This is a genomic window from Nocardia sp. NPDC050713 (genome assembly GCF_040654315.1).
In the GTDB taxonomy this organism is placed as follows: domain Bacteria; phylum Actinomycetota; class Actinomycetes; order Mycobacteriales; family Mycobacteriaceae; genus Nocardia.
In genome coordinates this window covers 225,063-281,695 of the sequence record NZ_JBFAHS010000006.1, presented here as the reverse complement: position 1 = coordinate 281,695, position 56,633 = coordinate 225,063, and the positions used below count along the sequence as shown (strand labels likewise).

Sequence of the window (56,633 nt, the reverse complement as noted above, 5' to 3'; positions counted from 1 at the left end):
GCTACTGATCACCAGCGGGTTCGCGGCTCGGACGATTCGCCGAGCCGCCGGTCGGAGGACGATTCCGGATGCGGTGCGCCGGTTCGCATACCAGTGAGTACAGGCGGCTCGACGCGAGGGTGTGACGTACGCCCCGTAAAGTCGTCTCACAACAGCACCGCAAGAAGACGCGGCACAACGTGCAGCGCGAGGAGCACCAGTGTCACTCGATCAGCCACTCGCCCCGCTGAGCCAGGAGGGCATGGGCTATGCCTCGGCGTGGCCGGTACGGGCTGGCGATGTGGATCCGTACGACCGATTGAGGTTCGACGCCGTCGCCAGATACCTGCAGGATATCGCTTGGGAACAGTTGCATCAGACGTTCCTGCACCGGTCTGATCCGAGCTGGATCGTTCGCCGCACGGTCATCGACGTCATCCGCCCCATCGTCTGGCCGGACCAGGTGCATCTGCTGCGCTGGTGTTCGAGCATGTCGACCAGGTGGACGAATATGCGGGTACGGATCACCAGCGACAACGGCGGGCTGATCGAGACCGAGGGCTTCTGGATCAATATCAACGAGTCGACCAACCGGCCGACCCGGATCAGCGACGAGGGCCTGTCCTACCTGGCCAGGACCGCGGGCGAGCACCGGCTGCGGTGGCGGCCGTACCTGACCGATTCGACTCCCCCGGAATCGGACACCGACCTGCCATTTCCGGTGCGGGCCACCGACATCGACTCGTACAACCACGTGAACAACGCCTGCTACTGGCAGGCCGTCGAGCAGTTCCTGGTGGACTATCCGAAGCTGGTCGCGGGTCCGCACCGCGCGGTGATCGAGTACGTCGCCCCGGTGCTCGCGCGCCAGCACATCAGCGTGCGCAGCCGCTACGAACCGGGCGATCGCAACGGGCGGCCGGTGCTGCGGCTGTGGTTCGTGGTCGGCGGGACGACCACGACCGTCGTGCGCATCATGCCGCTGCCCGGCTGACACGCGACGACGGCCGATCCCCGCTCACCAGGAGACCGCCGGGCGGATCACGCGGACCCGTCCGACGGCCTCATGTCCCGGATTCAGCCCCGAGCGGCCTTGAGCAGATCCTCGCGAGTGGTGAACTTGACCCGCGGACGGCCCCCGGCCTTGCCCGCCGCTTTCTCCGCCTGATCGATCGACTTCCACCCCGCGCGGTCGACGAGGTCGGCCTGGCGCTGCGCGATCAGTGCCTTCAGCGCGGCGCGATCGCCTTGCGGCACAGCGAGTTTGCCCGAGATGAAGTCGGCGACGAGCTGCTCGACGGTCTCCTCGGAGTCGACGCGGTTCGAGCCGATGACCCCGCGCGGGCCGCGCTTGATCCAGCCGCTGACGTACACGCCAGGCAGCGGGACGCCGTCCTCGCCGAGCACCCGGCCGTGCTCGTTGGGCACCACGGCGCGGCGCTCGTCGAACGGCAGGCCCGCGACCGGCTCGCCGCGGTAGCCGATGGAGCGCAGCACCAGCGAGGCGTCCAGCCGATCGGTCTGGTCGGTCGCGCGGGCGACCAGCTGGCCGCCCTCCTCGACCAGTTCGTTGCGCACGAACTCGATGCCATCGACGCGCTCGGCGCCGGTGACCGCGGTCGGCGAAGCCAAGTAGCGGAAGACGATCCGCTTGTTGGCGGGATCGCGGCGGCCCGCGGCGTACTCCTTGGCCAGGGTGTACTTCAGCTGCAACGAGGGCTCGACGTCCGGGTCGTCCAGCAGCGCGCTGCTGCTCGGGTCGAGTTCGAGTTCGGCCTCGTCGACGATCACGTCGACGCCCTTCAGGTGGGTGAGCGCGAGGAACTCCGGCGAGGTGTAGGCCGCCTGCAGCGGACCGCGCCTGCCGAGCACGACGACTTCGCGGATATTGCTGCCGCGCAGGGCATCCAGCGCGTGGTCGGCGATGTCGGTCTTGGCGAGTTCGTCGGGGTCGACGGTGAGCACCCGCGCCACGTCCAGCGCGACGTTGCCGTTGCCGACGATCACGGCGCGCTCGCCGGACAGGTCGAACTGCCGTTCGGCGTAGTCGGGGTGGCCGTTGTACCAGGCGACGAACTCGGTGGCCGAGTGGCTGCCCGGCAGGTCCTCGCCGGGAATGTTCATGTGGCGATCGCTGGCCGCGCCGACCGCGTAGATCACCGCGTGGTGGTGCCCGAGCAGTTCCTCGTGCGAGATGTGCGTGCCCACCTCGACATTGAGGTAGTACTGCAGGGTCTCGCGGCGGAACGCGGACTCGAACATGCCCGAGACCGTCTTGGTTCCCGGGTGGTCGGGGGCGACGCCCGCGCGCACCAGACCCCACGGCGTCGGTAGCCGGTCGAACATCTCGACCTCGGCGTCGCAGCGGCGCAACAGTTCGTCGGCCGCGTAGCAGGCCGCGGGCCCCGCGCCGACGATGGCGACGCGTAGCGTGCCGAGTTCCTTCGGCGGCCGCTGCGGAGCCACGATCGGGTCGAAGTTGGATTCGAGCGGATGCCGTTCGAAGTAGGCCGCGTTGATGTCGCGGAACCGCGCGAGAGTGGCAGGCAGATCGTCCTCGGAGTAGATGGCCTCGACCGGGCACGCGTCCACACAGGCGCCGCAGTCGATGCAGGTGTCCGGGTCGATGTAGAGCATTTCGGTCGTCGCGAACTCCGGCTGGTCCGGCGTGGGACGAATGCAGTCGACCGGGCACTCGGAGACGCAGCTGGCGTCGTTGCAACAACGCTGCGTGATTACGTAGGCCATATTGTGCAGATCCTCGAAAATGTGCGTGGGCTGGTGCCACCCTGGGTTGCGGTGGTGGGCCGCGGTGTCACAGCGAGCGGATAGCGATATGTGACGCCGCTTTCAGTGTGCCTCGAGAGTGGCGTACGCCTCTCTTCGGACTGCCTACGTGCCTATCACACCCCGGTCACAGGCGGAGGCTTACGGTATTGCCATGGTTCGGACCCTGATCCTGATGCGGCACGGCAAGTCCAGCTATCCGGACGGCGTCGGCGATCACGAGCGCCCGCTCGCGCCGCGCGGCCAGCGGGAGGCCGGGTTGGCGGGCGACTGGCTGCGCGAGACCCAGCCGCCGATCGACGCGGTGCGCTGTTCGACCGCCGTTCGGACCCGCGAAACGCTGGCCGCCACCGGGATCACCGCGCCGGTCGTCTACGAACGCGGCATCTACGAGGCGTCGCCGCGGACCCTCATCGAACTGATCCAGCTCAGCGACGACGACGTCGAGACCTTGCTGCTGATCGGCCACGCACCCGGAATGCCGTGGACCGCATGGGAACTCGCGGCCAACCGCAAATCGAACCAGGCCGTCGAGCTGAGCAGGAAGTTCCCCACCTCGGCGCTCGCGGTCCTCGAATTCGACCGCCCGTGGTCCGACATCGACCCGGGCACCGGCGAACTCGTGCGCTTTCACGTCCCCCGCTGAAGCTATCTACCGTGCTGGGCTCCCGCGGTCACTTCAGCAGCCTGCCACCGACCACGACGACGACGCCGAGCAGGATCAGTAGCAGGAACGCGACGAATCCGTTTGTCAGCCACCAGACGACGCCGAGCGCGACGACGAACGGCGCCACCGCGATCGCGGTGATGACGGGACTCTCCTTGACCGTGGCCCAGGCCGAGCGGGCCCGGATCCGGTCGATTTCCTTTCCAGGCATGCCACCAGGGTAGGCCCGTTTCGACCCGCCGACCCGGAACCGCCGATATCGGCCATCAGTGTCGGTGGGCGGTGGGATGCTGACCCGATGGATTGGAAAATCGAACTCGTCGCGATTCCCGTCACCGACGTCGACCGGGCCAAGGATTTCTACACCCGCATCGGCTTCAACGCCGACCACGACCACTCGCCGAGCGAGGACATCCGCTTCGTGCAGCTGACGCCACCCGGTTCGGGCTGTTCGATCTGCGTCGGGCGCGGCATCACCGAGGCGGCTCCCGGCAGCGTCGAGGGCATGCAGATGGTGGTCGCCAGCGCCGAGAAGGCCTATCAGCAGCTGGTCGAGGCCGGTGTGGAGGCCACACCCGTCCAGGACATGGGCTGGGGCCTGTTCACCTTCTTCAGCGATCCCGATGGCAACAAGTGGGCCGTACAGGAGCTGCCGAAGTACAACTGACAGCCCTTCGCACACGTCGCGGGCGTTCGGCAGAATCGGTCTTGCTTGGAGTGCACTCCAGGTGACTAGCGTCGTCCGTGTTCGACGAGAGGGGCGAATTCCAGTGAGCGAGCGTCAGCGAGTGAGCCGTCTGCACAGTGCGCTCTCGGGCACAACCAAGCCGCGCGCCAGCGGGGCGAAGTCGTGACCGCGACGGCACCACGCGTCGGGGACAGCGACCGGGAACGGCCGAGGTACTCGATCGGCGAGGCCGCCGAGCGGTCGGGTCTGAGTCGCGACACACTGCGCTGGTACGAGCGGATCGGGTTGATGGACTACGTCGGCCGCGACCACACGGGCAAGCGCCGGTTCAGCGATCGGGACCTGGAGTGGCTCGCCCTGATCGGCAAACTCCGCACGACCGGCATGTCGGTCGCCGACATGCTCCGCTACGCGGAGCTGGTCCGCGCCGGTGACTCCACCTTCCCCGAGCGGCTCGCGATGTTCCGGGATACGCGCGCCGAAGTACTCGCCAAGATCGCCGAACTGCAACAGACCGTGGCCGTCCTGGACTACAAGATCGCCATTTACGAGGGCAAATCCGCCTGGACCAGACCGGCCGCGCTCGCCACGGACGACAGCGAAGGGATCAAGGCATGACCACCACCGACACGCTCCCCACCACCGCGCTCGGCGCGGGCGGCATCGAGGTGGGGACGCAGGGCCTGGGTTGCATGGGCATGAGCGAGTTCTACGGCGAGTCCGACCTCACCGAGTCGCGCGCCACTCTGGACCGGGCGCTGGAACTCGGTGTCACCCTGTTCGATACGGCCGACGTCTACGGCTCCGGACACAACGAGGAATTCCTCGGCGATTTCGTGCGGGCCAATCGCGATCGGGTGGTGCTGGCCACCAAGTTCGGCATCGTCCGCAAGGCCGAAGACCCCACCTTCCGCGGCATCGACAACTCCCCCGAGTACATCCGCGCCGCCGTCGACGCCAGTTTGCGCAGGCTCGGCATCGACACCATCGACCTCTACTACATGCACCGCCGCGATGTGCGGGTGCCGATCGAGGACACGGTCGGCGTCCTCGCCGAGCTCGTGGCGGCGGGCAAGGTGCGCGCGCTCGGCCTCTCCGAGGTGACCGGCGCGGAGCTGCGCGCGGCGCATGCCGTGCACCCGATCGCCGCGGTGCAGTCGGAGTGGTCGCTGTTCTCCAGGGACGTGGAGAACACCGCGGTGCCCGCGGCCGCCGAGCTCGGCGTCGCCTTCGTCCCGTATTCGCCGCTCGGCCGCGGCTTCCTGACCGGATCGTTCAAGGCGGCGAGCGAATTGGCCGACGCGAACGACTTCCGCAGGGCGATGCCGCGCTTCACCGGCGACAACGCGGCTCGCAACGCCGAACTGCTCACCCCGGTGCGCGCCATCGCCGAGGAGCGCGGCGTCACGCCCGCGCAGGTCGCGCTGGCCTGGGTGCACAGCAGGGCGGCCGCGCACGATCTGCCGGTGATCCCGATTCCCGGCACCCGCAGCCGCCAGCGCCTGGCCGACAACGTCGCCGCCGCCGCGCTCGTCTTGTCCGTCGACGAGCTCGCGACGCTCGAGCCGATCGCGGCGCAGGTGGCAGGAAACCGGTACGCGGACATGTCTTTCACCTCCGCCGGACGGGAGTAGGACACTTCGCGCGATCGTCGCCCGGCCCGGAAACGGCCGGGCGGCGGTCGACTGCTCGGCATCAGGGTGACATGTCAACCAATTGCGACTACGATTCGACACCATGAACCTCGACAACCGGGTGTGGGTCGACAAACAAACACCAGTCGCTTACCGCGCCCTGCTCGCCACGGCGAAAGAGGTCAGGGCCGCGGCCGCGGCGGCCGGGCTCGACCGCAGGCTCGTCGAACTGGTCAACGTGCGGGTTTCCCAGCTCAACGGCTGCACGCACTGCCTGGACGTCCATCACCGGGCGGCACTGCGGGCGGGCGCTACCGAGCAGGAGATCGCGGTCCTGCCCGGCTGGCGGCGCGGCGGACCCTACTCGGCGGTGGACCGCGCCGCGCTCGCCCTCGCCGAGGTCACGGCCGTTCTGCCGGATGAAGCGACACTCGAGCGTGAGTACGCTTTGGCACGAGAGCATTTGTCGGATGACCAGATGTCGGTAATCGTCTGGGTAGCCACCACGATCGGCGCGTTCAACCGCGTGTCGATCATGAGCAAGCACCCGGTCCGGGCGCACAACGAGGAGGCAACCATGACCGATCTCGCGGAGATCAAGGTCGCGCGCAATGCCGAGCAGAACCGCTACGAGATCTACTACGGCGGCGAGCTCGCGGGCTTCACCGAATACGTCGAACGCGGCATCGACAGCGACTTCGTGCACACGGAGATCGACAAGACCTTCGAGGGCAAGGGCCTCGGCAGCAAACTCGCCAAGGAGGCGCTCGACGACGTGGTCGCGCGCGACCGCACCATCACCGCGCATTGCCCGTTCATCAAGGCGTTCATCGAGAAGCACCCGGAGTACGGCCAGCACCTGACCGGCAAGAGCGGCGACCAGTGAGCGATCTCGATCCACATCCGGCGGAGTCGGTGTGCGAACCGGCGCCGGGCCCCGGCCCGATCGCCGAGCTCTACCCCGCGCGCGAGGTACCACTTGGCGGCGTGCGCGGCGTTTTCGTGGAACGGGTGCTCCCGCAACGGGATCTGCCGACGGTCGGCGCCTGGTGTTTTCTCGATCATTTCGGCTCGCCGACGGTCACCAAGACCGACGCGCCGCCGGACATCGATCCGCACCCGCACATCGGCCTGCAGACCGTGACCTGGCCGTTCGAGGGACGCATCCGGCATCGGGACTCGGTCGGATCCGATGTCGAGATCAATCCAGGTCAGCTGAACCTGATGACCTCCGGCCGCGGCATCGCGCATTCCGAATACGGCGTTCCCGACGCCCCGGCCGGCCACGGTCTCCAGCTCTGGATCGCACTGCCCGGCGACCGCACCGGCATCGACCCGCACTTCGAGCAGCATCGGGACCTGCCGGTCTACGAAGCCGAAGGCGTGCGTGCCATCGTGCTGATCGGCTCGTTCGCCGGGCTGACCTCGCCCGCCAAGGCCTACACCCCGATCGTCGGCGCCGACGTCCGGATCGATCCCGGCACGGGGATCACCATTCCGCTCGACCCGTCCTTCGAGCACGCGCTGCTGGTGATCGAGGGCGAGGTGACCGCCGCCGACACCGAGGTCAAGCCGGGTCCGTTGCTCTACCTCGGTTCCGACCGCACCGAGCTGCGGCTGGCCAGCGGCACCGGCGCGCACTTCGCGCTGATCGGCGGCGAGCCGTTCGGCGAGGAACTGGTGATGTGGTGGAACTTCGTGGGGCGCAGTCACGAAGAGATCGTGGCGGCCCGCGAGGACTGGGAGAACCGCCGCGTCGAGCGATTCGCCGACATCGCCGGTCACTCGCCCGAGCAACGCATCCCCGCGCCGCCGATGCCCGCGTTGCACCTGAAGCCGCGCAAGCGGCGCATCGGCACGGATCGTTCCTGAATCAGGTTCCGCCCCGAGGCTCCGCGGAGGCCGTATCGGTCGGACTCGGCGACCCGCGCGCCGACCGTGCGTGACCCCAGACGAGATCGTCCGGCAGCCGAACCCCGCACGATCGCTGGACCCGCCGGGCGGAGTCGGCAGGCAGCTCGACCCCGCCCGCGGGCGATCCGGCTCAGGCCGACTTGGCGAGCAGTTCGTCCAGCGCGCGGTAGCTGGCGTTGAGGCCCTCGGACATGCCCGACTGCAGCATGCCGTCGCGCTCTTCCGGCGTGTGGAACTGACTGTCGGTGACGACCTTGGTGCGACCGTCGCCGAGATCGATGAACGTGGTCGCGTCGATGGCGACGTGCGCGGGCATGCCGTCCCACTCGAAGGACTGCACGATCCGCTCCTTCGGGGTGATCTCGCGGAACCGCCCCTCGAAGCCGTGCGAACCGTCCTCGGAGTTCTCCACGAAGCGGTAGTGGCCGCCCTTGCGGAATTCCCAGCGCTCCACGTCCATTCGATTGCCACGCGCCCACCACTGGACCAGCTGCTCGATCCGGCTGTAGGCGTCCCACACCCGGTCCAGCGGGGCGTCGAAGATCCGCTCGACGTGGATCTCCCGATCGACGGGAGTGGTGATGTCGGCATCGCGGGTTGTCGTGCTCATTGGTCTGGCTCCGTTCGTTCGAGGAATTCACCGAGACGGTCCATCCGGGCTTCCACCATTCGCCGATAACCCTGCAGCCACGCCACTTCGCGGTCGAAGACGTTCTCGCCGAGTCGGCAATACCTGACCCGGCCCCGCTTCTCCGTGACGATCATGCCCGCGTCCTCCAGCAGGCTGATGTGCTTCTTGATGCCGGTCAGGGTCATCTCGAAACGCTCGGCCAGTTCGCTGACGGTCGCGGGCCCGCGGCCGAGGCACTCGAGGATCCCACGTCGGGTGGGGTCCGCCAGCGCCCCGAACGAGGCGTCGAGGAAGTCATACTGAACCATCAGGTTCAGTATTGTGCGCCCGCTTCCCCGAGTCAATACCCGTGCGCGAATTCGATTGGCAGCCATCCGGCCGGCGGCTGTCACCCTTCCGATCGCGCTCGCCGCCGACGGCCACGCACACCCGCCGTCGGCGCCTTCACGGCGCGCGCCGGCCGCGCCGCCGTGAATGCGCACTCGGAGTGGACAAGTCCCGCCAGGCTGGGTAAAACTGAAACACGTTTCAGTACGGCGGCTCGGTGGGAGTACGGATGGACAGCGCGACCATGGGCGACCTGGTGATGGCCGGGTTCCAGAAGCTGGGGTTCATCCAGTACGCGGGCATCGAGGGCGTGGAGTTCGCCGCGGGGCGCAATGTCGTATCCATCGCCCCGCGCGCCGAACACCTCAACCACAACGGCGATCTACACGCGGCCGTGCTGTTCGGCCTGGCCGAGACGGCCGCGATGGGCGCAGCCGTCTCGGGCATCGTGGACCTGATGGGCGAGACGTTCATCGTCGCCCGCGACGGCCGCATCGAGTATCTGGCGCGGGCCAAGGGTTCGGCCGGCCCCTTCCACGCCACCTCGGAATTCGACGCGGACACCCTCGAGCGCCTGCGCTCGGATATCGCGGGACGCGTGGCGGTAGAGCTCGAGGTGCCGGTCGCGATCGCCGATGGCTCCGGAAAGCCGGTTGCCGCAGCGGCTTTCACCGCTGTCATCAGGCCGAGAAGGAAGTAGGCCGCACCGTGCCGGGGACCGACGCCGCAGAGAAGAGGGAACTGCCGCGGGTCGTCGGGACGCAGGAGCTCGCCCCTGCGCCCTCGAACGAGACGTGAGTCAGGGCTGGCCGGTGAGGTACGCCTGGGCCGCATCGATGGCAGGCTGACCACCCGCCTGGTAGAGCCCGGCGAACGCGCCGATCACGCCGCCGACGACGGTGGTGATCGGGACCGTGATGAAGTCGAGAACGAACAATCCCAGCGGGAATCCGACCAGGAAGCCGATGCCCGCGCCGATGGCGGCGCCCGCGAGGATCTGCGGCATGGCCTTCTCGGCCTCGGCGAAGAAGCGCTCCTGCGAACTGATCTCGCGCACCGGGGTTTCCGACATCGCGGTCGGCGCGAGGGTCAGCCGGGTGCCCGCCTCGTCAACGGTCGGGGTGAGATCGACGCGGTGGCCCTCGATGTGCAGCGTCATCGGCAGGGCGGCGACGATCTGGCCCGCCCGGTCGGCGATGGTGACGATGCGATCGTCGTTGACCAAACCGAAGGTGCCCTCCTCCAGCGTGGTCACGGTGGAGCGGCGGTCCTCGGCGACGGCCACGCGGTAGGCGATCTCGTGGAACGCGCCGCTGAGGTTCAGCGCCGCCGCGGCCGGTGCGGTCTGCGCGGGCGGGTCCGCGGGCTCGGCGCGCACGACGCCCGAGGAGAGACCGGTGGCCGCCAGTGCCAGCAACGCCGTCGCGGTGATTCTGCTGATCCTCATCCTGTGCTTCCTGTCGCGCCGTCCGGTTCACGATGTCCGGTTTGTCCGCCGACAACTTACCGGCCGACGGGCGGCTTCAGAAGAGCGTCAAGGCAATTGGGTGTGATCTAACAAACCGGACTCAGTCGCGTAGTTCGGCGCCGAGGCGCTGGAGGTAGCCGGCGAAGCGGCGGCGGTCGTCGGCGGACCAGTCGGCGGTGAGCTCGGCGAAGACAGTCCGCTGCCAGTCGCGGGCGTCGGCGAGCAGGCGTTCGCCGCTGGCGGTGAGGCGCAGGGCGGTGCGGCGGCGGTCGACCTCCGACTCCGATCGGGCGATGAACCCCGCCGCCGTCGCGTCGCGCACCATGCGACTGGCGCCGGACTGATCGAGCCCGAGTTGGTGCGCGACGGCCGTGACGGTGGGCTCACCGTCGCGCTCGGTCTCCGTCGCCACCGCCTCCACGACTTGGATGTGCTGCACGTGCCGCAGTTCCTCGGGCAGGCGTGCCGAGCTGCGGTTGATCCACCGCCGGGACCAGAACCGGACCACCTGGAACAATGCGGGTCCGCCGTCGACGGCGGTGTCCGGGGTGGGGGTCCTGTTCATGAGGTTCAGGGTAGTCGCACGTCGGCAGTTACATGCGAATCGCATGTAATATGTATGCGTATCGCATTCAACCATAGAGGTCGTGATGTCCATCGTTTTGAATCACACGATCGTTCGCGCCACCGATCGAACCGCTGCGGCGGCGTTCTTCGCCGAGCTCATGGGTTTGCCGGTTGGTGAGTCCGCCGGGCCGTTCGTGCCAGTTCGCGTCAATGCCGATCTCACGTTCGATTTCGACGACCGAGGGCCGGTGACGCCGGGGCATTACGGGTTTCTGGTCGACGATGATCGGTTCGACGCCGTGCTCGCGCGGCTCGCGAGTTGGGCCGACGTGCCGTACGGGTCGGGGCCGGAGAACGGGTGGGATCGCGAGATCAATCGTTTGCGGGGTGGGCGCGGGTTGTATGTGCTTGCGCCGGATGGGCACAGCTACGAGTTGTTCACCGTGGTGCCGTAGGAGCGGTGTGCACTGATTCCACGCCGGGCGAAGTCGGACCACTGCGCACGCAAGAGCGAGCAGATCACGGCAGCGCGCCTGCTCGAGCGCTCACCCGGCGGCGCGGAGACGGATCTCGTTCACCAGGCTGAGCAGGGTGTCCAGTGTCGCGGGTGGGCCGGTCAGCCTGGCGAAGGCGAGGGTGTCGACGGGGCCGCCGGTGTCGGCGGCGAAGGCGTAGGTCATCGCGACTCGCACCCGAGGCTCGCCGTCGATGTCGGCCCGGGATTCGGTGAAGGCAGTCGCGGGATCGGTTGCGCGCCACCGTGGTTCCGGGCCGATGAGTTCGGTTCGGAAACCGGCCTGCTCCGCGTCGCGACAGGGCGAGAGGCAGGAGTGCACGCCGATCCAGCCGCCCGCCCGACTCTCACCGCGCTCGTCGGCGCAGGTCCACACCACATCGGCCCGCAATCGCTTGCTGCCGCCGATGCAGCCCCAGGTCTCCGGAATGTCGAAATCGAAAGGCATCCCGCGCAGTCCGCGCATCGGCGCCAACCGCGCACGCGGGCCGTACGTCGGCCCGACCACCGGACCGGGCGCACCGTCGCGCACCAACAGCACCGCTGGCCGCCGCGCCACCTCCCTCGGCAACGCGGCGGGCATCCCCTGCGCCGGCGGCCCGATCACCGACGTCGCGGGCCCGGAACTCGGCTGCTCCCCCTGCCGCTCCGCCTCCCACAAGGCCGCCGCCCCGACGCACAACGCCACGGACACAACCAAACTCACCAGCGCCCCCGCCGCCCGAGCCCGCGCCGCCCGCCCACGCACGGTCCCCCGCCGCAACGAACGCCACCCCACCGCACTGCCGCCCACGAACGCGCCCCCTTACGCACACTCAGCCGTCCGGGCCGCCCCGACACCGAACCAGCGCCAAGCCGTGCCACATCTTAACTGCGCCACCACCTTTCAGTAGCGACAACGAAAATCGCCGCCCAACCCAAAGCCGACCTGCGCCCGCCCGCGCCCCGAATCAGCGCGCCCGCCAGCGGGGTCATGCCGGACACGCCGATGGGTGGCGAGCCTAAGCCGACGGCCACATGTATAAGCGTAGTTATAAGAAGTATAGTTATATAGTGACCACCAAGCGGAAACCTGAGCGGGTGTTCGATCGCGACCGAGAGTGGGACGGGTTGCTGCGCTTCGCCACCTCGCCCAGCTCGGACGTTCGACTGGGCATCGTCAGCGGCCGTCGCCGACAGGGCAAGACCTTCTTGCTCGACGCGCTGTCCGAGGTCGTGGGTGGTTTCTTCTTCACGGCGACCGAGGCGACCGAGGTCGAGGCCCTCGAGCGCTTCGGTCGTGCCGTCGCGCGCTACGCGGGGGGCGGGCGCTACGCCTTTCGCAATTGGGAAGAGGCGCTCGAGCGGTTGTTCGCGGTCGTCGGCAACGACCTCGTCGTCCTGGACGAATTCCCGTACCTGACCAAAGCCACGCCCGCGCTCCCTTCGCTGCTCCAGTGGGCGTTGGATCCACGCGGCCCGGCCCGGGTCGCGGGCTCGCGCATCCTGTTGTGCGGGTCGGCCATGTCGGTGATGGGCGGGCTGCTGTCCGGCAGTGCACCGCTGCGTGGGCGAGCGAGCTTGGAATTGGTCGTGAGGCCCCTCGGATATCGGGAGGCGGCCGCCTTCTGGGGGATCGACGACCCACGGCTGGCCGTGCTCGTCCATTCGATCGTCGGCGGCACTCCTGCCTATCGGCGCGATTTCGTGGCCGGAGATGCCCCCGAATCGCTCGCGGATTTCGATTCGTGGGTCTTGCGGACGGTGCTGAACCCGCAGGTTCCACTCTTCCGTGAGGCTCGCTACCTCCTCGCCGAGGAAACCGAAATCCGCGACGTGGCCCTGTATCACGCGGTGCTGGCCGCCATCGCCAACGGAAACACGACACGCGGCGGTATCGCGAGCGCCATCGGCCGTAGCTCAACCGATATGGCACATCCGCTTTCGGTATTGGAAGACTCCCAACTGATCGTTCGCGAGGCGGACCCTTTCCAGAAGGGCAAGCCCGTCTTCCGGATCGCCGAGCCGCTGATCGTCTTCTATGAAGCGATCATGCGACGTCACTGGACCCCGCTCGAACGAGGCAACCAGGCGGCGGCGTGGCACAGTTCGCAGGCCACATTCCTTTCCCAGGTCGTCGGACCGCATTTCGAGAACATCTGCCGTGACTGGGCGATGTCGGCGGGACCCGACGTCTTCGGTGAACTGCCGGGGCAAGTGGCCGGCGCGGTAGTCAAGGATCCGGATCGGCGAAGCCAGATACAGATCGACGTGGCGGTCCTCGCGCCCGAGGAGCCCGGACGCCGTCGGCGAATCCTCTCGCTCGGGGAAGTGAAGTGGGACCGCACGATGACGACCGGGCATCTGGACCGCCTCATTCGCGCGCGAGAGCTGCTGTCCGGCAAGGGTTACGACGTCTCCGACACCGTTCTCGCGTGCTACAGCGGTGCGGGATTCGATGACGGCCTGCGCTCTTCCACCGAGAAGCCGCTACTGATCGACCTCGAAACACTTTATGCGCGTTCGTGATTCGCGGTTCCCATTGCGGCGGAAGACCGCAGAATAGAGGGATGGGGCGGATCGACTACTTCGATGACGAGAACGCACCGGTCGCGCAGGGACGGGTGCCGGGTGTTGTGGCGGCGGTGCGAGATGACGTGGGACGCCTATTGCTGGTGCGGCGTTGTGACAACGGGTGGTGGGCGATGCCGGGCGGCAAGCTCGAACTGGGCGAGACGATCGCCGAAGCGGCGGTGCGAGAAACGTTGGAGGAGACGGGAATCGACATCGAAGTGACCGGCTTCGCGGGTATCTACACCGACCCCGGTCACATCGTGGTGGTCGACATCGACCCAGGTGACCGGGTCGTGCTCCAGGAATTCACCGTCTGTCTGCACGGCCGCCACCTCGCTGGCACACCCCGCCCCGACAACCGCGAAACCTCCGACGTCCGCTGGTTCACCCCCTCCGAAATCGACGACCTCCCCCTTCACCCCGCCGCCCGAAAGCGCATCACCGACGCCCTCACCAAACCCTCCCCCACCATCGCCTGATCGTCGCCGACATGCGTTGCCCAGCGCTGGTTGTACCACCGGACGATCAGCGCCCCACTGTTCGTTTTCGACCCGGACCGTTCGGCGATCATTCTTGTCGCAGGAGACAAGGCGGGACGTTGGTCGCGGTGGTACGACGACGCGATACCGGTAGCAGAGCAACGGTATGCCGACTATCGGGCAGAGCAAGATCAGGAGTTGAAATCATGAGCCCCGCACGCAACTGGCGCGAAGTAAAAGCCGAAGCCCATCGGCGGCACCCCGAGCTGGCCGAACCAGAGGCCCAAGCAGCCGCCTCCGCACAACTGGACGCCTACATCGCAGGCCACCACCTGAAAGAGCTCCGCAAGGCGCTTGGAAAGACCCAGGCCGAAGTTGCCACGGCCCTTGGCGTCTCGCAATCACGGGTATCGCAGATCGAAAACGGAGATCTTGCCGCGATGGAACTCGATACCCTCCGCGCCTACGCGCACGCCCTCGGCGGCCACGTCGACATCACTGTCCAAGTCGGGCCACACAGCATCAAAGTGGCTTGAGCACAGCACTTTCGACTCCCACCATCGCCTGATCGTCGCTGACATGCGTTGCCCAATGCCGGTTGTGCCACCGGACGATCAGCGCCCCCGCCGTTGACGAGCCGCAGCAGGGTGGCGCGGCTTCTGGCACCATCCGAAACGCGAACGGCCCCCGCTCCGGAAGGGAGCGGGGGCCGAATGCCTATCGGTGCCTACCGATTACCGGTAGTCGCTGAATCCGTAGTCGTCCAGCGGAACCGCGGCACCGGTGGTGGTGCCGAAGCTGTCCGGGCTGTAGTAGGTGTCGTCGTAGGACGGCACCGCGTACGCCGCGGCACGAGCCTCTTCGGTCGGCTGCACCTGGATGTTGCGGTAGCGGTTGATACCGGTACCGGCCGGGATCAGCTTGCCGATGATCACGTTCTCCTTGAGGCCGATGAGCTTGTCGGAGCGGCAGTTGATCGCCGCGTCCGTCAGGACTCGGGTGGTCTCCTGGAAGGACGCCGCCGACAGCCACGAGTCGGTGGCCAGCGACGCCTTGGTGATACCCATCAGCACCGGGCGACCGGAGGCGGGCTCGCCGCCTTCGGAGACCACGCGACGGTTGGAGGACTCGAACTCGGAACGCTCGGTGAGCGAGCCGGGCAGGAACTCCGTGGCGCCGGAATCGATGATCGTCACGCGACGCAGCATCTGGCGCACGATGACCTCGATGTGCTTGTCGTGGATCGACACACCCTGCGAGCGGTAGACCTCCTGGACCTCGTGGACCAGGTGGATCTGCACCTGACGGGGGCCCATCACGCGCAGCACCTCGTGCGGATCCGCCGCGCCTTCCAGCAGCTGCTGGCCGACCTCGACGTGGTCACCGTCGGAGAGCAGACGCTCGGTGCCGTCGTCGTGCTTGAACACGCGCAGACGCTGACGCTTCGAGAGCTTGTCGTAGACAACCTCTTCACCACCGTCGTCCGGGATGATGGTGATCTTGTAGAAGCGGTCGTCGTCCTCGAGCCGCACGCGACCCGAGACCTCGGCGATCGGCGCCTTGCCCTTCGGCACACGAGCCTCGAAGAGCTCCTGAACACGCGGCAGACCACCGGTGATGTCGTCACCCGCGACACCACCCTGGTGGAAGGTACGCATGGTCAGCTGGGTACCGGGCTCACCGATGGACTGCGCGGCGACGATGCCGACGGCCTCACCGATGTCGACCAGCTTGCCGGTCGCCATGGAGCGGCCGTAGCAGGTCGCGCACACGCCGGTGCCGGTGGTGCAGGTCAGCACGGAGCGGACCTTCACCTCGGTGATGCCCGCGTCGAGCAGCGCCTCGATGGCCGGGTCGCCGAGGTCGGCGCCCTTGTTCACCACGACGTTGCCGGACGCGTCCAGCGCGTCGGCGGCGAGCGTGCGAGCGTACGCGGAGGTCTCCACGTGCGCGTCGCGGATGATGGTGCCGTCGAGCTGCTTCTCGGCGATCGGCACGACGATGCCGCGCTCGGTGCCACAGTCGTGCTCGCGCACGATGACGTCCTGCGAGACGTCCACCAGACGACGGGTCAGGTAACCCGAGTCGGCGGTACGAAGCGCGGTGTCGGCCAGACCCTTACGAGCACCGTGGGTGTTGATGAAGTACTCCAGAACCGTCAGGCCCTCACGGAAGGAGGACTTGATCGGCCGCGGGATGAACTCACCCTTCGGGTTCGTCACCAGGCCCTTCATACCGGCGAGGGTACGGGTCTGGGTGAAGTTACCCGTGGCGCCCGAGTCGACGATCGTGATGATCGGGTTGTCGGCCGGGTAGTGCGCGCGCAGCGCCTTACCGACCTCCTCGGTCGCCTCCTGCCAGATCTTGACCAGGGCGTTGTTGCGCTCCTGGTGATCGAGCGCACCACGCTGGTACTTCTTCTCGATCTGATCCGACTGCGCCTCGTAGCGCTCCATGATCTCGGCCTTCTCCGGCGGAACGAGAACGTCCGACATGGAGACGGTGACACCCGAACGCGTTGCCCAGTAGAAGCCTGCGTCCTTGAGCTTGTCGACGGTCTGCGCGACCACGATCATCGGGTAGCGCTCGGCGAGATCGTTGATGATCGTCGCCTGCCGCTTCTTCGGCATCTGCTCGTTGATGAACGGGTAGTCCGCGGGCAGCAGCTCGTTGAACAGCACCCGGCCCAGCGTGGTCTCGGTGGTCCACGCGTCGCCGCGCTGCCAGCCCTCCGGGAACAGCTCCGCCTCGACGTCCTTCGGCGGACGCTGAGTGGTGAGCCGCACCTTGATCATGGAGCGCACGGTCAGCTCGCCGCGGTCGACCGCCATCTGCGCCTCGGCGGGCGAGGAGTACACGCCGAACTCCGGCTGGCCGTCCGACGCGGGCTTGTACTCGCCCTTGGCGCCGTCGACCTGACGGGTCAGGTAGTACAGGCCGGTCACCATGTCGAGACGCGGCATGGCGAGCGGACGACCCGACGCGGGCGACAAGATGTTGTTCGAGGACAGCATCAGGATGCGGGCCTCGGCCTGCGCCTCCGCCGACAGCGGGAGGTGCACGGCCATCTGGTCACCGTCGAAGTCGGCGTTGAACGCCTCACAGACCAGCGGGTGCAGCTGGATGGCCTTGCCTTCCACCAGCTGCGGCTCGAAGGCCTGGATGCCGAGGCGGTGCAGGGTGGGCGCACGGTTCAGCAGCACGGGGTGTTCGGCGATGACCTCTTCGAGGACGTCCCACACCTGCGGCCGCTGCCGCTCCACCATCCGCTTGGCGGACTTGATGTTCTGCGCGTGGTTCAGGTCGACCAGACGCTTCATCACGAACGGCTTGAACAGCTCCAGCGCCATCAGCTTCGGCAGACCGCACTGGTGCAGCTTCAGCTGCGGACCGACGACGATGACCGAACGGCCCGAGTAGTCGACGCGCTTACCGAGCAGGTTCTGACGGAAGCGGCCCTGCTTGCCCTTGAGCAGATCGGACAGCGACTTGAGCGGACGGTTGCCCGGTCCGGTGACCGGACGGCCGCGGCGGCCGTTGTCGAACAGGGCGTCGACGGACTCCTGCAGCATCCGCTTCTCGTTGTTGACGATGATCTCGGGCGCGCCGAGGTCGATCAGTCGCTTGAGGCGGTTGTTGCGGTTGATCACGCGACGGTACAGGTCGTTCAGGTCGGAGGTGGCGAAGCGGCCACCGTCGAGCTGAACCATCGGGCGCAGCTCCGGCGGGATCACCGGAACGGCGTCGAGCACCATGCCCATCGGCGAGTTGCCGTTGGCCTGGAAGGCCGCGACGACCTTGAGCCGCTTGAGCGCGCGCAGCTTCTTCTGGCCCTTACCGGTGCGAATGGTCTCGCGCAGGTTCTCGGCCTCGGCCTCGATGTCGAAGTTCTCCATCAGCTTCTGGATGGACTCCGCACCCATGGCGCCGGTGAAGTACTCGCCGTAGCGGTCGGTCAGCTCGCGGTAGAGCACCTCGTCCACGATGAGCTGCTTGGTGGACAGCTTGGTGAAGGTGTTCCAGATCTCCTCGAGCCGGTCCAGCTCGCGCTGGGCACGGTCGCGGAGCTGGCGCATCTCGCGCTCGCCGCCGTCCTTGACCTTGCGGCGCACGTCGGACTTGGCGCCCTCCGCCTCCAGCTCGGCCAGGTCGGCTTCCAGCTTCTGCGCGCGGGCCTCGAGGTCGGCGTCGCGCTGATCGGCGACGGCCTTCTTCTCGACCTCCATCTCGGCTTCGAGCGTGGAGAGCTCGTTGTGACGCAGCTCCTCGTCGACGCCGACGATGACGTACGCGGCGAAGTAGATGATCTTTTCCAGATCCTTCGGCGCCAGGTCCAGCAGGTAGCCGAGGCGCGACGGCACGCCCTTGAAGTACCAGATGTGGGTGACCGGCGCGGCCAGCTCGATGTGGCCCATCCGCTCACGGCGCACCTTGGCGCGGGTGACCTCGACGCCACAGCGCTCACAGATGATGCCCTTGAAGCGGACACGCTTGTACTTACCGCAGTAGCACTCCCAGTCCCGGGTGGGACCGAAGATCTTCTCGCAGAAGAGGCCGTCCTTCTCCGGCTTCAGCGTGCGGTAGTTGATGGTCTCCGGCTTCTTCACCTCGCCGTAGGACCACTGGCGGATGTCTTCGGCGGTGGCAAGGCCGATCCGGAGTTCATCGAAGAAGTTGACGTCTAGCACGTAACTTCCTTTCCCCTGTGCGGGTCGAATTCGAGCAAAAGTTCACTAGTTGGTTGTTCGCGATGGGCGCGGATGTCGTCGGTGACCGAGTTCGTCCGCGCCCGACCGCCTAGTTCGCCAAATCGTCGACGGTGGCCGCTTCGTTCCTGGACAGGTTGATGCCCAGGTTCGCCGCGGCGCGCTCCAGGTCCTCGTCCTCGCCTTCGCGCAGCTCGATCGCGGCGCCGTCCGAAGACAGCACCTCGACGTTGAGGCACAGCGACTGGAGTTCCTTGAGGAGCACCTTGAACGACTCCGGAATGCCCGGCTCCGGAATGTTCTCGCCCTTCACGATCGCCTCGTAGACCTTCACGCGGCCCACGACGTCGTCGGACTTGATGGTGAGCAGTTCCTGCAGCGTGTAAGCCGCGCCGTAGGCCTGCATGGCCCAGCACTCCATCTCACCGAAGCGCTGACCACCGAACTGCGCCTTACCACCGAGCGGCTGCTGGGTGATCATCGAGTACGGACCGGTCGAACGCGCGTGGATCTTGTCGTCGACCAGGTGGTGCAGCTTCAGGATGTACATGTAGCCGACCGCCACCGGGTACGGGAACGGCTCGCCGGAGCGGCCGTCGAACAGGGTGGCCTTGCCGTTGTCGTCGACCATGCGCTCACCGTCGCGGTTCGGCAGGGTCGAGGACAGCAGACCGGTCAGCTCCTCCTCGCGGGCGCCGTCGAACACCGGGGTGGCGATGTTCGAGTCGGCGGGCGCGCCCAACATCTCCTCCGGCAGGCTCTTGGCCCAGTCGGGGTTGCCCTCGACCTGCCAGCCCGCCTTGCCGATCCAACCCAGATGGGTTTCCAGGATCTGGCCGATGTTCATACGACGCGGCACACCGTGGGTGTTGAGGATGATGTCGACCGGGGTACCGTCCGGCAGGAACGGCATGTCCTCGGTCGGCAGGATCTTGCCGATCACACCCTTGTTACCGTGACGACCGGCGAGCTTGTCACCGTCCTGGATCTTGCGCTTCTGCGCCACGTACACCCGGACCAGCTCGTTCACACCCGGCGGCAGGTCGTCCTCGTCATCACGGGAGAACACCCGAATACCGATGACCTTGCCCGACTCACCGTGGGGCACCTTCAGCGAGGTATCGCGGACCTCGCGCGCCTTCTCACCGAAGATCGCCCGCAGCAACCGCTCCTCCGGGGTCAGCTCGGTCTCACCCTTCGGGGTCACCTTGCCGACCAGGATGTCACCATCGCGGACCTCGGCGCCGATCCGCACGATGCCCCGCTCGTCCAGGTCCGCCAGCACCTCGTCGGAGACGTTCGGGATGTCGCGGGTGATCTCCTCGGCGCCCAGCTTGGTGTCGCGGGCGTCGATCTCGTGCTCCTCGATGTGGATCGAGGTGAGGACGTCCTCTTCCACGAGACGCTGCGACAGAATGATCGCGTCCTCGTAGTTGTGACCCTCCCACGGCATGATCGCCACGAGCAGGTTCTTACCGAGAGCCATCTCACCGTTCTCGGTGCACGGACCGTCGGCCAGGACCTGGCCCTTCTCCACCCGCTGGCCCTCGTCCACGATGGGCCGCTGGTTGGAGCAGGTGCCCTGGTTCGAGCGAGCGAACTTCCGCATCCGGTAGGACTTGCGGGTGCCGTCGTCGGCCATGACCGTGACGTAGTCGGCGGAAACCTCCTCGACCACACCGGACTTCTCGTTCACCACGACATCGCCGGCGTCGGTCGCGGCGCGCAGCTCCATGCCGGTGCCCACGATCGGGGCCTCGGAACGGATCAGCGGCACGGCCTGACGCTGCATGTTCGCGCCCATGAGGGCACGGTTGGCGTCGTCGTGCTCGAGGAACGGGATCATGGCGGTCGCGACCGACACCATCTGGCGCGGCGAGACGTCCATGTAGGTCACCTCGGTCGGGGCGACGAACTCCATCTCCTCGTTGCCGCGGCGCGCGAGCACCCGCTCTTCGAGGAAGTTGCCGTCGGCGTCGACCGGCGAGTTCGCCTGGGCGCGGACCTCGCGATCCTCCTCGTCGGCGGTGAGGTACTTGACCTCGTCGGTGACCCGGCCCTCGACGACCTTGCGGTACGGGGTCTCGATGAAGCCGAACGGGTTGACCCGCGCGTACACCGACAGCGAGCCGATCAGGCCGATGTTCGGGCCTTCCGGGGTCTCGATCGGGCACATGCGGCCGTAGTGCGACGGGTGGACGTCTCGGACTTCCAGGCCGGCGCGCTCACGGGACAGACCACCCGGGCCGAGCGCCGAGAGACGACGCTTGTGGGTCAGACCCGACAGCGGGTTGTTCTGGTCCATGAACTGCGACAGCTGGGAGGTTCCGAAGAACTCCTTGATCGCGGCGACGACCGGACGGATGTTGATCAGGGTCTGCGGCGTGATCGCCTCGACGTCCTGGGTGGTCATCCGCTCACGGACGACACGCTCCATACGAGAGAGACCGACCCGGATCTGGTTCTGGATCAGCTCGCCGACGGTGCGCAGGCGACGGTTGCCGAAGTGGTCGATGTCGTCGACCTCGACCGGCACCTCTTCGCCGCCGGGCGCGGTCATGACCTTGTCGCCCGCGTGCAGGCGAACCAGGTACTCGATGGTGGTGACGATGTCTTCGCGCGTCAGCACCGAACCGATGACCGGCTCGTTGAGGTGGATGCCCAGCTTCTTGTTGATCTTGTAGCGACCGACGCGAGCCAGGTCGTAGCGCTTCTCCTTGAAGAACAGGTTCTCCAGCAGGGTCTGCGCGGACTCCTTGGTCGGCGGCTCGCCCGGACGCAGCTTGCGGTAGATGTCCAGCAGCGCCTCGTCCTGACCGGCGGTGTTGTCCTTCTCGAGGGTGGACATCATGATCTCGGAGAAGCCGAAGCGCTCGACGATCTCCTCGGTGGTCCAGCCCAGCGCCTTGAGCAGCACGGTGACCGGCTGACGGCGCTTGCGGTCGATACGCACGCCGACGGTGTCGCGCTTGTCGACGTCGAACTCCAGCCACGCGCCGCGCGACGGGATGACACGCACGCTGTGCAGGTCCTTCTCGGTGCCCTTGTCGATGGTGTGATCGAAGTAGACGCCCGGGGAGCGGACCAGCTGCGAGACGACGACACGCTCGGTGCCGTTGATGATGAACGTGCCCTTGTCGGTCATCATCGGGAAATCACCCATGAAGACCGTCTGGCTCTTGATCTCGCCGGTGTTGTTGTTGATGAACTCCGCGGTGACGAACAACGGCGCCGCGTAGGTCATGTCCTTTTCTTTGCACTCGTCGATCGAGGCCTTGACCTCTTCGAAGCGCGGATCCGAGAAGGACAGGGACATGGAGCCGGAGAAGTCCTCGATCGGCGACAGCTCCTCGAGCACCTCCTCGAGTCCACCGACAAGGCCGACGTCGCCGCGAGCGGCCGCGCGCTCACGCCATTCCGACGAACCGACCAACCAGGAGAACGATTCCGTTTGTAGATCGAGAAGACCCGGCACTTCCAAGGGTTCACGGATCTTCGCGAAGGAGACCCGCTTGGGGGCTCCAGGGATACCGGCAACTGCCTTGGTCTGGGTGGAGACTGCCAAGATGCGTCCTTCCAGCACCTCACGCGCGTCGCGTGGTGGTCCGCGACCGTCGCTTGCTTCTGCTACGAATTCCGCTGGTCACAACCCGAACGAAACCCGAACAGGCAACAACGGAAGTAACACCGGAAGGCGAAACTTACGTGTGCGAATCGAGGTATGGACAGGAGGCAGCCAGCGCAAAGTCCAAACCTACACCCCTGAACACGGGGGTGTCAAAGTACCACCCGTGTGATCCTCCACGCCGCTGGCGCGCCGTGGCCTTGGCCACCCTGGGCCGTGGTCGCACGCACGCCGCGTCGTAGACAAGCGGCCGGTCTGCCGACCCCGCGCGGGCGATGCCCGGCACCCGGATCGCTGGCTGCGTCGAGGGCCACGGGGCGGCTGAAACCACTTGTGACAGCTGCCGCTGTTGTGAATAGCGTGACGGGTCGGGCGAAACTCGTCAAGTGCCCGGACCGACCTGCCCCCGCCGGAATACGGTCGCGCGGACCAAGATCACTGGTCGACGATGCCGCTGGCCAGCCAGCGACCGTCCACCTTCTGCATCCGCAGCACCACGGGACCCGCCACGCTCTGCTGGGCCACGCCGTCCTTGGTTGCGCTCACCACGAGATTCACCAGCAGTTCGGCGCGGTCCTCGGTGAGCATCGTCACCCCGATCGGGTCGGCCTTCGCGTCGGCGCTGGTCCGGGCCTGCCGGATGGCGTCGATCGTGGTGGCCGCGAACTCGTCGAGATCGGCGAGCATCTCGCCGGTGACGACTTGGCGCACCGCGGCCTCGTAGCCGTCGATGTGCGCGATGTCGTAGCCGTAGATCGTGCGTAGGGCGTGGTCGGCGGCGGCGCGCACCTCCTCGGTCGCGCTGGTGTCGAGGAGTGCCCGGTTCTCGTCGGGGACGCCGGGACGTTGCGCGGCGACGACGGCGAATCCGGCCAGCAGCACGGCCGCGATCAGCGCGGCCGCGACGGGCGTCCAGGAACCCGCCGACCCAAGGCGAGGGGGTGTGAACCGGCGCGGCCGACGCTCGGCGGCGACGGCCTGCTTTTCCCTGGTCGGGACGTCGCGCGGCGCGGTCGGGCGCGCCGAGGTGACCTTGGGCCTGCGCGTCGGACGCGCGGCGGGCTGGGCGGTGCGCCGTTTCGGCGTGACCCGGTTGACCGGGCGGCGGGTGTTCATCGCGGTCCCTCCTGCGCGGGCGCGCCCTCGGTCGGCGCGGGCGTCCCCGACTGTCCGAGCCCGGTCGGGCCGGGCCCTTCCAGCAGCACCGGCTGGGTGAGCGAAGCGACCTGCTCGGCCTTCCAGACCTCGCCGTCCTTGCTCATGTCGAGGCTCCACGTGTACCGGTAGTCGGAGACCGACTTGTCCGGCTTCGACTCGGTCACCTGGAGCACCACCAGCGCCGAGGCCTTGTCCCGTTCGCTGTTCAGCGAGGTGAGCGCGGCCCCGAGCACCTTGGACTTCATGGCGACACCCGACTGCGCGGCCATCTGCTCGGACTGCTGCCGATTCTTCTCCGCCGACTCCAGGATCGGCCCGGTCATCGACGACCTGGCCAGTGCGAGCGAGCCGGGCACGTCGTCGAGGTTCATCGAGGTCATGTTGAGCGCGGCCTGTCGCGCGGCGTCCAGCGCGGAATCGCGCGCGTCGGCCCGCGGACCGTCGGTGAAGAACGCCGCGCGCACCCAGCCACCGCCGAACCACAGCGCGGCCACGAGGGCGACGGCGAGCGCGCCGAGTGCCAGCGCGCGCACCGCGACCGGCGGGCGGCCCGAACCAGACGGATCAATACTCACGACTCAGCACCATAACGTCATCCTTCCTGGTCACCGCTTCGGCGTGACTCCCATCAGGGTGGCGAGCTGCACGGCGATCGGGTTCAGGTTCAGCTTGTCCGGGTCGACTTTGGGGTTGTCGTCCCAGGGCTGCGCGATGCTCGGATCGGCCAGCTCGGCCCGCTCTCCGCCCCGGACCGCGGTCGGATTGCCGAACGGCACAAGGCATTTCGCGTCCGTGTTGAACGGGAACTCGTCGCGGGTGTCGTCGAAGTCCGGGTTCTGCGCCTTCATCTGCTCGAGAATGCGCTGGGTGCCCTCGTAGCCGACGGTGCAGGCGGGCGGGTTGTTGGTCTCGAGCACAAGGCCGAAGTGGCTGGTCCCGTCGCCGGGCGCGGTCGCCGACGCGCCGAGGGACAGCTGCGGCAGCATCTGCAGCAGCGGACGCAGCGCGTAGAACTTGGGCGAGATCCCCTGCAGCAGCACCCGCAGGTTGGCCAGGTCCTCGGTGAGCGCGCCGCCGCTCTCGTCGAGCAGGGCGCCGAACTGTTCGCCCGCGTCGGCGCCGGTGCCGATCAGCCTGCGTATCGCGGGGTCGCTGGAGCGCAGCTGGGCGGTCAGCCGGTCGAGGCCGTCGCTGAAGCGCCGGATGGCGGCGGCCTGCTCGGCCTGGGTGCCGAACACCACCCTGCCGTCGCGGATCAGCTGGACGGTCTGCGGCAGCGTCTCGTGGAACGTGGTGGTGAACTCGTCGAGCGACTGCAGGAGGACGTGCAGATCCTCGCCCTTGCCGTCGAAGGCCTTGCCCAGCTCGGTGACGGTGGTGTTCAACGCCTCCAGATCCACCGTCCTGGTGAAGTGGTCGACGCTGGAGACCAGCTGTTCCACCGGAACGGGCGTCTGTGCCCCGCTGATCACCGAGTCTTCCTTCAGGTACGGACCGCTGTCGATGTCCGGCCGCAGGTCGACGTACTGCTCGCCGATGGCCGAGCGGTTCGCCACCACGGCCTCGGCCGAGGCGGGGATGCGCGGTGAGTCCGAGTCGATGACCAGCGTCATGCTGACGCCCTCGTCGGTCAGCGCCAAGTCGCCGACCCGGCCGACCGGGACGCCGCGATAGGTCACCTCGGCGCCCTTGTAGATGCCGCCGGTCTGCTCGGCGTCGACGCGCACCTCGTAGTGGCCGAAGCCGAGCATGTGATCGAGCCGGATGTACTTGGCGCCGACGAAGATCACGCCGACCACCGCGAGCACCAGGAAGACGACCAGCTGGTTGCGAACGAGACGGGTCATCGCGGCTCACCCCCCGCCTCGGGCGGCGTCACGCCGAGTTGTTCCAGCAGCGGGCCGAGCGGGTTCGGCATGGGCGCGCCCGGCGCGGGCAGCACCGCCATGGTCGGCGGCAGCGGAATCAGCGACACCGTCGGCCAGCCCGGCCGCGGACCGTTGCCGCCGTAGTACGGGTTGGACGGGTCCACGTTCACCGGCGGGCCGTAGGGCGGCGGGATGTACACCGGATCCGGTTTGCCGACGCCGAGATTGCTCAGCGTGACGCCGATCTGCTGGTCCACCGAGAGCCACGTGTTGACCTGGCCGCCGAAGGTGCCCTCCAGCGCGGAATCGGGGAACGGGTAGGTCGGAATCAGCGGGAACGCGGTCACCAGATCCGGCGCGGCGCGGCCGAGTTCCTGCAGCGTCGGGCGCAGCGAGTTCAGATCGCGGATCAGGTCGTTCTTGGCGGTATTGATGACGTCGAAGCCCGCCTGCCCCAGCCGGTCCAGCTGGGCGAGCAACGAAATCAACTCCGGCCGTTGCTCTTCCAAGATCCGTATGCCATCGGGCAGTTCGTCCAGAATCTTGCCGATCGACTCGGTCTGGGTGCTGACCCGGCTGCTGAGCGTGGCGAGACCGTCGATGGCCCGCGTGATGTCGTCCACCTGCTCGTTCAGCCCGCCGATCAAGGTGTTGGCCTGCTCGAGCAGCGAACGAACCTTGCCCTCGCGGCCGCCGAAGGTCTTGTTCAACTCGCTGACGATCGGTTGCAGTTGCGCGACGCCGCCGCCGTTGAGCAGCAGCGACATGGCGCCGAGCACCTGCTCGATCTCAGTGGCGTGCCTGGTGTGCTCGACCGGGATCACCGCGCCGTCGGTCAGCCTCGCCGGATCCGGGTCCGCGACCGGCGGTGAGAGCTCGATGAACTTCTCGCCGAGCAGATTCGACTGCCGTACCTCGGCCCTGGCATTGGCGGGCAGGTCGACCGAGGAGTCGATCAGCGCGCGAACACTGGCGGTCCAGCCGTCTCCCGCGAGCGCGATGTCCTCGACCCGGCCCACCGGCACGCCTTCGACCTTCACCGCGGACTGTGGCACCAAATCGAGCACGTCGTCGAAATGGATATCGATGTGGATGGGATGCGGGCCGACGTCGGCGCCGCCGGGCAGCGGCACGCTGTAGATGCCGTCGGAGGCGCACGAGCTGATCAGCGCGGCCGAGACCGCGAGCACTCCCGCGCTCAGCCCGCGGGCGATGGTCGTCCTCATCGCTCACCTCCCTGCTCGGACGGCGGCAACTGGTTCGACGGCGTGCCGGGCACCGTCCCTGGCACGGGGTCGCGCTGCAGGTTCTCCCCGGAGAGGATGCCGAACGGCAGGATCAGCGTGGGAGTCTGCACCCCCGCGGTGATCTGGTCGGTGATCTCCTTGCAGTGGTCGAGCAGCGGACGCATCTGACGGCCGAGCGCCTCGAAGCGCGGGTCGCCGGGCATCAGCTTCGACAGGTCGAGCATCCGGCAGATCGTGCCGAAAGGATCCTGCAGATCGGTGAAGTTGGCGCGCATGTCGAGGGTGCCGGACTCGGCGTTGTGGATGTTGACCAGGTTGCTCAGCGCGACCGGAATCACCGGAAGGGCGGCGGCAAGGTCGTCGCGCTGGTCGGCCAGCGTCTTGGTGAGCGTGGTCAGCGCGGCGGCGTTCTCCGCGACCAGCGCGCGGTTGTCATCGATGAACCGGGCGACGTCGCCGAGCGCGATCGAGAGCAAGTGCAGAGCGTCGCCGAGGTTCTGCCGCTCGTCGGCCAGGAATCCGGCGAGATCGGCCAGCTGCGCGTTGAATTCGCGCACCTGCTGATCGTTGCGCGCCAGCATGCTTACGAAGTTCTGCAGGTTCTCGACGGTCTCGAAGATGTCGCCACGCGCCTCGGACAGGTACCTGACCGCGCCGGAGAGCTGGCTGATGCTGTTGGCCAGCGCCTCGCCGTTGCCCGCCAGGTTGGCCGCCGAGGTGCGAACCAGCTCGTTCACCGCGCCCTCTTTGTTGGCGCCGTCCGGGCCGAGCGCTTCGCTGAGTTCGGTGATGCTCCGGTAGAGCTCGTCGACCTCGACCGGGGTGACCGTGCGTTCCCGCGGAATAGTCGCAGTGCGACCCATTTTCGGCCCGCCGCGGTAGACCGGCGTCAGCTGGACATAGCGGTCCGCGACGACCGACGGGGTGATCTGCGCGGCCTGCGCGTCGGCGGGCACGTCGTAGCCCCGGTCGACGCTCAGCACGACCTTCACCTGGTCGCCCATCGGCTCGACCGACTCGACCCGACCCACCGGCACGCCGAGGATGCGCACGTCGGATCCCTCGTAGATGCCGACCGAGCTGTCGAAGTAGGCGGTGATCTTGGTGGTGGTCAGTCGGTCGAAGCCCCACCACAGCACCCACCCTGCGACGAGCACCAGGACGACACCGAGCGTGATACCGATCTTGGTGCCCCGCCCCGACTCCCGGAACGCGGTGAGCGGATCGCTGCGCCAGCTCGCGGCCACGTCAGTTACCTCCCATCTCGCGTACCGGATCCCGGTAGCCGGGGATCTCCGGCAGTGCGGGCGGCAGCAGGTTGACGATCACCGCGTCGAACCACCGGCCGGTGCCGAGCACGTTGGCGTACAGGCCGTAGAAGGGCGCCGCGAGTTCCAGCGTCTTGGAGATGTTCTGCTGGTTGTCGTTGAGCATCTCGATCGCGGCGGCCAGGTTGGTCAGCGCCGGACCGATCTGCTCGGAGTTGTCCGCGACCAGCGCGCTCAGCTCGACCGACACCGACTTGGCGCCGACGAGCAGCTGGTGGATGGCCTGCTGGCGGATGTTCAGCTCGGCGAGCAGCTGACCGCCGGAGGCGAGCAGCCGCTCGAACTCGGCGTTGCGGTCGGCGAGCACCTCGGTGGTCCGGCGCGTGGCCTTGAACAGCCGCTTCAGTTCCTCGTCGCGCTTGGCCAGCGTCTCCGAGAGCCGCGCGACGCCGTCGATGGAGCCGCGGATCTCCGGCGGCGTCGTCTCGAACGCCTCGGAGAGCACCCGCATACTGGTGGCCAGCTGTTCGGTGTCGATCTCCTCGATGTTGGCCGCCGCGTCCGAGAACGCGTCGATCACGTCGTAGGGAGAAACGGTGCGCGACAACGGGATCGGCTTGTCCGGGTCGGCGGGGCGGGAGCCGCGCGGATCGAGTGCGAGGTACTTCTGGCCGAGCAGCGTCTTGATCTGGATCGAAGCGGTGGTCTCGCTGCCGATCCAGGCGTCCTTGGTGCGGAACTCTACGACCACCCGGTCGCCCGCCAGGCGAACATCGGAGACCGAGCCGACCTTCACGCCCGCGATGCGGACCTCGTTGCCCTTCTTCAGTCCCGCTGCCTCGGAGAACTCGGCGGTGTACCTGGTGCCGGCGCCGATGATCGGCAGCCGGTCCAGCGCGAACGCCGACATCGTCACCAGCACGACCATGGCCAGGCCGAGCACGCCGAGGAAGACCGGGCTGCGCTTGCCGAGGAGGATGCGATCGTCCATCAGCGGGCCTTCCCGTGGCAGCGCGGCGCGGCGTTCGTGTACAGCGGCTGGTTGATCGTCGGCAGGCTCGCCGGCAGGTCGAGCTGCGGCGCGTCCACCGCGCCCGGGCCGACCACGATGTCGATGCCGCACAGGTAGAACTGGAACCAGGAACCGTAACTGCCCACCCTGCCGAGCTTTTCCATCTTTACCGGCAGCGTGGCCAGCGCCTGGTTCACCTCGTCGGAGCGTTCGTTCAGCGTCCCGGTGAGCTGGTTCAGTCCCGCGATCGTGCCCTGCAGCGAAGGCCTGGTGGGAACGAGCAGCTCCGAGGTGGCCGTGGTCAGATCGCCCAGCGAGCTGATCGAGCGGCCGACGGTGTCGCGTTCGGCGGCCAGGCCGGAGACCAGCGCCTCGGTGTTGACGATGAGCTCGTCGAACTGGTCGTCGCGCTCGTTGACCGTCTCCAGCACGGCGGTCAGATTCTCCACCAGCTGGCCGATGACCGCGTCCTTGTCGGCGATCTTGTTGGTCAGGCTCGCGGTGCTGGCCACCAGGTCGTGGATGGTGCCCTGCTCGCCCTGGAAGACCTGGATGATCTCGAAGGAGAGCTTGTTCACGTCCTCGGCGGTCAGCGTGCGGAACAGCGGGCGGAAACCGTTGAACAGTGTGGTCAGGTTCAGCGCGGGCCTGGTCTGCTCCAGCGGGATGGTGCCGCCCTCGTTGAGCTTGCGGCCCTGTTCGCCGGTGCCCTGCGCCAGCGCGATGTAGCGCTGGCCGACCAGGTTGCGGTACCGGATGGTCGCGGTGGTGGAGGCGGGCAGCCAATCGCGGTCGGTGAGTTCGAATTTCACCTCGGCCAGCCGCTTGTCCACGATCGCGATGTCGGTGACCTTGCCGACCCGCACGCCCGCGATGCGCACCTCGTCGCCCGGGTTGAGCGCGGTGACGTCGGTGAACCTGGCCTTGAACAGCGTGCCGCCGCCGGTGTAGTTGGCGATCGACAGACCGAGCAGCGTGGTGGCGAACAGCGTCACCGCGACGAAGATGATCAGCTTGGTCAGCGGTCCGCCGAGCCCGCGTAGCTTCTCGTTCATCGCACCGTCACCTCGCTGCCACGGAAGGCGGGCGCCGCGATCCTGGTCATCCAGCTCGGCACGTCGTCCGGCGAAACACCTTGCGCCGCACCGTAGATCGCGCCGAGCGACCGCTGCTCCCGCGGCGAGCCCGCCAGTGTCGGCACCTGCGCGGCCGGGTAGACGCCGAACTGCGGCACGGGCAACCTGCCGCTCTCCTGGTCACCCGGGTAGCGGCTCGGCACCGCGTAGGAGCCGTCGTTGTTCGGTCCGCCGGTGTATTGGCCCGGGTCGACGTTCACCGGGTATTCGGGGAGGCACCAGGGCCCACGGGTGTCCAGCCAGCGCGGTTCGTCCTGGTTGGGCAGGTATCTACCGCGGGTGTTGGTCAACTCGATCGTCACCCGGGAGCCCGGCCGGTCGGTGCCCATGCCGAAGAGCTCGTCGATGCGCGGCTTCATCTTCGCGAAGTTGGCCAGCGCGCACGGGTAGCTCGGCGAGTACATGGCGAGCAGTTCCAGCGCGGGCCGGGAATCGGCGGAGACGTCGATGATGTTCTCGCGGTTGACGAGAAAGAAGTCGGCGGCGCTCGACGAAGTCGGCGTGAGCACGGCGTAGAGGGTGTCGATGTCCGAACGCCGCTGCACGATGGTGGCATTGGTGGTGCGCAGGTTGTCCAGCGCGTCGATGATCTGCGGCGCGGCGTCGGAGTACACCGCAGCGGTCTCGGCGAAAGTGCGCAGACCCTCTTGCAGTTCCGGCAGCACGCCGTTGATGTCGCGGAAGATCGTGTCCAGCTTGTCCACGGTCTCGCCGAGGGCGAAGCCCTGACCGGACAACGCCTGAGAGAGCGCGCCGAGCGTGGCGGCAAGATCCTGCGGCGGGATCGCCTGCAGCAGCGGAAGCAGATCGTCGAGCAGCTTGCTGATCTCGATGGCGTTGCCGCTGGCGTCCTGGTACAGGGTGACGCCGTCGGTGAGGTGCTGCGGGCTGGGATCCTCGGGGATCACCAGATCCACATAACGCTCGCCGAACAGGGTCTTCGGCAGCAGTCGCGCGGTCGCGTTCACCGGAATCTGCTCGGCCTTACCGGGATCGATGGCCAGATCGAGGGTGACCTTGCCGCCCTCGGACCGGCTCGACCGCACCTCGCCGACCGGCACACCGCGCACCTTCACGTCGGCGTTCTTGCTCAGCACGTTGCCGACGCTGTCGGTTATCAGCTCCACGTCGACGGTCCTGACGAACTGCTTGTTGTAGATCGCGACGGTCGTCCACAGGAACAGCCCGACGATCACGAAGAACGCGATCCCCAGCAGCCGCACCCGGGTCTTCTCCGTGGACCGCCACGCCCGGCTACTCATCCCGCCACCCGCACGGTCGTGGTCGTCCCCCAGATCGCCAGGCTGAGGAAGAAGTCGAGGATGTTCACCAGCACGATCGCGGCGCGCACCGCGCGACCGACGGCGACGCCGACGCCCGCGGGTCCGCCGGTGGCGGTGAAGCCGTAGTAGCAGTGCACCAGGATGATGACGAACGCGAAGATCAGCACCTTGAGGAACGAATAGAGCACGTCCTCCGGTGGCAGGAACAGGCTGAAATAGTGGTCGTAGGAACCGCTGGATTGGCCGTTGAACCAGATGCTGACCGAGCGCGAGGCGAAGTAGGCGCCGAGCAGGCCGACGATGTAGAGCGGGATGACCGCGAGAAAGCCGGCGATCACCCGGGTGGTCACCAGGAACGGCACGCCGGGCACCGCCATCACCTCGAGCGCGTCGATCTCCTCGGAGATCCGCATCGCGCCCAGCTGCGCGGTGAAGCCACAGCCCACCGTCGCCGAGAGCGCCAATGCCGCCACCAGCGGGGCAATTTCCCGGGTGTTGATGTAGGCGGTGAGGAAGCCGGTGAGCACGGAGCTGCCCAGCGCGTCGAGCGCCTTGAAGCCCTGCAGGCCGACCACGACGCCGACCGAGCCGGACATGAAGACGATGACGCCGATGGTCCCGCCGATCACCGCGAGCGCGCCGGAGCCGAAGGTCACCTCGGCCAGCAACCGCATGACCTCTTTGCGGTAGTGCACCGCGGTGCGCGGAATCCACGCGATGGCACGCGAGTAGAACGACATCTGCTCGCCCGCGCGGTCGATGACGTTCAGCGGCCCGCGCGCGATCTCGCCCGCCCGGCGGGCCGATTTGGCGAGCACCGGGCTGCGGTAGGAGGTGGCCATCTGTCAGGAGCCCTTGGCCGGGACGACCTGCAGATAGACCAGTGTCAGAACGAGATTGACGAAGAAGAGGACCAGGAATGTGATCACGACGGACTGGTTCACCGCGTCACCGACTCCTTTCGGCCCCCCTTGTGGATGCAACCCCTTGTACGCGGCGATCACCCCCGCGAGCAGACCGAAGATCGCCGCCTTGATCTCGCCGATCCACAGGTCTGGCAGCTGCGCCAGCGCGGAGAACGACGAGAGGTACGCGCCGGGCGTTCCGCCCTGCAGCAGCACGTTGAAGAAATAGCCGCCCGCGATGCCGACGACCGACACCAACCCGTTGAGCAGCACCGCGACCAGCGTCATGCCGAGCACTCTCGGAACCACCAGCCGCGCCACCGGATCGACGCCGAGCACCTCCATGGCGTCGATCTCCTCGCGGATGGTGCGCGCGCCGAGATCGGCGGCGACCGCCGACCCGGCCGCACCCGCGATGATCAGCGCGGTCACCACCGGCGCGGCTTGCTGCACGGTGGCGAGCACGCTGGTGGCTCCGGTGAACGACTCGGCGCCGAGCTGCTTGATCAGCGAACCGGTCTGCAGCGCGACGACCGCGCCGAACGGGATGGCCACCAGCGCGCTCGGCAAGATCGAGACGCTGGCGATGAACCACGATTGCTCGATGAACTCACGCCACTGGAACGGGCGGCGGAACATCTTGCGCATCACGTCGACGAAGAGCGCAAAGACGTTGCCCGCCTGGGCAAACGCCGACTCGACTGGAGTCCGCACACGGGCCAGAGTCGAGTTCACGGGCGTATGTTACCCGTTGGTTGTGTTGTGGCGCACGGTGGTGTCGAACGAGTCGCCCTGGTAGCTGGCGACACTGGGGGCGTTGTACGACATCACTTGTGTGTCGTCGTTCTCCGCCATCGATTCGCGGATCGCCACCTGCGCGGCGTGCGGCAGGGTGTGCATGATCTCGCGCACGCGGGCCTTGCGGCGTGCGACCGCTTGGCGCACCGGCATACCGGGCTGTGCCTTCATCTGCGGGATGATGCCCTCGACCTCTTCGGCGCCGCCGTGGTGATGACCGGCGTCGACCATCGCCTGCTCGCGCGCCATCTGGGCCTCGTCCTTCTCCTCGGACATGCCGATCGGGCCGATCATGCGGCCGTTGAGGAACTGCTTGACCACCGGCTCCTCGGAGGTGAGCAGCACCTCGCGCGGACCGAACATGACCAGCTGGCGGCGGAACAGCATGCCGATGTTGTCGGGCACGGTGCGGGCCAGGTTGATGTTGTGCGTGACGATGAGGATCGTGGCGTCGATCTGGGCGTTGATGTCGATCAGCAGCTGGCTCAGGTAGGAGGTACGGACCGGGTCCAGACCGGAGTCGGGCTCGTCGACCAGGATGATCTGCGGGTCGAGCACCAGAGCGCGGGCGAGACCGGCGCGCTTGCGCATACCGCCGGAGATCTCGCCGGGCAGCTTGCCCTCCGCACCGAGCAGACCGGTCAGCTCGAGCTTCTCCATGACGATCTTCTTGATCTCGGACTCGCTCTTCTTCGTGTGCTCACGAAGCGGGAACGCGACGTTGTCGAAGAGGTTCATCGAGCCGAACAGCGCGCCGTCCTGGAACAGCACGCCGAAGAGCTTGCGGATCTCGTAGAGCTCCTTGTTGGAGCAGGTGGTGATGTCGGTGCCGTCGATGTAGATCGAACCGCGCTCGGGCCGCAGCAGGCCGATCAGCGACTTCAGGAACACCGACTTACCGGTACCCGAGGGACCGAGTAGCGCGCTCACCTCGCCGGAGGGCAAGGTCAGACTGACATCCTGCCAAATTCGCTGCGAACCGAAGGACTTGGTTACACCCTCGGTCCTGACCTCGACGCCCACGCCAACCTCCACATTTCTCAGCGAGCAGCCCACCGGCGAACCGCGCTCGGTTATCGCGGTGCGTCACGTCACAGTGGGTTCGGTCACTGTAACCCATGTGGGAGACGGGGCACACCCCTACCTGACTCCAGAGTAAGCCGAACGCTCTCGCACTTTTCCACAAAACCCGCTCGCATGTCTCCGGAAAATGCGAAACGGGCGGCCCCCAAATTTGGGGACCGCCCGTTCGAAGTAATTCGTGGAATTACTTGACCGAAACCTTGGCGCCGGCCTCTTCCAGCTTCGCCTTGGCGGCCTCGGCGGCCTCCTTGGCGACCTTCTCCAGGATCGGCTTCGGGGCACCCTCGACCAGGTCCTTGGCTTCCTTCAGGCCCAGGCCGGAGACGATCTCGCGGACCACCTTGATGACCTGGATCTTCTTGTCGCCGGCACCCTCGAGGATGACGTCGAACTCGTCCTGCTCCTCGGCGGCCTCGGCCGGAGCGGCAGCGCCACCGACGGCGGCGACGGCGACCGGAGCAGCGGCGGTGACCTCGAACTTCTCCTCGAACTTCTTGACGAAGTCCGACAGCTCGAGCAGGGTCATGTTGCCGAAGGTCTCGAGCAGTTCGTCAACGTTGGCCATTGTTGTTTTCCTTTCGGTAGTTGGTGTCCGTGGGGGCGTGTCGCCCGCGCACAGGGGGAATTACTCGGCGGCTCCGCCTTCGGCGCGCTTCTTCTCCTCCAGCGCGGCGGCCAGGCGGGCCACCTGCGAAGCGGGAGCGTTGAAGAGGCCGGCGGCCTTGGCGAGGTTGCCCTTGAGGGCGCCGGCCAGCTTGGCCAGCAGGACCTCGCGGGTCTCCAGGTCGGCGATCTTCTCGACCTCGGCGACGGACAGCGCGGCGCCGTCCATGTAGCCGCCCTTGATGATGAGCGCCTTGTTGTCCTTGGCGAAGGTCTTGAGCGCCTTGGCCGCGTTGACCGGCTCACCCTGGATGAAGGTGATGGCGGTCGGTCCAACGAACAAGTCGTCGAGGCCCTCCACGCCCGCCTCGGCGGCAGCGCGCTTGACCAGGGTGTTCTTGGCGACGGAGTACGTGGCCTCCGCGCCGAGCGCACGCCGCAGTTCGGTGAGCTTGCCGACCGACAGGCCACGGTATTCCGTGACAACGGTGGCCGTCGAGTTCCGGAACTGTTCCGCGATCTCCTCGACCGCGGTGACCTTCTCAGCCTTTGCCATACTTCGCCTCCTCTCTGGATGTCGGTTCGGGTACACGAACTACCGATCCAAGAGCCCGGCGACAAAACGAACGCCCCGGACGCAAGGCGTTCCGGGGCGCGAAGGAAAAATCAACACGAGCCACAGGACTCGAATCGACTCCCAGCCTCGGTTCTTCCCTGCGTGGGCCGCCGGCAATGTCGCCGGACCTTCGACCGAACCCATGCGGGATCGGCGACCAACGGTCTTCGGTAGAACGGATTGGGTAGCGATCGAACTCGTCGATAACTGTCGTCCACAGTACCTGGCGCCCCCCTCATCTGCCAAAACGGCCCTTGGTTCGGCGCGAATCGGAACCGTTCGGCGACCGAATCGTTGTGGCACACATCACTTCTCAGGGTCGAATGTGTCGGACATCGCGCTCGACAACTGTTACCAACAGTGACAGATACCTGCTTAGCTGCTGAACTATGGCAATCTCCATAGTCGATCCACCGGTGTTGCTGGAACGACGCAACCAGCGCTTTCTGGCTCTGGCAGTCATCTGCCTTGCCGAATTGCTGGTCGTCCTCGACAACACCATCGTCAACGTGGCCCTCCCCTCGATCGGTGTCGAGCTGGCCACCGGTGTCAGCGGCCTGCAATGGGTCGTCGACGCGTACACCCTGACTTTCGCTGGGTTGTTGCTCGCTTTCGGCAACCTCGGCGACCGCTACGGACGCCGGAAGGTGATGGTCATCGGCCTGATCGGCGTCGCCGTCATGTCCGTCGGTGGCGCACTGTCGGATTCGATGGGCGCGGTCATCACGGCCCGCGCGGCCATGGGCGTGTTCGCCGCGGCCGTCTTCCCCGCCACCCTCGCCCTGATCATCAACATCTTCACCGACCGACGCGAGCGGGCGCTGGCCATCGCGGCGTGGACGGCCATGGCGGGCTTCGCCATCGCCATCGGCCCGATCTCCGGCGGTTGGCTGCTCGAGCACTTCAGCTGGCACTCGGTCTTCTGGATCAATGTGCCGGTGGCGCTGGTCGCGCTGGTCGCCACGCTGCTGTGGGTGCCGGAATCGCGCTCCGCGCATGTCGGCAGGCTGGATTTGCCCGGCATCGCGCTGTCCATCGCGGGCATCACGCTGCTCGTCTGGTCCATCATCGAGGCGCCGCACTACGGCTGGCTGTCGGTCACCACGTTGACCGCGGGCGCGCTCGGCGTCGCGCTGCTCGCCGCGTTCATCGCGTGGGAATTGCGCACGGCGGCGCCGATTCTGGATATGCGTTTGTTCCGCGATCGGCGTTTTTCGATGCCCGCGTTGTCGATTGCCGTCGGCTATTTCTCGATGTTCGGATTTCTGTTCCTGATCACCCAGTATTTCCAAGGGGTGCGCGAGTACACGCCGCTCGAATTCGGTATCGCCTCATTGCCGTTCGCGTTCTCGGTCGCCATCGGCGCGCCCGTCGCGACATTGCTCGCGCAACGTTGGGGCACCACGCCGGTGATCGTCTTCGGCCTGATGCTCACCGGACTGGGGCTCTACCTGGGCGGCCAAGTGACGGTGGACAGTGGCTACGTCACCGACGTGCTGCCCTCGATGGTGTCGATGGCGCTCGGCCTGGCCATCGTCCAGGGCCCGGCCACCGAATCCATCATGTCCTCGCTGCCGTTGAACGAGGCGGGCGCGGGTTCGGCGGTCAACGACACCACCCGCGAGATCGGCGGCACCCTCGGCGTCGCCGTCCTCGGCTCGATCGTGGCCTCCTACTACACGACCCGCGTCTCGCCGCTGCTCGACCGCGTGCCGAGCACCCTGATGAACGAGGATCAGAAGAGCCTGGTCGCGGCCAGCCCGCTCAGCGTGCTGGAACTCCGTAAACGCGAACTCCCCGCGTTCCTCGAATCCCAGCGCGAAAACCTCATCACAGCAATGAAAACCGCCGCGCTCCAGGGTTCCCACGCGGCATCGCTCGTCGCCGCGGGCGCGGTCGTCGTCTGCGCACTGCTCGTCGCCCTCTTCCTCCCGTGGGGCGCCCAAAGCGGCGAGTCCGTCCTCCTCGCCTGGCGCGAGTCTCCCGACAACCGACCGGAATAGGCACACGCGGCCTCTTGGCGGCCGGTCGCAGTCGACGTCTGCGACCGGTCGCTACCCGTGGTCACCTCGCGATGTTCGGCTCCAGCAGTGCGGCAAAGCTACTCGGCCAACCCACCTAGTTGTCGACGGCACTTGCGCGAACCTGCCTGTGGCGGACTAGCGCATCGAGTGCTTCGACTACACCGTCCCGAAAACTTTGCGCGGCAATCAGTCCATCGGCTCCGATTTCGGCTGACAAGACGGGGAGGCGAACGCAAGCCGCGGTGACGATGTCGGCGCCGACATAGCCGAGGACGCTCGACAAGGTGGCGGTGGCGCCGTCGCCGCGCCCCGGGGCCGCGACTGTCAGCCAGGCGGTGGGCTTTTCGTACAAGTCGGCCGTGCCGACGGTCCAGTCCAGGAGGTTCTTCAGGCTGCCGGGGAGGGTGCCCGCGTACTCGGGCGTCGAGATCAAGACGGCGTCGGCCCAGGCCAGATCGTCGCGCAATCCGACCACCGGCGGATAGGTCTCGGGATTCGCACCCGGCACGAAGGCCGGTAGCTCCAGTAAGCCGGTGTAGCAGCGAGTTTCCACGCCGTCGGGCGCGATCGCATGCGCGGTCCGCAGCGCCGCTGTGTTGGTGGAGCCGTCGCGGGTGCTTCCGGAGATCAGCAGAATTCTGGTCACGTCCGGTAGAACCATCGATGTCGGTGCCTTACTCCACCGCCACTCGTGGACCGCCCCGAAACGCGCCGAGGGCGGGAACGCGGTTGCGTTCCCGCCCTCGGCGGCTTGGTGAGGTCAGGGGACCTCGGTGCTGCTTACGCGTCCTCTTCGAGGAGGTTGCGGGTGCGGTTCGGGTCCACCGGGATGCCCGGTCCGGTGTTCGTCGAGACCGTCACCTTCTTGACGTAGCGGCCCTTGGCGGTCGACGGCTTGGCACGCAGGATCTCGTCCAGCGCGGCGCCGTAGTTCTCCACCAGCTTGGCCTCTTCGAAGGAGGCCTTGCCGATCACGAAGTGCAGGTTGGCCTGCTTGTCGACGCGGAAGTTGATCTTGCCGCCCTTGATGTCGTTGACGGCCTTGGTCACATCGGGGGTGACCGTGCCCGTCTTCGGGTTCGGCATCAGACCGCGCGGGCCGAGGACACGCGCGATGCGGCCGACCTTGGCCATCTGGTCCGGGGTGGCGATCGCGGCGTCGAAGTCCAGCCAGCCGCCCTGGATCCGCTCGATCAGGTCCTCGGCGCCGACGGCATCCGCACCGGCGGCCTCGGCCTCGGCGGCCTTGTCGCCGACCGCGAACACGATGACGCGGGCGGTCTTACCGGTGCCGTGCGGCAGGTTAACGGTGCCGCGGACCATCTGGTCGGCCTTGCGGGGGTCGACGCCGAGACGAACGGCGACCTCGACGGTCGCGTCGGTCTTGGTGGTCGCGGTCTCCTTCGCCAGGCGCGCGGCGGCCAGCGGCGAGTACAGCTTGGTGCGATCGACCTTCTCGGCCGCGGCGAGATACGCCTTGCTTCGCTTTGCCATGATTCTCTGTCCTTAAAGTATTTGGTTCAGAAGTGGTTTCCGGGTCTGGCCGACCCTCCCACCGAGTTCTGCGGCTTACGCCGCTGCGCTCGACTGAAGCCTTCGCTTCGCTCAGGCCTCGACGGTGATACCCATCGAGCGCGCGGTGCCCGCGATGATCTTCGCCGCCTGGTCCAGGTCGTTGGCGTTGAGATCTTCCATCTTGGTCTTGGCGATCTCGCGAACCTGGTCCATGGTCACCTTGGCGACCTTGGTGCGGTGCGGCTCGGCCGAGCCCTTCTGCACACCGGCGGCCTTGAGCAGCAGCCTGGCGGCGGGCGGGGTCTTCAGCTTGAAGTCGAAGGTCCGGTCTTCGTAAACGGAGATCTCGACCGGGATGACGTTGCCACGCTGCGACTCGGTCGCCGCGTTGTACGCCTTGCAGAACTCCATGATGTTGACGCCGTGCTGACCGAGGGCGGGACCAACGGGCGGAGCCGGGTTCGCCGCGCCGGCCTGGATCTGCAGCTTGATGATCCCGGCGAGCTTCTTCTTCTTGGGGGGCATCTTTCTTCCTTGGTTTCGGGTCCTTACGGTTGCCGTAAGCCTGTTGCGGGCTGAGCCCACATCCGGGCACGCGGCCCGGCGCTCGCGAACGAATCCGGCTGACGCTGTTCGGATCCGCGCACGAACCCATACACCTTACCGGGGGGCCTGCCCTCGTCCTTCGGGTGGGGCCGGTTGCCCGCGCCATCCGGTCGGACGCACTCCGCCCTCGGTCCCGGCGGCCGGGGCGAGGGCGGAGATCGGATTAAATCTTGGCGACCTGGGTGAACGCGAGCTCGACCGGCGTCTCGCGACCGAAGATCGAGACCAGCACCTTGAGCTTCTGCTGCTCGGCGTTGACCTCCGAGATGCTGGCGGGCAGCGTCGCGAACGGGCCGTCCATGACGGTGACCGACTCGCCGACCTCGAAGTCGACCTCGATGACCGGCTTGGGCGCCACCTCGGCGGCGCTTTCGGCGCTCGCGGCAGCCGCGGCGGCGGCCGGGGCCTTCTTCTGCTGCGCGGCCGGGACCAGGAACTTCACCACGTCATCGATGGACAGCGGCGAGGGCCGCGAGGTGGCGCCGACGAACCCGGTGACACCGGGGGTGTTGCGCACCGCGCCCCACGACTCGTCGTTGAGCTCCATGCGGACCAGGATGTAGCCGGGCAGCACCTTGCGATTGACGTGCTTGCGCTGGCCGTTCTTGATCTCGGTGACCTCTTCGGTCGGCACCTCGACCTGGAAGATGTACTCCTCGAGGTCCAGGTTCTGCACGCGGGTCTCGAGGTTGGCCTTCACCTTGTTCTCGTAACCGGCGTAGGAGTGGATGACGTACCAGTCACCGGGGGCGCGCCGCAGCGCGGCCTTCATCTCGGCGACGGGATCCGCCGGCTCGGCATCGATCGGGGTAGCGGGTGCGGATTCCTCGACCACAGCTTCTTCGACGGCCGCGGCCTCTTCCGCCTCGTTCTCGGCGGGCTCCACCACTGCGTCGTCGACCGGGAACTCGTCGTTTGTGTCGTTCTCCGGGGTGCTCACTAGGGCACTCGCTTCCTGTGTCGTCACGTACATCCTCTGCGTGCCGGGCCGGGCGCGGCGGATTGCTCCCGCCGGTCCGCCCCCGGGATCGGCTACCGGCGTCGGCGTCGTACTACTAGCCGAACAGCCAGTCGACACCCTTGACGAACGCCAGATCCATCCCGCTGATGAACGCGACCATGAAGACCACGAACACCAGAACAACGCTCGTATAGGTGACCATCTGCTTCCGGTTGGGCCAGATCACCTTGCGCAGTTCCGCGATGACCTCTCGCAGGAACTTGATCAAACGCGAGAACGGATTACCCGATCCTTCGCGCTTGGCCTTTCCGGCAGTCTTGTCCTTCTTGGGCGACGTCCGGTCGATCGTGGCGATCGAGCCGGTGTCGACCGACGTGGAGCCAGAACGGGCCCGCCGCGCGGACCGCTTTCCGCTCGGCCGACTCACCGCGGCGGTGCCATCGCCTTCGTCGGCCGCGCCGTGGCGAGGTTCCCGCTCGTCACTCACGTCGATCCTCTCTCCGTCGCTGGCTTAAGGGCAGGGGCGACAGGACTTGAACCTGCAACCTGCGGTTTTGGAGACCGCTGCTCTGCCAATTGAGCTACGCCCCTTTGGTTTGGACGGTGGAACTCGGTGTCCGAACCATTGTCTGTATTCAGTTGTCGCTCTGGTCCACACAACACGCGCGCTGCTTCGGCGGTTACCGGCTCCCATGGGCAGTCCTTCGGAGATCCTCCTCCGGACCGCCTGGAACCAGCCCCACAGAGCAGCGCGCAGCGGCTGGTGACCCCAGAAACCTGAGTGTACGTTACCGCCTAGGCCAATAGCCAATCAGGGTCGATCGACCAGGTCAGGCCAGTTGCACGGTAGCCGTCGCGCGGCCGAAGATCTTCTTGCCCGCCGACTTCGCCACGATGGCGACGACCGCGGTCCGCGTCTCCGGATCCACGGATTTCACCTTACCCGTGTACTCGATTTCGGCCGCCTCGTCGGAGCCGACGTAGACCGGGCTGGTGAAGCGGACGTTGTATTCCTTGACCGCGCCGGGATCGCCGAGCCAGGAGGTGATGAAACCGCCACCGAGGCCCATCGTGAGCATGCCGTGCGCGACCACGTTGTCCAGGCCGACGAGCTTGACCACGTCGTCGCTCCAGTGGATGGGGTTGGCGTCGCCCGAGACGCCCGCGTAATTGACCAGATCGCCGCGGGTGAGGCGGACGATGCGGGTGGGCAGTTCGTCGCCGACGGAGACGTCCTCGAAATTGATCGCGTGCTTGCTCGGCGCGACCTCCGGGATGACGGCGATCGGGATGGGCTGCTCGCTGCGCGCGGCGGTGCGCGGGTGGTGATCGGGCACTTCCTCGCCGATGCCGTGCATGAGCACGTTGCGGACCGCGTCGGCGAGGTTGGGGTCGATGTCGGCGCCACTGCGGCCGACGAGCGTGGTGTAGGTGGTGAGCACCAGCTCGTCGTTCTGCCCGGTGACGATGTTCTTGGTGACGATGATGTCGCCACCGAAGGCCTGCCGGAAGGAGTGCAGGTAGACGTCGCAGGTCAGCTGGTCGCCGACCCGGATGGGCCGGTGAAATTCCAGGATCTGGTCGGTCTGCATGATCTGGCTGAGGTCGTACCCCGTGACGATCTGCTCGAAGAGCTTGCGCTGGGCCAGGATGCCGACCAGGGAGATGAAAGTGAGGGGCGCGAGGAGGCCGTCGTAGCCGTATTCGGCGGCGACGTCCTCGTCCCAGTGCACCGGGTGGTAGTCCTGCACGGCGCGGGCATATTCGCGGACCTTCTCGCGGCCGACCTCGTAGTAGTCGTCGACGCGGTAGTGGTGACCGACCATGGCCGCGGCGTGGGTGGCGGGATCGAGATCCGCCTCGCTCACCTGGACCGCTTCTTCAGTACCGGTGTTGATTGTCACGGGAAGAATGTACCTATCTGACCCCGCACCCCGGGGTCGGCGAGCGTTCACCACCGCACCCGACCGTAGAAAGCGCTCAGGGCCGGACGGATGTCCGGCCCTGCACAGCTTCACGGTTCCGAGATCCCGGGATCAGCGTCCCGGTTGCCCTGCACGCGGCGATTTCACGCGTGGATGGGATCAGCGGGATTCGCGGTGCGCCCGGTGCGTGCCGCAGTTCGGGCAGAACTTCTTCAGCTCCAGCCGGTCCGGGTCGTTGCGCCGGTTCTTCTTGGTGATGTAGTTGCGGTGCTTGCACTGCTCGCAGGCCAAGGTGATCTTTGGCCGGACATCGGTGGACTTCGCGGCCACGACTTTCCTTCTTTCCGGTACCTGATGGGCGTAATCGGTTTTGGTAGCGATGGCCGGACTTGAACCGGCGACACAACGATTATGAGTCGTTTGCTCTACCGACTGAGCTACACCGCCACGGCGTCGCATTGCAGTGGTGCGAGCCCAGCCCCACGACCATGGGTGCGATGCCGAGTCGGTCACCACCGGCAATCCGGCGAGCCCCCTAACGGAATCGAACCGTTGACCTTTTCCTTACCATGGAAACGCTCTGCCGACTGAGCTAAGGGGGCATGACTACTTCCGCACCGTGATCCGTCTTCTCGACCCCGGGGCGGCGAAGTCTTGAACGAGATTACACACCCAACGCTCACACTTCCAAATTCCGAGGTCAAAGCCGGTTTTTTGCACACGAGCAAACACCCCGAATGCACCCCCTGGAGCACCGCTGACAACCAACCCCGACTCGAGCAAAGTCATCGAGCCGAACCCGCGATGGACGCTCCACAACACTCGCCCTTGGGCGCTGCCGTCAGTAGCTGCACGTTTGGCGGCGAGAGCCTCCCGGCCGTGCAGCTTCCGCTCTTTCGCAGCCGACTCCCCCTGAGGAGAAGATCCACCCGCAGAAAGCAGTGGGACCAGCGAATCCGCCAAAGGTTCGCGTCCACCCAAGGACCTGGGAGCGCAAAGAGCGTCCAAGATCACAGGCATCCAGGCCGCGGAGCCCCCCGACCACACCGGAAAGCTTCGGCCCGCCTGAAACACCATCCATGTCGAGCAGCACTTGCCTTGGCGAACTCCGTACTTCGACGGAGAGCGAGGCAAACCCCTTGTCCTCGGAGCAGCCGCGTGTCGAAACCACCTCGAAATCGAGCAATGGACCAACCGCCACTTCCCCACAAAACGCAACCACTGCAAGGGGGGTCCGGGGGGCGAAGCCCCGCCGGGCGGGGCGTGGGGGTCGCACCCCCACAAGACATTACGAAGCGAGCCCCACCTGCGCTTTCTGCAGGTAGGGCTCGCTCATGAGCGGAGTGGCAGGTGTAGGATTCGAACCTACGTAGGCTTTCACCGACAGATTTACAGTCTGCTCCCATTGGCCGCTCGGGCAACCTGCCTTACGTGCGCTTTTCGGCGCGCAGTGAGAATACAACGAACCCCGGTGCCGAATGCAAACCGGCTGGCCAACGGCCCTGCGACGGGACTACGGTCGGGCTTCCGGGTAGAACTGACGATGCCGGTTGCACCGGTGCAGTGAGCCCGTCGGACCGTCAGGAACAGGAGCGTAGTGTGGCCGATTCGTCTTTCGATGTCGTCAGCAAGGTCGACCGGCAGGAGGTCGACAACGCTCTGCATCAGGCGGAGAAGGAGCTGAACACCCGCTACGACTTCCGCGGCACGGGCGCGAAGATCGAGTGGTCCGGTGAGGAAACGATCGTGTTGACGGCCGAGGCCGAGGAGCGGGTGAAGGCCGCGCTCGAGGTGTTCAAGGAGAAGTTGATCCGCAGGGACATCTCGTTGAAGGCGTTCGACGCGGGCGAGCCGGTGGCCTCCGGCAAGACGTACAAGATCACCGGCAGCCTGGTGCAGGGCATCGATGCCGAGAAGGCGAAGAAGATCTCGAAGAAGATCCGCGACGAGGGCCCCAAGGGCGTGAAGGCGCAGATCCAGGGCGACGAGCTGCGGGTGAGCAGCAAGAAGCGCGACGATTTGCAGGCCGTGATCGCGCTGCTGAAGGGCGAGGACTTCGGTATCGCGCTGCAGTTCGTCAACTACCGATAGCTGTTGCGCCGCAATGTTTTTCGCGGCGGTGCACTAGCTGAACGAGCCCGTCGGCCGGATGGTCGGCGGGCTCGCTTCATTGCTCGCGCTCTGCTGTTCGCCTGAGTCGCGGCAGACTCGCAGCCGTCGGCGCACCCTCAGTAGTTGCGCGGCCCGCCCGCCATTTCCTCGAGCCGGGCGATGCGCTCGGCCATCGGCGGGTGCGTGGAGAACCAGCGTGCGGCCCGCTCGCCTGCCCGGAACGGGTTGGCGATCATCAGGTGTGACTGGGAGGTCAACTGCGGCTCAGGAGGCAGCGGAGCGACTTGTACGCCGCGTTCCAGCTTGCGCAGGGCCGAGGCGAGCGCCAGCGGGTCGCCGGTGAGTTCGGCGCCGGATTGGTCGGCTTGGTACTCGCGGGAGCGGGAGACGGCCAGCTTGATCAGGGTGGCCGCGATCGGGCCGAGCAGGGAGACGAGCAGCATACCGAGCATGTTCGGGCCGCCGTTGCCGCGCCCGCCGAAGGCCGAGGCGAAGAACGCGAGGTTGGCGAGGCCGGAGATGATCGCGGCCAGCGCGCCCGCGATGGACGAGATGAGGATGTCGCGGTTGTAGACGTGCGAGAGTTCGTGGCCGAGCACGGCGCGCAGTTCGCGTTCGTCGAGGATCTGCAGGATGCCGCTGGTACAGCAGACCGCGGCGTGCCGGGGATTGCGGCCGGTGGCGAAGGCGTTGGGCGCGTTCGTCGGGCTGATGTAGAGCCGCGGCATCGGCTGCCGCGCCGTCGTCGCGAGTTCCCGCACGATCCGATAGATGACCGGCGCCTCGAGCTCGCTGACCGGCTGCGCGTGCATCGCCTTCAGCGCGAGCTTGTCGCTGTTGAAGTAGGCCCAGGCGTTCATGCCGACGGCCAGCAGGATGGAGATGACCAGGATCGTCGGGCTGCGGAACATGGCCCCGGCGAACACGATGATGGCCGAGAGCCCGACCATCAGACCGAATGTCTTCAATCCGTTCGCATACCCGTGCCCGTGCATAGGTCTCCTTGCCCACTCCCCCGTCCATCGAGTTCGTTATGCGAGATCAACGATAGGGCCCCCGGCGAAAGTTCCTGGTAGCTCCGGCTCCGACGGTAGTCGATCAGATCACTCTCGGACTCGGCCCTGACGATCACCGACGCACTCGGTCACCGACCCCGGCCGCTCCCGGACTCGGCCCAGAACAATCGCCAACGCACGGTCCACACCCGCCCGACCACCTCCGGAGCGAGCCCGACGAGCGACCGTTCGCGGCCGTCTCGCTTCCCAGCGCTCGAAGCGCATGCGCCGAAGGCGCGAGTCTCGAGCGCTGGGAAGCGAGACATAAAGGCCGCGAACACGCGCGCGCCAGCGCGCCAAAAATTCAGCCGACGCGTTCGATGGTGTAGCGGACCAGCTGTTCGAGCGCGTCGTTGGCCGGGCCCGCGGGCAGCGCCGACAGCTCGGCGTGCGCGAGGTCGGCGTAGCCCTGCAGCTTCTCCTTGGCGAGCACCATGCCGCGCGAGTGCGCGAGCAGTTCCAGCGCCTCGGCGACCTCTTCGTCGGTCTCCAGCGGACGGGCGAGCAGCTTGCGCAGCCGGTCGCCCTCGGCGCCCTCGTCGCGCAGCGCGTAGAGCACCGGCAGGGTGTGCACGCCTTCGCGCAGGTCGGTGCCGGGGGTCTTGCCGGATTGTTCGGAGGCCGAGGAGATATCGATGATGTCGTCGGAGATCTGGAAGGCGGTGCCGACCGCGTCGCCGAGGCGGGCGAGCCGCTCGATGTGCTCGGGGTGCGCGCCGGAGAAGGTGCCGCCGAAGCGACCGGCCGCGGCGATCAGCGAGCCCGTCTTCTCCCACACGACGCGCAGGTAGTGCTCGACCGGGTCCTGCGAGTCGCGGGCGCCGACGGTCTCGCGCATCTGGCCGGTGACCAGTTCGGCGAAGGTCTCGGCGATGATGCGGACCGCGTCGGGGCCGAGCGTCGAGGTGAGACGGGAGGCGTGCGCGAACAGGTAGTCGCCCGCCAGGATCGCGACGTTGTTGCCCCAGCGCGAGTTCACGCTCGGCGCGCCGCGGCGCATCGGGGCCTCGTCCATCACGTCGTCGTGGTACAGCGTGGCCAGGTGCACGAGTTCGACGACGGTGCCCGCGGTGATCAGGGCGGGATCGGTGGGACGCGGGCCGAGCTGGCCGGTGAGGATGGTGAACAGCGGACGGAACCGCTTGCCGCCCGCCCGCGCCAGGTGCAGCGCCGCGTCCTGCAGGAAGTCCTCGCCGTCGGAGAGTTCGGCGATCAGGAGTTTCTCGACCTCTTCCAGGCCGTTGCGGACGCTCGCCGCGAGTTCGGGGTCACCGAGTTCGACCCCGGCGACCACCGTGCTCTCATCACTAACAGCCGATGTGCTCATCTCATCTCCCAGCGCCGCGTCCGACCCCACGGTAGAGAACCTAGCGTGTTCGGCCCGTGCGGCCCATGAACACCGTCACTATGCGGTGTATCAGACACTTTTCCACACTTCGGCGGGGCCGGATCGGCCGACCTGGCGCGCGGTCCTGCGTCGACACCGATCCGACTGTCCTGCAAGTATTGAGCGCATGGGTGCACCGGATGTCTCAGTCGAGGACCGCGGGGGGAACCCGCTGCCCGATCGTGCCGAAGTGCTCGTCGTCGGCGCAGGTCCGGCCGGTTCCGCCGCCGCTGCCTGGGCCGCGCGCGCGGGCCGCGACGTGCTGCTCACCGACGCCGCGGTCTTCCCGAGGGACAAGACTTGTGGCGACGGCCTGACGCCGCGGGCGACCAAGGAGCTCGAACACCTCGGTCTCGGCGAGTGGCTGCGCGCGCACACGGTCAACCACGGCCTGCGCCTGACCGGTTTCGGCAGGGAAGCCCAGCTCAACTGGCCTGGCGGCGGGTTTCCGAGCTACGGAAGCGCCGTCGCGCGAACCGAACTCGACGACAAGCTGCGCGAAACGGCGGTGAAGTCCGGCGCGCGGATGCTGGACGGCGCGAAGGTGGTGGATGTCACCCGCGCGGGTGACCGCGTCACGGGTGTGACGGTGCGAACAGCCGAGGGGTCCCGCGAGATCGCCTGCGACATCCTGGTCGTCGCGGACGGCGTTCGCTCACCGGTCGGCAAGCTGCTCGGCCGCGTCTGGCACCGGCGTTTCGCGTACGGCACCGCGGCGCGCGCCTACATCAAGTCCGGCCGCAGCGACGATCAGTGGATCACCTCGCACCTCGAATTGCGCGATGCCGACGGCCAATTGGTGCCCGGTTACGGCTGGGTGTTCCCACTCGGCAACGGCGAGGTGAACATCGGCGTCGGCTCGCTGGCCACCGAGCGGCGGCCCTCGCACATCGCGCTGAAACCGCTGCTGCGCCACTACACCTCGCAGCGTTACGAGGAGTGGCAGTTCGAGGGCGAGCTGCGTGCGGTGGCTTCGGCGCTGCTGCCGATGGGCGGCGCGGTGTCGAATGTCGCTGGCCGCAACTGGGTGCTGATCGGCGACGCCGCGGGCTGCGTGAACCCGCTCAACGGCGAGGGCATCGACTACGGCCTGGAAAGCGGGCACATGCTCGCCGACCTGCTGGACGCGCCCGATTTCACCGGCCTGTGGCCGGATCTGCTGCGCGCACGCTACGGCCGCACGTTCTCGGCGGCGCGCCGGATCGCGGGCCTGGCCACCCATCCCCGCATGGTCCCCACCGGCGGCCCGCCGGTGATGCGCTCGAAGTACTTGCAGCGCACCGCGGTTCGCGTGATGGGCAACCTGGTCACCGACGAGGACCTGGACATCACCGCGCGCGCCTGGCGGCTCGCGGGACGGGCGTCCATGCGCTACGACGACCTGCCGCCCTTCACCTGAGGCACGCGACGGGCTCGACCGGAATCGAGCGCCCGACGCGGGGCGCCCGATTCGACGGACGAGATCAGGCGGTGGCCTCCGCGGCCAACCACTCCTCGAAGAATTTGCGCTCGCTGTTGAGCACCCGGTGGAACAGCTGCTCGGCCAGCGGCTCGATCGCGCCGCCGACCAGCGACACCTTCACCGAGACGGTGCCGACGACGTCGATCTCGCACCCTTCGGCGGTGGGGCGCAATTCGAAGGAGCCCGACATTTCGCTCGTGACGCCCGTGGTGCTCGCCCGGAAGACGCCCTTGGCGATCTCGCCGTCCAACGCCTGCCAGTCGTCGGTGCGCGAAAGCACCAATTCGTTCTTCAGTACCTTGCCGACGATGCTGGGAATCTTGTCCCGACGGGCCTTTTCGGTCATATGGATGCGGATGGTGCCCGCGCCGCTCGGGTGCGACAGCTCGAGCGTCGCGGTCTCGGTGCCTGCGAAGCGGGAGCGCCAGGCGTCGTCGGTGATGAGTGCCCGGTGAAGATCTTCGACCGGGACGGCGTAGGGCACGGTGAAGCTGAATTTTCGGGACATGGGCGCACACGCTAGCCGAGGTGGTCGGTAGCCTGTGGCGGTGTCGGAAACCAGCCAGGCCGAAAGGCGGACCGTCCGCCTGCGGCGGGCGAGGATCGGCGTGCTCACCGCCGCGACGGTCGTCAGCGTGCTCATGGCGTTGCTGGTGCTCGCCGCTTGGCGCAACGACTACCTGATCAGTTCCGACAAAGGCGTGACCACCGGCGAGGTGCTTTCGGCGGGCCGATTGCGTTCGGCGGTCATCTATGTCACACCCGACGGCGAGACGCACAATCCGAAGGTCGGCGTGCTCTACCCGACCAACCTGACCGCGGGCGAGCGCATCAATGTCGAGTACAGCCGCAGCGATCCCGATCTGGTCCGGGTGGCGGGCCGCGACGTCCGTGTCGCCATCCAGCCCGCCCTCTCGGTGATCGTGGTGGTGTGGGCGTTGGCTTTGCCCGCGCTGTTGTTGATCGTCCGCGCGGGCAGGCGCGAACCGAAGGTCACCGCGGCGCGCTGAGCCGGTCCGCCTTCGCGGGCGGATTCACTGCGCCCACGGCGGGCTGAGCTTGCTGCCGTCGGCCATGGTGGCTTGGAATCCGGCGGCGATCGCGACGTGCGCGACGGCCGGTTCGTCGCCTGGATTGCCCACGGCGATGGGCGTGCCCGCGGGCACGATCGCGACATCGCCCGCGCCGAGCCGCTGACCGCTGACCTCCAGCACGCCGGAAAGCACCATGAAGATCTCGTCGCGGTCCAGGACGTGTGCCGCGTCGCTGTCGCGGTGCGGCGCGACGGTGAGCCGCCAGGTACAGACGTCCGCCGAACCGCGGCTGGGGGCCGCCATGGCGCTGAATTCGACGCCGGGGAGCTCGAAACGCTGCGCTTCGGCGGCCTTGATGACGTGCATTGACACTCCTCGAAGACTGGAAAATAGACAAGCCAGCTTGATCAAGTTGGCTTGTCTATCATGACGGCATGGCATCCACACCGCAAGACCCGGATCTCGGCATCCTCCTCGGGCTCGCCTACGAACAGTTCGTCATCGAATTGCGAGCGTCTTTGGCGGAGCGGGGTTTCGACGACAGCGGCCGCTCCGACGGCTACGTCTTCCGCTGTCTGTCGAAGCGGCCGATGAACGTCAGCGAGCTGGCCGAACGCCTCGGGATCAGCAAGCAGGGCACCGCGCAGATCGTCGACGACATGCAGGAACGCGGCTACGTGGAACGCCGCCCCGATCCGGCCGACGGCCGGGCGAAACTGCTCTACCTCACCGAACGTGGCAACGCCGCTCTCGCCGCGGCGAGGCGATTCCACCGGAATCGGGAACAGCGCCTGGTGCGCGAATTCGGTCCGGACGCGCTGCGCACGCTGCGCGCGGTGCTCGGCGCGGTCGCGACCGAGGAGCGGCTGGCGGATCCGCAACTGCGGGCGCTGTACCTCTGAGCACCACTGTCTGCGACAGCGCGAGGAGTTCGCCGGAACTTTCCGCGCGCTTCACGTCCGCGTGGCTGCGACGCGCGCTGCGCGGGTCACGCTGAGGTGGTGCGCGTAGCCATCGTTTCGGAGTCCTTCCTGCCGAACATGAACGGCGTCGTCAATTCGGTCCTCCGGGTGCTCGATCACCTGGACAAACACGGACACCAGGCGCTGGTGATCGCGCCGGACACGCCCCGCGGACTGCCCGCCGCGGCAAGTGAATACGGCCGGTTCCCGGTACACCGGGTCCCCGCGGTGATGGTGCCCAAGGTCAGCTCGCTGCCGGTCGGGTTGCCGCAGCCGGGGATCACCGCCGCGATCGCCGAATTCGACGCCGACCTGGTGCATCTGGCCTCCCCGTTCCTGCTCGGCGCGGGCGGTCTCGGCGCGGCGCTGCGGCTGGACCTGCCGACGATCGCGGTGTACCAGACCGACGTGGCGGGCTTCGCGCAGAGCTACGGGCTCGGACTGGCCAGCCGTGCGGCCTGGGCATGGACGCGGCGCATCCACGAGGGCGCGACTCGCACGCTGGCGCCCTCCCGCGCGGCCGCCGAAGACCTGGCCAGGCACGGCATCCCGCGGGTGCGTCGATGGGGTCGCGGCGTGGACATCGCCAGGTTCACCCCGTCGGCGCACCGCGTGGAACTGCGCGAGCGCTGGCTCGACGGGCACGAGCGACTCGTGGTCGGGTTCGTCGGCAGACTGGCGCCGGAGAAGCACGTCGAGCGCTTGGCCGTGCTGGCGGGCGACCCCACGATTCAGCTGGTGATCGTCGGCGACGGACCGGAGCGGAACCGGCTGGCCCAGCTCATGCCGGACGCGGTGTTCACCGGCGAACTCGGCGGCGACGAACTCGCGCAGGCGTACGCGAGCCTGGATGTGATGGTGCACGCGGGCGAGCACGAGACCTTCTGCCAGGGCGTGCAGGAGGCGCTGGCCTCCGGCGTCCCGGTCATCGGGCCCGATGCGGGCGGTCCGCGCGACCTCGTCGCGCACTGCCGCAACGGCTATCTGCTCCCGGTCGACCGGTTCACCGAACTGCTGCCCAGCGCCGTGGCCGCGCTCCGCGACCCGGCGCTGCGCGCCCGATTCGCCGGCGCCGCACGCAAATCCGTACTGCACCGAACCTGGCCAGCCGTGTGCGACGAGCTGATGGGTCACTACGCCGACGTCACCGGACAGGATTTCCGCCTTTCGAACACGGCGTAACCCGAACCCGACTCCTGCGGGTCTGTGATCGGGTACACGCGAGTCCGTAACGGACAGTCGCTTAAGGTCGTTGGCGTGGCGCAAACGCATGCAGGTCGAGCCTCCCTGGACAAGCGGCCGAGCGAGGTCGCAGCGATGTTCGACGGGGTCGCCAAGCGATACGACCTCACCAACACCGTGATCTCCGCGGGTCAGGACCGCTACTGGCGCTGGGCGACCCGCAAGGCGCTCGGGCTCCGGCCCGGCGAGCGGGTGCTCGACCTCGCGGCGGGCACCGGCGTCTCGACACTGGAGTTCGGCAAGTCCGGCGCCTGGTGCGTGGCGACCGACTTCTCCAAGGGCATGCTCGCCGCGGGCCGGTTCCGCAATGTGCCGATGGTCGCGGGTGACGCCACGGCCCTGCCTTTCGCCGACGACTCGTTCGACGCGGTGACCATCTCCTACGGTCTGCGCAACGTCTCGGATCCGGATCTGGCGTTGCGCGAGATGCTGCGGGTCACCAAGCCGGGCGGGCGGCTGGTGGTCGCCGAGTTCTCGACGCCGATCGTTCCGGTGTTCCGCACCTTGTACATGGAGTATCTGATGAAGACGCTCCCGCAGGTGGCGCGGGCGGTCAGCAGCAATCCGGACGCTTACGTGTACCTGGCGGAGTCGATCCGGGCGTGGCCGAATCAGCGGCAGCTGGCCATGCGGATCACCAAGGCGGGATGGTCGACGGTCAAGTGGCGCAATCTCAGCGGCGGGGTCGTCGCCCTGCACCGGGGATACAAGCTCGGCTGAATTCCACCGGCTGCGGGCACTAGCGACCCGCTGACCTGCGCAAAGGTGACGAACAACACACCTCACAGCCGAGAATGGGAGCGGTGAGGAGAATTGTCACCTGGCGATAACGTTGGGTAAATCCCGCGCAATCGACGTTCCGCATGATCGGTGACATGTCGGACGCAGCCAGCAGCCCCGCGCCGGGCACCGCCAGAACGGCGTGCTCGTACTGCGGCGTGGGTTGCGGCATCACGGTCGAGACCACGCCGGGCGCCGACGGCGCGCCGGTGATCGCCAAGGTCAGCGGCGACAAGCTGCACCCTGCGAACGCGGGCAGGCTCTGCACCAAGGGCGCCACCCACGCGGAGCTGATGCGCACGCCCGGCCGGATGACCACCGCCTACCGGCGACCCGAGCGCGGACAGGAGCCGATGCCGATCGCCGTCGACGCCGCCGTGCGCGAGGCCGCCGACCGGTTGCGCGCGATCCTGGACGAGCACGGGCCGGACGCCATCGCGCTGTACGTCTCCGGGCAGATGACGCTGGAGGCGCAGTACCTGGCCACCAAGCTGGCCAAGGGCTACCTGCGGACCGTGCACATCGAGGCGAACTCGCGGCTGTGCATGGCCAGCGCGGGCACCGGCTACAAGCAGTCGCTGGGCGCCGACGGCCCGCCCGGCTCCTACGACGACTTCGAGCACGCCGACCTGTTCTTCGTCACCGGCGCGAACATGGCCGACTGTCATCCGATTCTGTTCCTGCGGATGGCCGATCGGCTGAAGGCGGGCGCCAAGCTGATCGTCGCCGATCCGCGCCGCACCGACACCGCCGCGCGCGCCGACCTGTTCCTCCAGCTGCGCCCCGGCACCGACCTCGCGCTGCTCAACGGCCTGCTGCACCTGCTCGTCGCCAACGGCGACATCGACGAGGAGTTCATCGCCGAGCACACCGAGGGCTGGGACGCCATGCCCGAGTTCCTCGCCGACTATCCGCCGGAGCGGGTCGCCGAGATCACCGGCCTCGCCGAACAGGACATTCGCACCGCGGCGCGCTGGATCGGCGAAGCGCGCGAGTGGATGACGCTGTGGACGATGGGACTCAACCAATCCACGCACGGCACCTGGAACACCAACGCGATCTGCAACCTGCACCTGGCCACCGGCGCCATTTGCCGTCCGGGCAGCGGCCCCTTCTCGCTGACCGGTCAGCCGAACGCCATGGGCGGGCGCGAGATGGGGTACATGGGCCCCGGCCTGCCCGGCCAGCGCTCGCTGCTCTCGGCCGCCGATCGCGCCTTCGTGGAGACGGCGTGGGGCGTGACGCCAGGCACGATTCGCACCGAGGCCGGGCCTGGCACCATCGAGATGTTCCGCGGCATGGCCGAGGGCGACATCAAGGCGGCGTGGATCATCTGCACCAATCCGGTGGCGTCCGTGTCCAATCGGAAGACGGTGATCGCGGGCCTGGAGGCCGCCGAACTGGTGATCGCGCAGGACGCCTACACCGACTCGGCAACCAACGCCTACGCGGATCTGCTGCTGCCCGCCACGCTATGGGCCGAGGCCGAGGGCGTGGCGGTGAACTCCGAACGCAACGTCACCCTGATGCAGCGCTCCGTCGACCCGGTCGGCGACGCGCGGCCGGATTGGCTGCTGATCGCGCAGGTCGCCACGGCCATGGGCTTTCCCGGCTTCGAATACTCCTCGAGCGCCGAGGTTTTCGCGGAGATCCAGGGCTTCGCCAATCCCGCGACGGGGTACGACCTACGCGGCATGAGCTACGAGGCGCTGCGCGACGGCCCGATGCAGTGGCCGTGCGCCGAGCCGGGTCAGCGCCGCAACCCGATTCGCTACCTGAACGACGGCGTCAGCCAGGAACTCTTCGTCGACGACACGGGTCACCGTCCGCGGCTCGCGTTCGCCACCGCGAGCAGGCGCGCGGTGTTCTGGCCGCGCCCGCACCTGCTTCCGGAGGAGATGCCGGACGACGACTACCCGTTCGTGCTGAATACCGGTCGCCTGCAACACCAGTGGCACACGATGACCAAGACCGGCAAGATCGCCAAGCTCACGAAGTTGAACGGGCAGCCGTTCCTCGAGGTGCATCCGCGCGACGCCGAACGGCTCGGCGTGCGTCCCGGCGATCAGCTCGAAATCGCTTCCCGCCGTGGCCGAGCCGTGCTTCCGGTGCAGATCAGCGACCGCGTCCGCCCCGGCGACTGCTTCGCACCGTTCCACTGGAACGACGAACAGGGTGAGTATTTGACCATCAACGCCGTCACCAACGACGCCGTCGATCCGGCGTCGCTACAGCCCGAGTTCAAGCAGTGCGCCGTCTCGCTGCGCCGCGTCGCGCCGATGAAACACGCCGAAACGCCCGTCCCCGAGCCTGTTTCCGCACCGTCCGGCGCGCATCCGCTCGCGGTGATGCTCGGGCTGGACAACGGTGTCGCGCCGACGCTCAGCGACACCGAGCAGATCTACCTCAGCGGGTATCTGGCCGCGCTGCAGTCGCTTCCGGTGGTCGGCCAGCCGGTGCTGCCGGAGACCGCGCCGCTGTCCACCCGCAGCAGGCTCTGGATCGATGGCCTGCTGGCTGGCATGTACTCGCGCGGCGCGCTGACGGCCGAGTCCCCGGCGCCCGCCGCCGAGGAGCGGCCGGTCACGGTGCTGTGGGCCTCGCAGACCGGCAACGCCGAGGAGTTCGCCGCCGCGACGGCCGAGCGGCTCGCCGAGTCCGGTTTCGCGCCGCGGCTTTTCGACATGGATTCCTGCGATCTCGGCGCGCTGACCGGAGACGCGCTCTTCATCAGCAGCACCTTCGGCGACGGCGGCCCGCCTGACAACGGCGCGGACTTCTGGGACAGGCTGAGCGACAGCGCGACCCGGCTGACCGGCCTGCGCTACGCGGTCCTCGCGCTCGGCGACTCCTCCTACGACGACTTCTGCGGGCACGGCCGCAAGCTGGACGAGAAGCTGGCCGAGCGCGGCGCCACCCGGCTGTTGCCGCGGGTGGACTGCGAACCCGACTACGAGGAGCCCGCGGCGCGCTGGCTCGACGCGGTGCTCGGCGCGTTCGGCGGCGGGAACGACAACGGTGGCGGCGGGAACGACGGCGGCCCCGACAACGACGGCGGTCCGGCTCCCGAGGGCGGTTCTGGTCCGCGCCCGGCCGTCCGCGCCGCGAGTTCCGGCGCCACCATGGTGCTGACCAGACCGCAGGCCGCGGCTCCCGCGCGCTCACTGCGCGCCGCGCCCGCGTCGTTCACCCGCAACGCGCCGGTAGCCGCGCCGCTCGTCCGCAACGAACAGCTCTCGATCGCCGGATCGCCGAAAGAGGTGCGCCAGTTCGGTTTCGACCTGCGTGGCTTGGACGCGGGCTACGAGGTGGGCGATTCGCTTGGTGTGTGGCCGTCGAACTGTCCGTCGCTTGTCCAGGAGTGGCTCGCCGCCACCGGCCTGGACGGTCGGCGCGTGGTCGAGGTCGACGATCGGGAGATGCCGTTGGCCGAGGCGCTGCGCACCCGATACGACATCACCAAGGTCAGCCACGACCTGTTGGGCTTCATCGGCGATCGCAATGCCAGCAACCAGCTCGCCAAACTGCTGCGCAGGGACAACCGCAACGAGCTGGACAGCTACCTGTGGGACCGCCAGGCCGTCGACGTGCTGCGCGACTTCCCGGTGCGCGCCGACCTGGTGGAATGGCTCGGCGCGCTGAAAAAGCTTCAGCCGCGCCAGTATTCGATCTCGTCGAGCCCGCTGGTCAGCCCGGACGAGGTGCAGCTGACGGTCGGCGTCGTGCGCTACGGCGAACCCGCCCGGCGCGGCGGAGTCTGTTCGACCTACCTCGCCGACCGGGTGGGCGATGCGGCGGTGCCGATCTTCCTCCAGCGCGCACCGCATTTCCGGCCGCCGCTGGACCCGACGGCGCCGATGATCATGGTGGGACCGGGCACCGGCATCGCACCGTTCCGCGGCTTCCTCCAGGAACGCCGGGCGCTCGGCGCGACCGGCCGCAACTGGCTGTTCTTCGGCGAGCAGCACGCGGCGCAGAACTTCTACTACCGCGCGGAACTGGAGGACATGTTCCGCACCGGTTTCCTCACCCGCCTCGACCTGGCGTTCTCC

At 67.4% G+C, this 56,633-nt stretch carries 55 protein-coding genes, 4 tRNA genes and 1 pseudogene (2 of these 60 cut by a window edge); 23 read left to right on the top strand and 37 right to left on the bottom strand.

Translation table 11 applies throughout. The features are described 5' to 3' along the window. Together AB0H49_RS15090 and AB0H49_RS15085 are read left to right on the top strand one after the other, a co-directional pair. A protein-coding gene (locus tag AB0H49_RS15090; RefSeq protein ID WP_357251492.1) for a transglycosylase SLT domain-containing protein crosses the window boundary here: on the top strand, positions 1–8 show its 3' portion. Its footprint begins 1,135 nt before the window's first position; only the last 8 of its 1,143 coding nucleotides appear in the window; its start codon lies beyond the left edge, outside the window; its stop codon occupies positions 6–8. 191 nt (positions 9–199) lie between these two features. Beyond that, positions 200–973: an acyl-ACP thioesterase domain-containing protein gene (locus AB0H49_RS15085; protein ID WP_354998951.1), complete on the top strand. Its 774-nt coding sequence runs from the start codon at positions 200–202 to the stop codon at positions 971–973. An 83-nt stretch (positions 974–1,056) separates the two neighbouring features. On the opposite strand, the gene AB0H49_RS15080 is transcribed toward AB0H49_RS15085, so the two are convergent. Next, positions 1,057–2,727, bottom strand: coding sequence for an FAD-dependent oxidoreductase (locus AB0H49_RS15080; protein ID WP_357251489.1), 1,671 nt, complete (start codon positions 2,725–2,727; stop codon positions 1,057–1,059). A gap of 193 nt (positions 2,728–2,920) precedes the next feature. Here AB0H49_RS15080 and AB0H49_RS15075 point away from each other — a divergent pair, with 193 nt between their 5' ends. Then, positions 2,921–3,412: a histidine phosphatase family protein gene (locus AB0H49_RS15075; protein WP_357251486.1), complete on the top strand. Its 492-nt coding sequence runs from the start codon at positions 2,921–2,923 to the stop codon at positions 3,410–3,412. A gap of 28 nt (positions 3,413–3,440) precedes the next feature. On the opposite strand, the gene AB0H49_RS15070 is transcribed toward AB0H49_RS15075, so the two are convergent. Continuing rightward, positions 3,441–3,644 (bottom strand): hypothetical protein, encoded by a 204-nt coding sequence (locus AB0H49_RS15070; protein WP_354998948.1) that lies wholly within the window; start codon positions 3,642–3,644, stop codon positions 3,441–3,443. A gap of 87 nt (positions 3,645–3,731) precedes the next feature. Between AB0H49_RS15070 and AB0H49_RS15065 the strand changes: the two genes are divergently transcribed. The 6 genes and pseudogenes from AB0H49_RS15065 (at position 3,732) to AB0H49_RS15040 (ending at position 7,627) form a co-directional block, all read left to right on the top strand. Further along, a complete protein-coding gene (locus AB0H49_RS15065) occupies positions 3,732–4,100 on the top strand; it encodes a VOC family protein (protein ID WP_354998947.1) in 369 nt (122 codons plus the stop codon). Between the two features lie 183 nt (positions 4,101–4,283). Continuing rightward, entirely contained in the window at positions 4,284–4,739 is a 456-nt protein-coding gene (locus AB0H49_RS15060) for a MerR family transcriptional regulator (protein ID WP_357251483.1), read from the top strand. Then, entirely contained in the window at positions 4,736–5,755 is a 1,020-nt protein-coding gene (locus tag AB0H49_RS15055) for an aldo/keto reductase (protein WP_357251480.1), read from the top strand. The genes AB0H49_RS15060 and AB0H49_RS15055 overlap by 4 nt, the downstream gene beginning before the upstream one ends. 103 nt (positions 5,756–5,858) lie before the next feature. Further along, positions 5,859–6,311 (top strand): annotated as a pseudogene (locus AB0H49_RS15050) (carboxymuconolactone decarboxylase family protein); the annotation flags it as partial. Beyond that, a complete protein-coding gene (locus AB0H49_RS15045) occupies positions 6,291–6,641 on the top strand; it encodes a GNAT family N-acetyltransferase (protein WP_357251551.1) in 351 nt (116 codons plus the stop codon). The pseudogene AB0H49_RS15050 and the gene AB0H49_RS15045, both read left to right, overlap by 21 nt. Next, positions 6,638–7,627: a pirin family protein gene (locus tag AB0H49_RS15040; RefSeq protein ID WP_354998944.1), complete on the top strand. Its 990-nt coding sequence runs from the start codon at positions 6,638–6,640 to the stop codon at positions 7,625–7,627. Before AB0H49_RS15045 ends, AB0H49_RS15040 begins: the two co-directional genes overlap by 4 nt. Positions 7,628–7,799: 172 nt before the next feature. Here the strand turns inward: AB0H49_RS15040 and AB0H49_RS15035 are convergent, their stop codons facing one another. Beyond that, positions 7,800–8,279, bottom strand: coding sequence for an SRPBCC family protein (locus AB0H49_RS15035; protein ID WP_354998943.1), 480 nt, complete (start codon positions 8,277–8,279; stop codon positions 7,800–7,802). Then, a complete protein-coding gene (locus AB0H49_RS15030) occupies positions 8,276–8,608 on the bottom strand; it encodes a metalloregulator ArsR/SmtB family transcription factor (protein ID WP_354998942.1) in 333 nt (110 codons plus the stop codon). Before AB0H49_RS15030 ends, AB0H49_RS15035 begins: the two co-directional genes overlap by 4 nt. A gap of 248 nt (positions 8,609–8,856) precedes the next feature. Here AB0H49_RS15030 and AB0H49_RS15025 point away from each other — a divergent pair, with 248 nt between their 5' ends. Beyond that, a complete protein-coding gene (locus AB0H49_RS15025) occupies positions 8,857–9,327 on the top strand; it encodes a DUF4442 domain-containing protein (RefSeq protein ID WP_357251475.1) in 471 nt (156 codons plus the stop codon). 99 nt (positions 9,328–9,426) lie between these two features. On the opposite strand, the gene AB0H49_RS15020 is transcribed toward AB0H49_RS15025, so the two are convergent. Together AB0H49_RS15020 and AB0H49_RS15015 are read right to left on the bottom strand one after the other, a co-directional pair. After that, entirely contained in the window at positions 9,427–10,074 is a 648-nt protein-coding gene (locus tag AB0H49_RS15020) for a hypothetical protein (RefSeq protein WP_357251472.1), read from the bottom strand. A 121-nt stretch (positions 10,075–10,195) separates the two neighbouring features. Further along, entirely contained in the window at positions 10,196–10,660 is a 465-nt protein-coding gene (locus AB0H49_RS15015) for a MarR family winged helix-turn-helix transcriptional regulator (RefSeq protein WP_354998939.1), read from the bottom strand. Positions 10,661–10,745: 85 nt separating this feature from the next. On the opposite strand from AB0H49_RS15015, the gene AB0H49_RS15010 reads away from it, so the two are divergent. Next, entirely contained in the window at positions 10,746–11,117 is a 372-nt protein-coding gene (locus AB0H49_RS15010; protein ID WP_357251469.1) for a VOC family protein, read from the top strand. A gap of 90 nt (positions 11,118–11,207) precedes the next feature. Here AB0H49_RS15010 and AB0H49_RS15005 read toward each other — a convergent pair whose 3' ends face one another. Beyond that, entirely contained in the window at positions 11,208–11,882 is a 675-nt protein-coding gene (locus AB0H49_RS15005) for a hypothetical protein (protein WP_357251466.1), read from the bottom strand. A 347-nt stretch (positions 11,883–12,229) separates the two neighbouring features. Between AB0H49_RS15005 and AB0H49_RS15000 the strand changes: the two genes are divergently transcribed. The 4 genes from AB0H49_RS15000 to AB0H49_RS14985 are packed head-to-tail and all read left to right on the top strand — an operon-like array spanning position 12,230 to position 14,744. Beyond that, on the top strand, positions 12,230–13,684 hold the full coding sequence (locus tag AB0H49_RS15000; RefSeq protein WP_357251463.1) for an ATP-binding protein: 1,455 nt from the start codon (positions 12,230–12,232) through the stop codon (positions 13,682–13,684). Positions 13,685–13,725: 41 nt separating this feature from the next. After that, positions 13,726–14,208, top strand: coding sequence for an NUDIX domain-containing protein (locus tag AB0H49_RS14995; RefSeq protein ID WP_357251461.1), 483 nt, complete (start codon positions 13,726–13,728; stop codon positions 14,206–14,208). Between the two features lie 30 nt (positions 14,209–14,238). Beyond that, positions 14,239–14,418 (top strand): type II toxin-antitoxin system RelE/ParE family toxin, encoded by a 180-nt coding sequence (locus AB0H49_RS14990; protein ID WP_357251458.1) that lies wholly within the window; start codon positions 14,239–14,241, stop codon positions 14,416–14,418. Beyond that, a complete protein-coding gene (locus AB0H49_RS14985) occupies positions 14,415–14,744 on the top strand; it encodes a helix-turn-helix transcriptional regulator (RefSeq protein ID WP_354999048.1) in 330 nt (109 codons plus the stop codon). The genes AB0H49_RS14990 and AB0H49_RS14985 overlap by 4 nt, the downstream gene beginning before the upstream one ends. A 198-nt stretch (positions 14,745–14,942) precedes the next feature. On the opposite strand, the gene AB0H49_RS14980 is transcribed toward AB0H49_RS14985, so the two are convergent. From AB0H49_RS14980 to rplJ, 15 genes are all read right to left on the bottom strand, one after another. Beyond that, positions 14,943–18,896, bottom strand: coding sequence for a DNA-directed RNA polymerase subunit beta' (locus AB0H49_RS14980; protein ID WP_354998935.1), 3,954 nt, complete (start codon positions 18,894–18,896; stop codon positions 14,943–14,945). 109 nt (positions 18,897–19,005) lie between these two features. Further along, positions 19,006–22,497, bottom strand: coding sequence for a DNA-directed RNA polymerase subunit beta (locus AB0H49_RS14975; RefSeq protein WP_354998934.1), 3,492 nt, complete (start codon positions 22,495–22,497; stop codon positions 19,006–19,008). Between the two features lie 477 nt (positions 22,498–22,974). Continuing rightward, positions 22,975–23,655 carry a hypothetical protein gene (locus AB0H49_RS14970; protein ID WP_357251454.1) on the bottom strand — a complete coding sequence of 227 codons (681 nt, stop codon included), beginning with the start codon at positions 23,653–23,655 and terminating at the stop codon, positions 22,975–22,977. Then, on the bottom strand, positions 23,652–24,272 hold the full coding sequence (locus AB0H49_RS14965) for a hypothetical protein (RefSeq protein ID WP_357251452.1): 621 nt from the start codon (positions 24,270–24,272) through the stop codon (positions 23,652–23,654). Before AB0H49_RS14965 ends, AB0H49_RS14970 begins: the two co-directional genes overlap by 4 nt. Before the next feature lie 30 nt (positions 24,273–24,302). Continuing rightward, positions 24,303–25,544: an MlaD family protein gene (locus AB0H49_RS14960; protein ID WP_357251450.1), complete on the bottom strand. Its 1,242-nt coding sequence runs from the start codon at positions 25,542–25,544 to the stop codon at positions 24,303–24,305. Next, a complete protein-coding gene (locus AB0H49_RS14955) occupies positions 25,541–26,791 on the bottom strand; it encodes an MCE family protein (RefSeq protein ID WP_357251447.1) in 1,251 nt (416 codons plus the stop codon). Before AB0H49_RS14955 ends, AB0H49_RS14960 begins: the two co-directional genes overlap by 4 nt. Next, the gene (locus AB0H49_RS14950; RefSeq protein ID WP_354999047.1) at positions 26,788–27,996 is read right to left on the bottom strand and encodes an MCE family protein; all 1,209 of its coding nucleotides are present in this window, start codon (positions 27,994–27,996) and stop codon (positions 26,788–26,790) included. The genes AB0H49_RS14955 and AB0H49_RS14950 overlap by 4 nt, the downstream gene beginning before the upstream one ends. Before the next feature lie 64 nt (positions 27,997–28,060). Continuing rightward, entirely contained in the window at positions 28,061–29,071 is a 1,011-nt protein-coding gene (locus tag AB0H49_RS14945) for an MCE family protein (protein ID WP_354998929.1), read from the bottom strand. Continuing rightward, positions 29,071–30,147, bottom strand: a complete 1,077-nt coding sequence (locus tag AB0H49_RS14940) for an MCE family protein (protein ID WP_357251443.1) — start codon at positions 30,145–30,147, stop codon at positions 29,071–29,073. Before AB0H49_RS14940 ends, AB0H49_RS14945 begins: the two co-directional genes overlap by 1 nt. Continuing rightward, positions 30,144–31,490 carry an MCE family protein gene (locus AB0H49_RS14935; RefSeq protein ID WP_357251440.1) on the bottom strand — a complete coding sequence of 449 codons (1,347 nt, stop codon included), beginning with the start codon at positions 31,488–31,490 and terminating at the stop codon, positions 30,144–30,146. Before AB0H49_RS14935 ends, AB0H49_RS14940 begins: the two co-directional genes overlap by 4 nt. Next, positions 31,487–32,353 carry an ABC transporter permease gene (locus AB0H49_RS14930; RefSeq protein ID WP_354998926.1) on the bottom strand — a complete coding sequence of 289 codons (867 nt, stop codon included), beginning with the start codon at positions 32,351–32,353 and terminating at the stop codon, positions 31,487–31,489. The genes AB0H49_RS14935 and AB0H49_RS14930 overlap by 4 nt, the downstream gene beginning before the upstream one ends. Positions 32,354–32,356: 3 nt before the next feature. Beyond that, positions 32,357–33,064: an ABC transporter permease gene (locus tag AB0H49_RS14925; protein WP_357251547.1), complete on the bottom strand. Its 708-nt coding sequence runs from the start codon at positions 33,062–33,064 to the stop codon at positions 32,357–32,359. Between the two features lie 96 nt (positions 33,065–33,160). Continuing rightward, positions 33,161–34,237, bottom strand: coding sequence for an ABC transporter ATP-binding protein (locus tag AB0H49_RS14920; RefSeq protein ID WP_357251436.1), 1,077 nt, complete (start codon positions 34,235–34,237; stop codon positions 33,161–33,163). Between the two features lie 244 nt (positions 34,238–34,481). After that, positions 34,482–34,862: a 50S ribosomal protein L7/L12 gene (gene rplL, locus AB0H49_RS14915; protein WP_067791435.1), complete on the bottom strand. Its 381-nt coding sequence runs from the start codon at positions 34,860–34,862 to the stop codon at positions 34,482–34,484. A 60-nt stretch (positions 34,863–34,922) separates the two neighbouring features. Continuing rightward, positions 34,923–35,456: a 50S ribosomal protein L10 gene (gene rplJ, locus AB0H49_RS14910; RefSeq protein WP_067791433.1), complete on the bottom strand. Its 534-nt coding sequence runs from the start codon at positions 35,454–35,456 to the stop codon at positions 34,923–34,925. 449 nt (positions 35,457–35,905) lie between these two features. Between rplJ and AB0H49_RS14905 the strand changes: the two genes are divergently transcribed. Further along, on the top strand, positions 35,906–37,519 hold the full coding sequence (locus AB0H49_RS14905) for an MFS transporter (RefSeq protein ID WP_357251433.1): 1,614 nt from the start codon (positions 35,906–35,908) through the stop codon (positions 37,517–37,519). A 115-nt stretch (positions 37,520–37,634) separates the two neighbouring features. On the opposite strand, the gene AB0H49_RS14900 is transcribed toward AB0H49_RS14905, so the two are convergent. The 11 genes from AB0H49_RS14900 to AB0H49_RS14850 all read right to left on the bottom strand — a co-directional run bounded on the left by AB0H49_RS14900 (position 37,635) and on the right by AB0H49_RS14850 (position 43,974). Beyond that, complete coding sequence (locus AB0H49_RS14900; protein WP_357251430.1) at positions 37,635–38,186, bottom strand: NADPH-dependent FMN reductase; 552 nt, start codon at positions 38,184–38,186, stop codon at positions 37,635–37,637. 134 nt (positions 38,187–38,320) lie between these two features. Continuing rightward, complete coding sequence (gene rplA, locus AB0H49_RS14895) at positions 38,321–39,034, bottom strand: 50S ribosomal protein L1 (protein ID WP_354998921.1); 714 nt, start codon at positions 39,032–39,034, stop codon at positions 38,321–38,323. A 111-nt stretch (positions 39,035–39,145) separates the two neighbouring features. Beyond that, complete coding sequence (gene rplK / locus AB0H49_RS14890; RefSeq protein ID WP_354998920.1) at positions 39,146–39,580, bottom strand: 50S ribosomal protein L11; 435 nt, start codon at positions 39,578–39,580, stop codon at positions 39,146–39,148. 244 nt (positions 39,581–39,824) lie between these two features. Then, positions 39,825–40,601: a transcription termination/antitermination protein NusG gene (nusG, locus tag AB0H49_RS14885; protein ID WP_354999045.1), complete on the bottom strand. Its 777-nt coding sequence runs from the start codon at positions 40,599–40,601 to the stop codon at positions 39,825–39,827. A gap of 115 nt (positions 40,602–40,716) precedes the next feature. Continuing rightward, on the bottom strand, positions 40,717–41,109 hold the full coding sequence (secE, locus tag AB0H49_RS14880; protein ID WP_354998919.1) for a preprotein translocase subunit SecE: 393 nt from the start codon (positions 41,107–41,109) through the stop codon (positions 40,717–40,719). A 31-nt stretch (positions 41,110–41,140) separates the two neighbouring features. After that, positions 41,141–41,213, bottom strand: a tRNA-Trp gene (locus AB0H49_RS14875). 239 nt (positions 41,214–41,452) lie between these two features. Next, complete coding sequence (locus AB0H49_RS14870; protein WP_354999044.1) at positions 41,453–42,520, bottom strand: fused (3R)-hydroxyacyl-ACP dehydratase subunits HadA/HadB; 1,068 nt, start codon at positions 42,518–42,520, stop codon at positions 41,453–41,455. A gap of 186 nt (positions 42,521–42,706) precedes the next feature. Next, positions 42,707–42,877 carry a 50S ribosomal protein L33 gene (gene rpmG / locus AB0H49_RS14865; protein WP_011211653.1) on the bottom strand — a complete coding sequence of 57 codons (171 nt, stop codon included), beginning with the start codon at positions 42,875–42,877 and terminating at the stop codon, positions 42,707–42,709. A gap of 41 nt (positions 42,878–42,918) precedes the next feature. Next, positions 42,919–42,994: transfer RNA gene (locus tag AB0H49_RS14860), tRNA-Met, on the bottom strand. 82 nt (positions 42,995–43,076) lie between these two features. Then, positions 43,077–43,149, bottom strand: a tRNA-Thr gene (locus AB0H49_RS14855). Between the two features lie 742 nt (positions 43,150–43,891). Beyond that, positions 43,892–43,974: transfer RNA gene (locus AB0H49_RS14850), tRNA-Tyr, on the bottom strand. A gap of 172 nt (positions 43,975–44,146) precedes the next feature. On the opposite strand from AB0H49_RS14850, the gene AB0H49_RS14845 reads away from it, so the two are divergent. Continuing rightward, positions 44,147–44,638 carry a YajQ family cyclic di-GMP-binding protein gene (locus AB0H49_RS14845; protein WP_141808626.1) on the top strand — a complete coding sequence of 164 codons (492 nt, stop codon included), beginning with the start codon at positions 44,147–44,149 and terminating at the stop codon, positions 44,636–44,638. Between the two features lie 137 nt (positions 44,639–44,775). Here AB0H49_RS14845 and htpX read toward each other — a convergent pair whose 3' ends face one another. After that, on the bottom strand, positions 44,776–45,654 hold the full coding sequence (htpX, locus tag AB0H49_RS14840; RefSeq protein WP_357251426.1) for a zinc metalloprotease HtpX: 879 nt from the start codon (positions 45,652–45,654) through the stop codon (positions 44,776–44,778). Between the two features lie 364 nt (positions 45,655–46,018). After that, complete coding sequence (locus AB0H49_RS14835; protein WP_067791412.1) at positions 46,019–47,041, bottom strand: polyprenyl synthetase family protein; 1,023 nt, start codon at positions 47,039–47,041, stop codon at positions 46,019–46,021. A gap of 187 nt (positions 47,042–47,228) precedes the next feature. Between AB0H49_RS14835 and AB0H49_RS14830 the strand changes: the two genes are divergently transcribed. Further along, the gene (locus AB0H49_RS14830; RefSeq protein ID WP_357251423.1) at positions 47,229–48,500 is read left to right on the top strand and encodes a geranylgeranyl reductase family protein; all 1,272 of its coding nucleotides are present in this window, start codon (positions 47,229–47,231) and stop codon (positions 48,498–48,500) included. 64 nt (positions 48,501–48,564) lie between these two features. Here AB0H49_RS14830 and AB0H49_RS14825 read toward each other — a convergent pair whose 3' ends face one another. After that, the gene (locus AB0H49_RS14825; protein WP_357251420.1) at positions 48,565–49,071 is read right to left on the bottom strand and encodes a DUF2505 domain-containing protein; all 507 of its coding nucleotides are present in this window, start codon (positions 49,069–49,071) and stop codon (positions 48,565–48,567) included. A gap of 40 nt (positions 49,072–49,111) precedes the next feature. On the opposite strand from AB0H49_RS14825, the gene AB0H49_RS14820 reads away from it, so the two are divergent. Continuing rightward, a complete protein-coding gene (locus AB0H49_RS14820) occupies positions 49,112–49,573 on the top strand; it encodes a DUF3592 domain-containing protein (protein WP_354998915.1) in 462 nt (153 codons plus the stop codon). Positions 49,574–49,597: 24 nt separating this feature from the next. Here AB0H49_RS14820 and AB0H49_RS14815 read toward each other — a convergent pair whose 3' ends face one another. Then, a complete protein-coding gene (locus AB0H49_RS14815) occupies positions 49,598–49,963 on the bottom strand; it encodes a cupin domain-containing protein (protein WP_357251417.1) in 366 nt (121 codons plus the stop codon). Positions 49,964–50,031: 68 nt separating this feature from the next. Here AB0H49_RS14815 and AB0H49_RS14810 point away from each other — a divergent pair, with 68 nt between their 5' ends. The 4 genes from AB0H49_RS14810 to AB0H49_RS14795 form a co-directional block, all read left to right on the top strand. Next, a complete protein-coding gene (locus tag AB0H49_RS14810) occupies positions 50,032–50,499 on the top strand; it encodes a MarR family transcriptional regulator (protein ID WP_354998913.1) in 468 nt (155 codons plus the stop codon). Positions 50,500–50,598: 99 nt separating this feature from the next. Then, entirely contained in the window at positions 50,599–51,741 is a 1,143-nt protein-coding gene (locus AB0H49_RS14805) for a glycosyltransferase family 1 protein (protein ID WP_357251413.1), read from the top strand. Positions 51,742–51,816: 75 nt separating this feature from the next. Then, positions 51,817–52,521 (top strand): demethylmenaquinone methyltransferase, encoded by a 705-nt coding sequence (locus tag AB0H49_RS14800; protein WP_357251410.1) that lies wholly within the window; start codon positions 51,817–51,819, stop codon positions 52,519–52,521. A gap of 155 nt (positions 52,522–52,676) precedes the next feature. Then, on the top strand, positions 52,677–56,633 hold the 5' portion of the coding sequence (locus AB0H49_RS14795; protein ID WP_357251407.1) for a bifunctional nitrate reductase/sulfite reductase flavoprotein subunit alpha. The gene runs 243 nt beyond the window's last position; 3,957 of the gene's 4,200 nt are visible here — the first part of the coding sequence; its start codon is at positions 52,677–52,679; the stop codon falls past the right edge of the window.

What these genes read in the sequence shown, in the direction of transcription:
- AB0H49_RS15080 (WP_357251489.1), bottom strand. Translation starts at nt 2,727, where the DNA reads ATGGCCTACGTAATCACGCAGCGTTGTTGCAACGACGCCAGCTGCGTC.
- AB0H49_RS15075 (WP_357251486.1), top strand. Translation starts at nt 2,921, where the DNA reads ATGGTTCGGACCCTGATCCTGATGCGGCACGGCAAGTCCAGCTATCCG.
- AB0H49_RS15070 (WP_354998948.1), bottom strand. Translation starts at nt 3,644, where the DNA reads ATGCCTGGAAAGGAAATCGACCGGATCCGGGCCCGCTCGGCCTGGGCC.
- AB0H49_RS15065 (WP_354998947.1), top strand. Translation starts at nt 3,732, where the DNA reads ATGGATTGGAAAATCGAACTCGTCGCGATTCCCGTCACCGACGTCGAC.
- AB0H49_RS15055 (WP_357251480.1), top strand. Translation starts at nt 4,736, where the DNA reads ATGACCACCACCGACACGCTCCCCACCACCGCGCTCGGCGCGGGCGGC.
- AB0H49_RS15045 (WP_357251551.1), top strand. Translation starts at nt 6,291, where the DNA reads ATGAGCAAGCACCCGGTCCGGGCGCACAACGAGGAGGCAACCATGACC.
- AB0H49_RS15035 (WP_354998943.1), bottom strand. Translation starts at nt 8,279, where the DNA reads ATGAGCACGACAACCCGCGATGCCGACATCACCACTCCCGTCGATCGG.
- AB0H49_RS15030 (WP_354998942.1), bottom strand. Translation starts at nt 8,608, where the DNA reads ATGGTTCAGTATGACTTCCTCGACGCCTCGTTCGGGGCGCTGGCGGAC.
- AB0H49_RS15025 (WP_357251475.1), top strand. Translation starts at nt 8,857, where the DNA reads ATGGACAGCGCGACCATGGGCGACCTGGTGATGGCCGGGTTCCAGAAG.
- AB0H49_RS15020 (WP_357251472.1), bottom strand. Translation starts at nt 10,074, where the DNA reads ATGAGGATCAGCAGAATCACCGCGACGGCGTTGCTGGCACTGGCGGCC.
- AB0H49_RS15015 (WP_354998939.1), bottom strand. Translation starts at nt 10,660, where the DNA reads ATGAACAGGACCCCCACCCCGGACACCGCCGTCGACGGCGGACCCGCA.
- AB0H49_RS15010 (WP_357251469.1), top strand. Translation starts at nt 10,746, where the DNA reads ATGTCCATCGTTTTGAATCACACGATCGTTCGCGCCACCGATCGAACC.
- AB0H49_RS14995 (WP_357251461.1), top strand. Translation starts at nt 13,726, where the DNA reads ATGGGGCGGATCGACTACTTCGATGACGAGAACGCACCGGTCGCGCAG.
- AB0H49_RS14985 (WP_354999048.1), top strand. Translation starts at nt 14,415, where the DNA reads ATGAGCCCCGCACGCAACTGGCGCGAAGTAAAAGCCGAAGCCCATCGG.
- AB0H49_RS14970 (WP_357251454.1), bottom strand. Translation starts at nt 23,655, where the DNA reads ATGAACACCCGCCGCCCGGTCAACCGGGTCACGCCGAAACGGCGCACC.
- AB0H49_RS14960 (WP_357251450.1), bottom strand. Translation starts at nt 25,544, where the DNA reads ATGACCCGTCTCGTTCGCAACCAGCTGGTCGTCTTCCTGGTGCTCGCG.
- AB0H49_RS14955 (WP_357251447.1), bottom strand. Translation starts at nt 26,791, where the DNA reads ATGAGGACGACCATCGCCCGCGGGCTGAGCGCGGGAGTGCTCGCGGTC.
- AB0H49_RS14945 (WP_354998929.1), bottom strand. Translation starts at nt 29,071, where the DNA reads ATGGACGATCGCATCCTCCTCGGCAAGCGCAGCCCGGTCTTCCTCGGC.
- AB0H49_RS14940 (WP_357251443.1), bottom strand. Translation starts at nt 30,147, where the DNA reads ATGAACGAGAAGCTACGCGGGCTCGGCGGACCGCTGACCAAGCTGATC.
- AB0H49_RS14935 (WP_357251440.1), bottom strand. Translation starts at nt 31,490, where the DNA reads ATGAGTAGCCGGGCGTGGCGGTCCACGGAGAAGACCCGGGTGCGGCTG.
- AB0H49_RS14930 (WP_354998926.1), bottom strand. Translation starts at nt 32,353, where the DNA reads ATGGCCACCTCCTACCGCAGCCCGGTGCTCGCCAAATCGGCCCGCCGG.
- AB0H49_RS14925 (WP_357251547.1), bottom strand. Translation starts at nt 33,064, where the DNA reads ATGCGCAAGATGTTCCGCCGCCCGTTCCAGTGGCGTGAGTTCATCGAG.
- rplL (WP_067791435.1), bottom strand. Translation starts at nt 34,862, where the DNA reads ATGGCCAACGTTGACGAACTGCTCGAGACCTTCGGCAACATGACCCTG.
- rplJ (WP_067791433.1), bottom strand. Translation starts at nt 35,456, where the DNA reads ATGGCAAAGGCTGAGAAGGTCACCGCGGTCGAGGAGATCGCGGAACAG.
- AB0H49_RS14905 (WP_357251433.1), top strand. Translation starts at nt 35,906, where the DNA reads ATGGCAATCTCCATAGTCGATCCACCGGTGTTGCTGGAACGACGCAAC.
- rplA (WP_354998921.1), bottom strand. Translation starts at nt 39,034, where the DNA reads ATGGCAAAGCGAAGCAAGGCGTATCTCGCCGCGGCCGAGAAGGTCGAT.
- rplK (WP_354998920.1), bottom strand. Translation starts at nt 39,580, where the DNA reads ATGCCCCCCAAGAAGAAGAAGCTCGCCGGGATCATCAAGCTGCAGATC.
- htpX (WP_357251426.1), bottom strand. Translation starts at nt 45,654, where the DNA reads ATGCACGGGCACGGGTATGCGAACGGATTGAAGACATTCGGTCTGATG.
- AB0H49_RS14835 (WP_067791412.1), bottom strand. Translation starts at nt 47,041, where the DNA reads ATGAGCACATCGGCTGTTAGTGATGAGAGCACGGTGGTCGCCGGGGTC.
- AB0H49_RS14830 (WP_357251423.1), top strand. Translation starts at nt 47,229, where the DNA reads ATGGGTGCACCGGATGTCTCAGTCGAGGACCGCGGGGGGAACCCGCTG.
- AB0H49_RS14825 (WP_357251420.1), bottom strand. Translation starts at nt 49,071, where the DNA reads ATGTCCCGAAAATTCAGCTTCACCGTGCCCTACGCCGTCCCGGTCGAA.
- AB0H49_RS14815 (WP_357251417.1), bottom strand. Translation starts at nt 49,963, where the DNA reads ATGCACGTCATCAAGGCCGCCGAAGCGCAGCGTTTCGAGCTCCCCGGC.
- AB0H49_RS14810 (WP_354998913.1), top strand. Translation starts at nt 50,032, where the DNA reads ATGGCATCCACACCGCAAGACCCGGATCTCGGCATCCTCCTCGGGCTC.